This window comes from Streptomyces sp. NPDC026417, from assembly GCF_055567695.1.
The window spans coordinates 104,485-162,155 of sequence record NZ_JBVHPY010000019.1; the positions used below are offsets into that span (position 1 = coordinate 104,485).

Genomic DNA, 57,671 nt, shown 5'->3' on the forward strand with positions numbered 1-57,671 from the left:
CCGCCCCCCCCCCACACACCCCCCCCCCCCCCCCCCCCCCCCCCCCCCCCCCCCCCCCCCCCCCCCCCCCCCCCCCCCCCCCCCCCCCCCCCCCCCCCCCCCCCCCCGCTCCCGTGTGCGCCTCCCGTCCGGACGGCCCCGATCGACAGGGTGTCGGCCCCGCGGACGATCGCTCGACGCAGCGTCCATTGTCGGCGGGCCGGCCCCGGCGGCATGCTGCCCGGGTGGCCGTGACCCGGAAGTCCCCGTCCCTGTCCCGCCGTTCCCTGCTGAGCGCGCTGGGCGGTGGTGCCGCTCTGGGCGCGCTGGCGGGCTGCGGGGTCCCCTCCGCGTACGTGGCGCCGGGGGAGCGGGCCGGTGCCGATCTCTCCCTCCGCGACAAACGCCTGAACTGGGCGAACTGGCCCCTCTACATCGACACCGACGACGCGGACAGCACGCGGCGACCCACCCTGGACGCCTTCGAGAAGCGCACCGGGATCGCCGTCGACTACGTCGAGGAGATCAACGACAACGACGAGTTCTTCGGCAAGATCAGCCCCTCCCTGATGAACCATCAGGAGACCGGCCGCGATCTGATCGTCGTCAGCGACTGGATGTGCGCGCGCTTCGTCCGCCTCGGCTGGGTCCAGGAGATGGACCGGGCCGGCCAGCCGAACGTCACCAAGTACCTGGACCCGCTGCTGAGTTCACCGGCCTTCGACCCGGGCCGCAGGTCCACCGTGCCCTGGCAGTCCGGCATCACCGGCATCGCGTACAACCGCCGCCGGGTGGGCCGCGAGATCCGCCACGTCTCGGAGCTGTGGGCCGACGACCTCAAGGGCCGGGTCACGCTGCTCTCCGGCCTGGACGAGGCCTTCGCGCTGCTGATGCAGGGCAACGGCGTCGACATCACCCGGTGGACGGCGGACGATTTCCACACCGTGTGCGACCAGGTCGAGGGGCACGTCCGCAGCGGCCGGATCCGGCGCTTCACGGGCAACGACTACATCAAGGACCTCTCCAGCGGCGACGTCCTCGCCTGCCAGGCGTACTCCGGCGACGTGATCCAGCTCCAGGCCGACGACCCCGACATCCGCTTCGTGGTGCCGGAGGAGGGCGCCGAGCTGTGGGCGGAGTCGCTGATGATCCCGAACCTGGCCCGCCACAAGGCGAACGCGGAGAAGCTCGTCGACCACTACTACGACCCCGAGGTCGCCGCCGAGCTCGCCGCCTGGGTGAACTACGTCTGCCCGGTACCGGCCGCCCGCGACGTCCTCGCCTCCGCCAAGGACAAGGACACCGCCGCCCTGGCCGAGGACCCGCTGATCTTCCCCGACGGTGCCATGCGCGAGCGGCTCGCGATCGCCCGCGACATCACGTCCACGGAGCGGGCGGAGTTCGCGAAGCGGTGGAACGCGATCGCCGGCCTGTAGGAGCCGTCCGGGGTCCGGGCGGTCGGCCTCAGCCGGCCGGTTTGACGTACGACGCCAGGTTGGCCAGCGAGGAGGCCATGGCGGTCTCGTGGTCCGCCGGGTCGATGCCGGGCGGTACGTCCGTGGCGGTGACGGTCACCTCGGTTCCGTCGCCGGAGCCGGTGAGCGACCAGGTCATCGTCATGGTGCCCGCGTACGCCGGGTCGTCGGCCTCGAACACCGCCCGCTGCACCACGCGCCCCGGGGGCACCAGGTCCGCGAACCCGACCTCGACGACGTCCGTCGCCGCCGAGGTCTTGCCCGGACTGCCGTCGGGGTCGAGATAGGTGAGCACCATCCGGAAGCCGCCGCCGGGACGGGGGTCCCACCGCTCGACCCGGCCGCGCATCCCGGCCGGCGGCAGCCAGGACTCGATCGCCTCACGGTCGAGGAGGGCGGCGTAGACGGCGGAGGGCGGAGCCGCGATCACCCTGCTCGCCCGGTCTGTCCTGCTCATGGCCCGACCCTAGCCCCGGGAGCGTCCGATGGCCCGCTCGGGCGGGGTGGCGCGGCGCATCGAGCACCGGAGGCCACGGGCCGGCCCGTGGACGCCGTCACCGCAGCGGCGCTGCCGGCGCCCACCGCTCCGGGACGCGGTTCCGCAGGCCGGCTACGCCTTGCGCAGGGCGCACAGGGTGTCGATGCGGTTCGTGGTGAGGGAGTCGACCCCCAGGTCGAGCAGCCGCCGCATGGAGCGCCGGGTGTCCGGCGTCCACGCCGACAGCAGACAGCCGTTCCGGTGCACCCGGGCCACCAGGTCCCGGTCGATCAGCCCGAAACGGTAGTTGAGCCACCTCGGGCGCACCGCCTCCAGCAGCGCGGGCCGGGGTGGCGCCAGCGTCGTCCAGGTCAGTGCGATCTCCGCGCCCGGGTCGGCCGCGCGCACCGCGAGCATGGCCGGGGCGCCCGCGCAGTAGTACACCCGCTCCTCGGCCCCGCAGGCGCGGACGACGTCGACGACCTCCCGTACGGTCCCGCGGTCCGCACCGGGCAGGTCGATCATGAGCCGGCCGTCCCCGGTCGCGGCCAGCGCGTCCGCGAGCGTCGGGACGCCGCCCGCCGTCAGTCCGCGCACCTCGTCCGAGGAGAGCGAGCGGAGCGGCCGGTCGTGCTCCCACAGCCGGTGCAGGGTCTCGTCGTGGAGCAGGACGGGCACGCGGTCGCGGGTGAGCCGGACGTCGATCTCCACCGCGTCCGCGCCCCGGCGGAGCGCGGAACGCAGCGAGTCGATCGTGTTCTCCCGGACGCGGTACGGGTCGCCGCGGTGGGCCACGGCAGTCACGGTGCGCATGCGCCCATTGTGAAGGCCGGGCACCCCGGGCCCGCTCGTCGGGGCGCCGCGGGCGTCAGAGCGCCGGCCACCCCGACGTGTAGGTGTCGATCTCCTCCGCGAGCCGCTTCTTGCCCGCGGCGTCGAGGAAGGACGCCTCCACCGCGTTCTTGGCGAGTCCGGCGAGGCCCTGCTCGTCGAGGCCGAGGAGGCGGGCGGCGACCGCGTACTCGTTGTTGAGGTCGGTGCCGAACATCGGCGGGTCGTCGGAGTTGATCGTGACGAGCACGCCGGCGCTCACCATGTCCTTGAGCGGGTGCTCGTCGAGGGTGCGGACCGCCCGGGTGGCGATGTTCGACGTCGGGCAGACCTCCAGGGCGATCCGGTGCTCGGCGAGGTGCGCGAGCAGCCTCGGGTCCTGCGTGGAGCTGGTGCCGTGTCCGATGCGCTCGGCGCGCAGGTCGTTCAGCGCGTCCCAGACCGTCCCGGGGCCGGTCGTCTCCCCGGCGTGCGGGACCGAGTGCAGCCCGGCCGCGATGGCCCGGTCGAAGTATGGCTTGAACTGCGGACGCGGTACACCGACCTCGGGCCCGCCGAGTCCGAAGGAGACGAGCCCCTCGGGCCGCACCCGGTCGTCGGTGGCGAGCCGGGCCGTCTCCTCGGCGGCCTCCAGGCCCGCCTCGCCGGGGATGTCGAAGCACCACCGCAGGACGACGCCGAACTCGGCCTCGGCGGCCTTGCGGGCGTCCTCGATCGCCTCCATGAAGCCGAGTTCGTCGATGCCGCGACGGGTGGACGAGAAGGGCGTGAGGGTGAGCTCGGCGTACCGGACCTGCTGCCGGGCCATGTCCCGGGCGACCTCGTAGGTCAGCAGCCGGACGTCCTCCGGGGTGCGGATGAGGTCGACGACCGACAGGTAGACCTCGATGAAGTGCGCGAAGTCCGTGAACGTGAAGTAGTCGACGAGGGCCTCGGGGTCGGTCGGCACCTTGGAGTCGGGGTGCCGGGCGGCCAGCGTGGAGACGATCCTGGGGGAGGCGGAGCCGACATGGTGCACATGCAGTTCGGCCTTGGGCAGGCCGGCGATGAAGGCGTGCAGATCGCGGGTGTCGAGGTGGTCGGTCAAGGGTTCCTCCCCGGGAACGGCGCCCCTCGGCGTGAGTGCGGGGGACGCGGGTGATCGGCTGATCGATGACTCGGGGATCATCGTAGGCCGCCGTCCGCACGCCGAAGGTCCGGGCCGTAGCATGACGGAACGTACAACAGAGGGGACCTCGCGCATGTCCGACGACGCCCGCACGCCGGAACCGCCGGACCACGCGACCCGGGCCTTCGGCCCCGGCACGTCCGCCTTCACGGGGGACGGACCCGGCGCCGGCCCGCAGGACGCGCCGCCCGCCCCCAAGGTCGCCCTGGAGAAGCCCGCACCCGAGCCGGACCCCTGGGCCCCGCCGGCGGACGACGTGCCGCCGGCCTCCGGGCACACCGGCACCCCGCCGCCCTCGGTGCACAACCAGCCGACCGTGACCTCGATGCCGGCCGTGGGCACGGGCGCCCCGGGGCCCTACGGCGGCGACACCCCGGCGGCGCCCCAGCCCTGGGTCGGCCCCTTCGCGTCCCCCGCGTCCGGGGGGTCCGCCGGCCCGTACGCCTCGCCGGGCGGGCCGCGTCCGCAGACGGGCGCCGCGCCGCACAACCCCAACCCCTTCGCCCCGCCGTCGGCCGGTGGTCCCGGCGAGCCGGTCCCGCCGCCGCCCACGGCGCCCGGCGGACCCGGCGGCCCGCTGTACGGCCGGCCCCAGTACCCCGGGTATCCGATGCACGGCGGCCATGGCGCGTACCCGGGCGGAACCGCCGGCTACGGCTGGCCCGCGCCGGCGCCGATGCCCAGCAACGGGATGGGCACCACCTCGCTGGTGCTCGGCATCATCGCGGCGGCGATCTTCTGCCTCTGGCCGGTGGCCATCCTGCTGGGCATCCTGGCGGTGATCTTCGGCGTGATCGGCCGGCAGAAGGCACGCCGGGGCGAGGCGACGAACCCGGGGCAGGCGCTGGCGGGGATCATCTGCGGTGCGGTCGGCCTGGTGCTCGCCATCGGCCTCGCCGTGCTGATATTCGCCCTCCCCGACGACGGGGACGACGACCCGTACTTCGGGGACGACGGCTACTCGACGTCCCTGGTGGCCGAGCGGCTCCGCTAGGCAGGCCCCCTGGCCGAGCGACTCGGCCAGGGGGTGTCCTGGCCGGAGGTGACGGGCTCGGTGCCGTCCGGGGTTCTGAGCCGCTCGCGGGCCTCCATCAGCGCGAAGCCCAGCAGATTGGGGCCCCGCCACCGGGCGGGGTCCATCGCGCGCTCGTCGTCCGCGGCCAGCCCGATCCCCCAGATCCGGTCCACGGGACTGGCCTCCACGAGCACCCGGTTGCCGGTGCCGAGCAGGAATTCCCGCAGGTCGGGGTGGGCGGCGAACTTGTGGAGGCTGCCCTCGGCCACGATCCGGCGGCGCTCACGCGCCCAGACCGCGTCGTCGAAGTCCCGCACGAGCCGGCCCGCCTTCTTGGCGAGCGCGGGATTCGGGGCGTCGAGCGCCCGCCGCTCCGCCTCGGCATCTCCGAAGAGGCGCGCCTTGGCCGCCATCATCCAGTGCTCGGCCGTCGCATACTCGACATCGTCCACCGTGAACGCGGCCGGCCACCACTGACTCAGACAGCTCGCGCCGACCCACCCGTCCGGCCGCGGCCGGTGCCCCCAGAAGTGCAGGTACGTGATCCTCGCCCCCGCGTGGACCTCCCTGACCAGGGCTTCCCAAGAATCGATCGTCCCCATGCACGCGAGTCTGGCACGCACCACTGACAGTTCGTCCCGGCTTTTCCGGGTGGACTCGACACCTGGTCGACAGATTCCGTCGCGTAACCAAAAGGCAACAACGGAATCACTTGTTGAGGTCACCTCCCTCTGTCAGGATCGGCACTCAAATCGAGCTGGAGCTACGCCGACCCCCGTGGGACGGGGAGGGTGGCGGAGGAGAGCGACATGCACAAACCGGGCCATCGCTTCCAGGCGCAGGACCGCTTCGCGGCCGGCGCGCAGTACATCGCGGGCCGGCTGACCAAGGGCACCTCGGGCCGCAACCACGCGGTCGTCGACCCCGCCACCGGCGAGGAGGTCTTCACGTACGAGCTGGCCGGCGCCGCCGACGTGGACGCCGCCGTCGCCGCCGCCCGCGAGGCGTTCCCCGGCTGGGCCGGCGCGACGCCCGCCGAGCGTTCCGACGCCCTGCACCGCTTCGCCGCCGTGCTCGCCGAGCGGGCCGAGGAGTTCGCGCAGGCGGAGTCGCTGCAGTGCGGCAAGCCGCTGAAGCTCACCCGCGAGTTCGACGTCCCGGGGACCATCGACAACACCGCGTTCTTCGCCGGTGCGGCCCGGCATCTGCAGGGCCAGTCCGCGGGCGAGTACTCCGGGGACCACACCTCGTACGTGCGCCGTGAGCCCATCGGGGTCGTCGGCTCCATCGCGCCCTGGAACTACCCCCTCCAGATGGCCGCCTGGAAGATCCTCCCGGCGATCGCCGCGGGCAACACGATCGTCCTGAAGCCCGCCGAGCTCACCCCGCTCACCTCGCTCCTCTTCGCGGAGGCGGCCACGGCGGCCGGCATCCCCGACGGCGTGATCAACATCGTCACCGGTGCGGGCAAGGACGCCGGCGAGCACCTCGTCGCCCACCCCGACGTCGCCATGACCTCCTTCACGGGATCCACCGGGGTCGGCAAGCGCGTCGCGGAGATCGCCACCTCCACCGTCAAGCGCCTCCACCTGGAGCTGGGCGGCAAGGCGCCCTTCCTGGTCTTCGACGACGCCGACCTGGAGGCGGCCGTGCACGGCGCCGTCGCGGGCGCCCTCATCAACACCGGGCAGGACTGCACGGCCGCCACGCGCGCGTACGTGCAACGGCCCCTCTACGACGCGTTCGTGGCACAGACCGCCGAGCTCATGGCGAGCGTCCGGGTGGGCGACCCGTTCGCCCCGGACACCGACCTCGGCCCGCTGATCTCGCACGCGCAGCGCGACCGGGTCGCCGGATTCGTCGACCGGGCCCGCTCCTCCGCGCGCGTGGTCACCGGCGGCGAGATCCCCGAGGACCTGAAGGACGGCGCGTACTACCGCCCCACCCTCGTCGCCGACGCCGCCCAGGACAGCGAGATCGTGCAGTCCGAGATCTTCGGCCCGGTCCTGGTCGTGCTCCCCTTCGACAGCGACGACGAAGGGATCCGGCTCGCCAACGACACCCCCTACGGCCTCGCCGCCTCCGCCTGGAGCCGCGACGTCTACCGGGCGAACCGCGCCACCCGCGAGATCAAGGCGGGCTGCGTGTGGGTCAACGACCACATCCCGATCATCAGCGAGATGCCGCACGGCGGCTACAAGGCGTCCGGCTTCGGCAAGGACATGTCCGCCTACTCCTTCGAGGAGTACACGCAGGTCAAGCACGTCATGTTCGACAACACCGCGGTCGTCAGGAAGGACTGGCACCGCACGATCTTCGGGGACCGATAGCCAGAACAGGCCGCGTGACCACGGCCGCTTCCCTCCCGAAAGGGCACCAGGAGCATGGAGCAGTACGAGCCCGACCGTCCGTCCCCGGCCCAACTGGCCGCCTTCCACCGCAGTCTCAGGAACGGCAGGGCATCCCTCACCCGGCGTTCGCTGCTGCGCGCCTCCGCGGGCGGCGCGCTGGCCGTCGGCGGACTCGGAGCGCTGAGCGGCTGCGGAATCCCCGCGGCGGGCAACACCCAGGGCGGCGTCTCCGCCGAGGACCACTCGGCCAAGGAGAAGACGATCAACTTCTCCAACTGGACCGAGTACATGGACGTGGACGAGAGCGAGAAGCACCACCCCACGCTCGACGCGTTCGCCCGGCGCACCGGTATCAAGGTCAAGTACACGGAGGACATCAACGACAACGTCGAGTTCTTCGGCAAGATCAAGCCGCAGCTGGCGGCGGGCCAGGACACCGGCCGCGACATCATCGTCGTCACCGACTGGCTCGCGGCCCGGCTCATCCGCTTCGGCTGGGTCCAGAAACTCGACGCCGCGAACCTGCCGCACGCCTACGCGAACCTCTCCCAGCAGTTCCGCAACCCCGACTGGGACCCCGGCCGCGCCTACTCCTATCCGTGGCAGGGCATCTCGACCGTCATCGCCTACAACAAGAAGGCGCTCGACGGCGAGAAGGTCGAGTCGATCTCCGACATGCTCGACAACCCCAAGCTGAAGGGGCGCGTCGGCTTCCTCTCGGAGATGCGCGACAGCATCGGCATGACGCTGCTGGACATGGGCAAGGACCCGGCCAGGTTCACCGACGACGACTTCGACGCGGCGATCGCCCGCCTGCAGAAGGCCGTCGACAAGGGCCAGATCCGCCGCTTCACCGGCAACGACTACACGTCCGACCTGACCAAGGGCGACCTCGCCGCCTGTGTCGCCTGGGCGGGCGACGTGGTCCAGCTCAAGGCGGACAGCCCGGACGTCGACTTCATCATCCCGGACAGCGGTTACATCACGTCCACGGACAACATGCTCATCCCCAACAAGGCGCGTCACAAGACGAACGCCGAACGGCTGATGGACTACTACTTCGAGCCGAAGCCGGCCGCCGAACTCGCCGCGTACATCAACTACGTGTGCCCCGTCGACGGCGTGAAGGACGAGCTCGCGAAGATCGACGAGGACGCGGCGAACAACCCGCTGATCATTCCCGACAAGGCCATGGCCGCCAAGTCCCACCCCTTCCGCTCACTGAGCCAGAAGGAAGAGACGGCCTACGAAGAGAAGTTCGCGAAGCTCACAGGGGCGTGACGATGATGAAGACTGACAGCAGCGGCGACGTCCGCCTCTCCGGCATCAGCAAGACCTACGGCTCGTTCACGGCCGTCCACCCACTCGACCTGACCGTCCCCCAGGGCTCGTTCTTCGCGCTCCTGGGAGCCTCGGGCTGCGGCAAGACCACCACCCTGCGGATGATCGCCGGCCTGGAGGAGCCCACCTCGGGCACCGTCGCGCTCGGCGACCACGACGTGACGAACCTGCCGCCGTACAAACGGCCGGTGAACACCGTCTTCCAGTCGTACGCGCTCTTCCCGCACCTCGACATCTTCGAGAACGTCGCCTTCGGTCTGCGGCGCCGCGGCATCAAGTCGGTGAAGAAGCAGGTCGAGGACATGCTCGACCTGGTCCAGCTCGGGGAGCAGGCCCGGAAGAAGCCCCACCAGCTCTCCGGCGGCCAGCAGCAGCGCGTCGCCGTGGCCCGGGCACTGATCAACCACCCCAAGGTGCTGCTGCTCGACGAGCCGCTCGGCGCCCTCGACCTCAAGCTGCGCCGCCAGATGCAGCTGGAGCTCAAGCGCATCCAGACCGAGGTGGGCATCACGTTCGTCCACGTCACGCACGACCAGGAGGAGGCCATGACCATGGCCGACACGGTCGCCGTGATGAACGCGGGCCGCGTCGAGCAGCTGGGCGCCCCCGCCGACCTCTACGAGAACCCGAACACCACGTTCGTCGCCAACTTCCTCGGCACCTCCAACTTCATCGAGGCCGAGGTCGACACCCGCAGCGGCGACGAGGTCGTCCTCAAGGCGGGCGGCGGCAAGCTCGTCCTGCCCGCCGCGCGATGTTCGGCGCCCACGACGGCCGGCGGCAAGGTACTGGTCGGCGTCCGCCCCGAGAAGATCTCGCTCACGCACGCCGACGACGCGGGCAGCATCCCGGCCGGCCGCAACCGGATCACCGGCACCATCGCCGACTCCAGCTTCATCGGCGTCTCCACGCAGTACGTCGTCGACAGCGCGGTCTGCCCCGAGTTCGAGGTGTACGCCCAGAACATCGACCGCGACTCCCGGCTGCGGCCCGGCGCCGACGTCGTCCTGCACTGGAGCCCGGAGCACACCTTCGGTCTGGACGCGGCGCAGGACATCGACGCGGGCGTGGAGTCGGTCGAGGAAGAGGCCGCCTGATGTCGACGCTCACCGAGGCGCCACCGCCTCTCGCGCCCGCGCCGGAGAAGAAGCCGCCCCGCAGGCGCGGCAGACTCACCCCGTACTGGCTGCTCCTGCCCGGCATCCTGTGGCTGCTGGTCTTCTTCGCGCTGCCGATGGTCTACCAGGCCTCCACGTCCGTGCAGACGGGCTCCCTGGAGGACGGCTACCGGGTCACCTGGCACCTCGCGACCTACTGGGACGCACTCGCGGACTACTGGCCGCAGTTCCTGCGTTCCGTGCTGTACGCGGGCTCCGCGACCATCCTGTGCCTGATCCTCGGCTATCCGCTCGCGTACCTCATCGCGTTCCGCGCCGGCCGCTGGCGCAACGTCGTCCTGATCCTGGTGATCGCACCGTTCTTCACCAGCTTCCTCATCCGTACGCTCGCCTGGAAGACGATCCTCGCGGACGGCGGCCCGGTCGTCGGCGCGCTCAACACGCTCCACGTCCTGGACGTCACCAGCTGGCTCGGCATGACCTCGGGCGACCGGGTCCTGGCGACACCGCTCGCGGTGGTCTGCGGTCTCACGTACAACTTCCTGCCGTTCATGATCCTGCCGCTCTACACCTCGCTGGAGCGGATCGACGGGCGGCTGCACGAGGCGGCCGGCGACCTGTACGCGAAGCCGGTCACCACGTTCCGCAAGGTGACCTTCCCGCTGTCGATGCCGGGCGTCGTCTCCGGCACGCTCCTGACGTTCATCCCCGCGAGCGGTGACTACGTGAACGCCGACCTGCTCGGCTCCACGGACACCCGCATGGTCGGCAACGTGATCCAGACGCAGTTCCTGCGGATCCTCGACTACCCGACGGCCGCGGCCCTCTCGTTCATCCTCATGGCCGCGATCCTCATCATGGTCACGCTCTACATCCGCAAGTCCGGGACGGAGGATCTGGTCTAAATGGCCTTCGTACGCTGGCTCAAGCACCATCTCGTCGTCATCGCCGGACTGCTGACACTCGGATACCTGCTCCTGCCGAACGTCGTCGTCACGGTCTTCTCCTTCAACAAGCCGAAGGGCCGCTTCAACTACGAGTGGCAGTCCTTCTCCCTGGACGCCTGGCGCGACCCGTGCGGAGTCGCGGACATGTGCGGCTCGCTCTCGCTCAGCCTGCAGATCGCGCTCTGGGCGACGATCGGGGCCACCGCCCTCGGCACGATGATCGCCTTCGCACTGGTCCGCTACCGGTTCCGGGCACGCGGCGCGGTGAACTCGCTGATCTTCCTGCCGATGGCGATGCCCGAGGTCGTGATGGCCGCCTCGCTGCTCACCCTCTTCCTCAACATGGGCGCGCAGCTGGGCTTCTGGACGATCCTGATCGCCCACATCATGTTCTGCCTCAGCTTCGTCGTCACCGCCGTCAAGGCACGCGTGATGTCGATGGACCCGCGTCTGGAGCAGGCCGCCCAGGACCTGTACGCCGGTCCGCTGCAGACCTTCCTGCGGGTCACGCTGCCCATCGCGGCCCCCGGGATCGCGGCGGGCGCGCTGCTCGCCTTCGCGCTCTCCTTCGACGACTTCATCATCACCAACTTCAACGCCGGATCGACCGTCACCTTCCCCATGTTCGTCTGGGGCTCGGCGCAGCGCGGAACACCCGTTCAGATCAATGTCATCGGGACGGCCATGTTCGTCGTCGCCGTACTGTTCGTCCTGGCCGGCATGGTGATCGGCAATCGCCGCAACCGGCAGAAGGCGTAAGAGCCATACCCTCGTAGGGAGTTGAAATCATGGCCCCAAGCGCCATGACCCGTTGGACCACGTCCCTTTCCGACGCCCGGCCGGTGTCCTACTGGCTGGACGATCCCGGCAGACCCCACCCCGAGCCCGCCCTCACCGGCGCCGAGACCTGCGACCTGCTCGTCGTCGGCGGCGGCTACAGCGGACTGTGGACCGCGCTCCTCGCCAAGGAGCGCGACCCGCAGCGCGAGGTGGTCCTGCTGGAGGGCCGCGAGGTGGGCTGGGCCGCCTCGGGCCGCAACGGCGGATTCTGTGCCGCGTCCCTCACCCACGGGCTGGCCAACGGCCTCACGCGGTGGCCTAACGAGATCAGGAAGCTGGAGGAGCTGGGCGCCCGCAACCTCGACGAGATCGAGGCGGCGGTCGCCCGCTACTCCCTCGACTGCGACTTCGAGCGCTCCGGCGAGATCGACGTCGCCACCGAGCCGTACCAGGCGGCCGAACTGCGCGAGTGGCACGATCGGTTGCAGCGCGAGGGCCTGGCGGACGGAGTCGAGTACCTGGACGCCGACGCCGTGCGGGAACAAGTCGACTCACCGACCTTCCTCGCGGGTCTGCACGACCGCCGCGGCGTCGCCATGCTCCATCCCGCCAAGCTCGCCTGGGGCCTGAAGCGCGCCTGCCGCGACCTCGGCGTCCGCATCCACGAGCACACCCCCGCGCTCGACCTGAAGCCGCACGGCGCCGGCATGGCCGTACGCACCCCCTACGGTTCCGTCCGGGCCCGCCGGGTCGCCCTCGGCACCAACATCTTCCCGAACCTGGTCAGGCGCGTGCGCGCGTACACCGTCCCGGTCTACGACTACGCGCTCATGACCGAGCCGCTGACCGCGGACCAGCTGGCGTCCATCGGCTGGAAGAACCGCCAGGGCCTCGGCGACAGCGCCAACCAGTTCCACTACTTCCGTCTCTCCGCCGACAACCGCATCCTCTGGGGCGGTTACGACGCGATCTACCCGTACGGCGGCCGGGTGCGTGCCGAGTACGACGACCGACCGGAGACGTACGCCAGGCTCGCCGGGCACTTCTTCACCTGCTTCCCGCAGCTGGAGGGCCTCCGCTTCACCCACGCCTGGGGCGGCGCGATCGACACCTGCTCGCGCTTCTCGGCCTTCTTCGGCACCGCGCACAAGGGCCGGGTGGCGTATGCGGCGGGCTACACGGGGCTCGGCGTCGGCGCCACCCGGTTCGGCGCGGACGTGATGCTCGACCTGCTGGCGGGGGAGCGGACCGAGCGCACCGAACTGGAGATGGTCCGCACGAAGCCGCTGCCCTTCCCTCCCGAGCCCTTCGCCTGGACGGGCATCGCGCTCACCAAGTGGTCCCTGGCCCGGGCAGACGCGCAGGGCGGACGGCGCAACCTCTGGCTGAAGACGATGGACCGGCTCGGGCTGGGCTTCGACAGCTGAACGGGCGCCCGCCCACCGGCCCTCCGGCGGCGGGCGGGCGCCGGGGCGTACGCGGGGGCGGCTGATCCACATGCGTACGCCCTGCTCATGCCCTGTGACCCGGTTCACTGCCAACAAGGAGCGCGAACCCGCGTAATGCCCGGCCAGGACCTCCCTCTCCCTCTGTGACGCGATCGGCGTCGAGACGAGAGAGGGAGGTTCCGTCATGACAGGCGCCAAGACGGCGGTCGAGTGGCTGGCATCCGCAGCGCCGGACCCCGAGGCCTGCCGCTGGGAGTGGGAGCGCAATCCCAACGGGGTCGCGCTGCTGCCGGCGGGCACGGCCTGGGACGTACTGATCCTGCCGGGCGAGCTCGGCTATCCCACCCTGGACGTGCTGACCCGGGTGCTCGACCAGCCGGGCCCCGTCCTCGTCGACTTCGGGGACGCGCGGATGGGCTTCTTCGTCCCCGCGGGCACCGCGGCCCGATGGCTCGGCACGGGGGTGCGCACCGCGGGCCGCGGCACCTGGATCGTGGTGCCCTACCCGGGACGGTCGACCGGCGGGGTGCGCTGGCTGGTTCCGCCGGACGGTTCGGGCACGCTCACCGATCCCGCGCTGCTGGAACTGGCCATGCACGAAGCGGCGGCGGCCCTGGCGAGCGAGGAGGGTCCCTGACCGCGGCGCGGACGCGCGCGGGATCCCGTCGGAGGTCTTGACAACGGAATTGGTCTGGACCAAGTTGGGCGCGCCCCACCCTCCCATTCCCCCATGCCCGGAGGCAGTTGTGGACCGCACCGGACCCAACAGACCATGCGTGCGTCGGCGCAGACTCCTCGCCGTGTGCACGGCCACCGTCCTGGCCGTCCCCGGCCTCACCGCCCTCTCGTCGGCCGCCCGTGCGGCCGACGCCGACCTCGTCAGGAACGGCGGCTTCGAGACCGGGCTCGACAACTGGACCTGTACGGCGGGCAGCACCGTCACCTCGCCCGTGCGCAGCGGCACGTCCGCGCTCAAGGCGACCCCGGCCGGCAACGACTACGCGCAGTGCAGCCAGACCGTCACCGTGAAACCGGACGCGCAGTACACCCTCACCGGGCACGTGCGCGGCAGTTACGTCTATCTCGGCGCGAGCGGCACCGGCACCACGGACGTCACCACCTGGACCCAGTCCGCCGCCGACTGGCAGCCGCTGACCACGACGTTCCGCACCGGCCCGTCCACCACCAGGGTCACCCTCCACACGCACGGCTGGTACGGCACCGGTACCTACTACGCCGACGACATCTCCCTGGTCGGCCCCGGCGTCGACGCGAACCTGCCGCCCGCCCCGCCGACCGGGCTGAGAACCGGCACGGTGACCTCGACCACCGTCGCGCTGTCCTGGTCCGCGGTCTCCGGTGCGACCGGGTACGCCGTCTACCGCGACGGGGTGAAGGTGCAGACGGCCGGCGGGACTTCGGCCACGGTGGCCGGGCTGTCACCCGCCACCGCGTACAGCTTCCAGGTGGCGGCCGTGAACGACGCGGGCGAGTCGGCGAAGTCGGCGGCCGTCACCGCGACCACGGCGCAGGGCTCCGGCGGGGGCGGCGGCTCCGCCGACCTCCCCGCGCACGCCCTGGTCGGCTACCTCCACGCCGGCTTCGCCAACGGCGCCGGCTACACCCGCATGGCCGACGTCCCCGACAGCTGGGACGTCATCGACCTGGCCTTCGGCGAACCGACCTCCACCACCTCCGGCGACATCCGCTTCACCCGCTGCCCGGTCACCGAATGCCCGAACGTGGAGAGCGACGCCGACTTCAAGGCGGCCATCAAGGCCAAGCAGGCGGCCGGCAAGAAGGTGCTGATCTCCATCGGCGGCCAGAACGGCCAGGTCCAGCTCACCACGACGGCCGCCCGCGACACCTTCGTCTCCTCGGTGTCGAAGATCATCGACGAGTACGGTCTCGACGGCCTGGACATCGACTTCGAGGGCCACTCCCTCTCCCTGAACGCCGCGGACACGGACTTCAAGAACCCGACGACACCGGTCGTCGTCAACCTGATCTCCGCGGTCAAGGCCCTGAAGGCGAAGTACGGCGCCGAGTTCGTCCTGACGATGGCTCCCGAGACCTTCTTCGTGCAGCTCGGCTACCAGTACTACGGCACGGGCAAATGGGGTGGCCAGGACCCGCGCGCCGGCGCCTACCTCCCGGTCATCCACGCCCTGCGCGACGACCTCACGCTGCTCCACGTCCAGGACTACAACTCGGGCTCGATCATGGGCCTCGACAACCAGTACCACTCCATGGGCGGCGCGGACTTCCACATCGCGATGACCGACATGCTGCTCACCGGCTTCCCCGTCGCGGGCGACGCGAACAACGTCTTTCCTCCGCTGCGCCCGGACCAGGTCGCGATCGGCATGCCGGCGACCACGAACGCGGGCAACGGCCACGTGTCGCCCGCGGAGGTCACCAAGACCCTCGACTGCCTCACGAAGAGGACCAACTGCGGCTCGTACACCCCGCACGGCACCTGGCCGGCGCTGCGCGGCCTGATGACGTGGTCGATCAACTGGGACCGCTTCGGCGGCTGGGAGTTCTCGAAGAACTTCGACGCGTACTTCGGCTGAGCAACAGCCCGAGCCCCGTCAGCAGCACCGCGCAGATGCACCAGCTCGCCAGGACGTCCAGGGGCCAGTGGTAGCCGCGGACGATCAGGCCGGTGGCGACCGCCAGGTTCAGGGCGGCGCAGGTGCCGATCAGGGTGCGGCGGGCGCGGGCGGTGCCGAGGAGGGGGAGGAGGAGCAGGGTCGCGGCGCCGTACGCGACGGCGGCGGTCGCCGTGTGGCCCGAGGGGTAGAAGCCCGTGCCCGGGCCCATCACCGGTGGGCCCGGCCGGTCGATCAGTTCCTTCAGCGGCACGATCACGAACGGCACCAGAGCCATCACGACGGCGGCGGCGGCGGACGGCAGCCACCAGCGGTCGGTGCCGGCGCGGCGGTGGTGGCGGGCCGCGAGGAGGAGGGCGACGGCCAGAACGGGGACGGCGACCACGATGCCCCCGAGGTCGGCGAGGAGTTCCACGAACCGGGTGGGGCGTACGACGGCGTCACTGAGGCGTTCGTCCGCGCGGGCGAGGGGGCCGTGAGCCACGACCTGCCAGGTGGTCAGCGCGAGAAGGAGGGCCGGAAGGCCGAGAAGGAGGAAGGTCGGCCACCCCGGAACAGGGGGGGTGGTTCCGGGGTGGCCGTCCGGATCGGTGTGCCGCGCGCCCCGGGGGGTTTGGGGCGAGCGGCCATCCGATCGGTGAGGAGATCCGGAGCCGGAAGCTCCGGGTGTGTGCGCGAGGGCACGACCAGGGCGAAGCTGGGGAGGCCCCGACCCGGCGTCGCCCACAGTCCCCTGTGGGCGGGGTGTATCTCTCATCTGCGTAGAACCTACGACAGGGGATGCGGCTCCGACAGCCACATGGGCCACCCGTCATCCACCTCGCACACGTTCTTCACACGCTCTGCCCCCACCCGGTCCCGCCCGGAACCGAAGCGGAATCCGGGCCGGGACGCGGCCCCGCACCGGGGTGCGGGGCCGTGGGACGTCAGATGCGCGCGAAGGCCTGCTCGATGATGTCGAGACCCTCGTTCAGGAGGTCCTCGCCGATGACCAGCGGGGGCAGGAAGCGGAGGACGTTGCCGTAGGTACCACAGGTCAGGACCAGCAGACCCTCCTGGTGGCAGGCCTTGGCGAGCGCCGCGGTGGCCGCCGGGTTCGGCTCCTTGGTGTCGCGGTCCTGCACCAGCTCGATGGCGATCATGCCGCCGCGCCCGCGGACGTCGCCGATGATGTCGAACTTCTCGGCCATCGCGCCCAGCCGGGCCTTCATGACGGCCTCGATGTTCTTCGCCTTGGCGTTGAGGTCGAGCTCCTTCATCGTCTCGATCGCGCCGAGGGCACCGGCGCAGGCCACCGGGTTGCCGCCGTAGGTGCCGCCCAGGCCGCCCGCGTGCGCGGCGTCCATGATCTCGGCGCGGCCGGTCACGGCGGCCAGCGGCAGGCCGCCCGCGATGCCCTTGGCGGTGGTGATCAGGTCCGGGACGATGCCCTCGTCCTCGCAGGCGAACCACTGGCCGGTGCGGCAGAAGCCGGACTGGATCTCGTCCGCGACGAAGACGATGCCGTTGTCCTGGGCGAACTTGCTGATCGCCGGCAGGAAGCCCTTCGCGGGCTCGATGAAGCCGCCCTCGCCGAGCACCGGCTCGATGATGATCGCGGCGACGTTCTCGGCGCCGATCTGCTTGTTGATCATGTCGATGGCCTGCGCGGACGCCTCGGCGCCGGCGTTCTCGGGACCGGTGAGCCAGCGGTAGCCGTACGCCACCGGCACGCGGTAGACCTCGGGCGCGAACGGACCGAAACCGTGCTTGTACGGCATGTTCTTGGCGGTCAGCGCCATCGTCAGGTTCGTACGGCCGTGGTAGCCGTGGTCGAAGACGACGACGGCCTGGCGCTTGGTGTACGCACGGGCGATCTTGACGGCGTTCTCGACGGCCTCGGCGCCCGAGTTGAACAGCGCCGACTTCTTGGCGTGGTCGCCCGGGGTCAGCTCCGCCAGCGCCTCGGCGACGGCGACGTAGCCCTCGTACGGCGTGACCATGAAACAGGTGTGGGTGAAGTCCTGGAGCTGGGCGGAGGCACGGCGCACGACGGCCTCGGCCGACGCGCCGACCGACGTCACGGCGATGCCGGAGCCGAAGTCGATCAGGCGGTTGCCGTCGACGTCCTCGATGATCCCGCCGCCGGCGCGCGTGGTGAAGACCGGCAGCACCGAGCCCACACCGGCCGCGACCGCGGCGGTACGGCGGGCCTGCAGCTCCTGCGACTTCGGGCCGGGGATGGCGGTGACGACGCGGCGCTCCTGCGGAAGTGCAGTCATGAGGGGCTCCCTGAAGATCTTGCGAACCGGGTGTCCGGCGGGCCGGGGGTTTCCGGGCTGGGGTGTTTTCGGACGCTTCTTCGCAGGCTAGGGCCGGGTGAGGGGGCTGGGCATGCTCCATGTGGGCGGTGTCGGAGGATTCGCTTGTCCGCCGTGGACATAGCAGGGCCGGCAGCGGACCGGGCGCGGCTCCCGGCAGGTCCGCACGGGGGGCCCGCGGCCCACCGGATGCGGGTCGGTGCAGGTCCGGGCGGGCAGCCCGCGGCCGACCGGGCGCGGGTCCCGGCAGGTCCGGGCGCGTAAGCGGTGAACTCCCCCGGCAGGGGCACTAGATTGACCCGCGTACGAGACGGAGCGGCTGGTCAGGGGGCAAGGGCGATGGACGGCGACGGCACGCAGGACGCACGGGGCACGCACGCCGGTCCGGTGCCGCGACCGGCGGGGCCACCCCAGGTGCCCGCGTCCCCGCACCCCGCGCAGCCGCCCGCCCCCGCGACGCCGCCCAGGCCCGCCGGGGCGCCCGGGATGCCGCCGCTGCCGGACGGGTCCGCCTTCCTGACGTGGCTGCGCACCCCACGGCCCGAGGCGGCGCCCGGCGTGTGGCGGTTCGGGCACCGGCCGCGTCCCGCGGAGGAACCGGAGGTCGTGCCGGCTCGGCAGCTCCTCAGCGGTGCGCTGATCGCCTTCCTCGTCGGCTGGCTGATCTGGTCGCTGCTGTGGAACGGCTATCTCGGCGGCTGGTGGCTGCTGCCCCTCTACGCGATGATCCCCGATTCGTGGGCCGAGCCCCACAGCTTCGGCGCCGTCGTGGTCGTCTACGCCTACTACGCCGCGGTCGCCCTGGCGATCATGATCGGCGTGGGGCGGCTCGGCCGCTGGGGTGAGGTGTGGCGGCGCTACGGACTGCCCGCCTGGCGGCGCACGGCCCCCGCGGACGACCGGCCGCCCGCCCCCGAGGAGGACCCCGCCCAGTGGAACCCCCTCCGCGCCGCCGGAGCCGCCGACGCCGCCGACCGGCTCGCCGCGGAGGCCCGCGCCGGGCTCATGCGGGACGTCGACCACGCCCGGATCGCCCGCGCCTGGCAGGGCGTGCGCAACGGCCGCCACAGCCTCGCCACCTTCACCTCCGCCGTGCTCAAGGACGGCTCCGCCGCCTGCCTGCACCCCTCCGGGGACCGTGACCTGCCCGGCCGGCTCGCCCGGCACGACCTGCTCACCGGCCAGGTCCGGCTCGGCACCACCGCCGACGACCCCCGCAACCCCTACGCCTACCGCGCCACCGGCCTCGCCCTCGGCCCCGACCTCCTCGGCACCTCGCTGCTGGCCGTCGGCCCCGCCGGGTCCGGCAAGACCGGCGGTGTCGTCCGGCCGCTCGCCGAGTCGCTGTGCCTGCACGCGCTCGCCGGGCGGGCCGCCCTCGTGGTGGTGGGGGCGGCCGGCGCCGGGCTCGGCTCCGCCGACGCCTACGACGTCGTCGTACGCATCGGAAACCCCGACTCCGTCTACGACCTCGACCTCTACGGCGGGACCACCGACCCCGACGAGGCCGCGGCCGTCCTCGCCGAGGCGCTCGTCGGAGACCTCGCCGACCCGCACCCCGGCGGCGACAGCCGGCGGTCCACCACCGTCCTCGCCCAGCTCCTCGGGCCCTATCGCGCCGTCCACGGCCGCTTCCCCTCCGTGCCGGAGCTGCGCCAGCTCCTCGACGGCTCGCCCGGACCGCTGGCCGCGCTGCGCACCGGCCTGGAGGAGGCCGGGCAGGCCTCGCTGCTGCGCGAGCTGGACGCCCGCGAACGGCAGATGGGACACCCCGGCGACGTCGGCGGCGTCCTGGCCGACCGCGTCGCCCTGCTCGACCGGCCCGCCTTCGCCGGCTTCTTCGACACCTCCGGGCAGTCGCGGCCCTTCTCGCTGCGCGCCCTCGACCATCCGGTCCGGGTCCGCATCGACCTGCCCCAGCGCGGACACGCCGACGCCTCGCGGATCCTCGCGCGGCTCGTGCTCGCGCAGTTCACGGCCAGCGTCGCCGTGCGCGAGGACCGGTCGCTGTTCGCCTGCCTCGTGCTCGACGACGCCGCCGGAGTCGTCACCCCCGAAGCCGTCCGCGGCATCCAGCGGCTGCGGTCCGTCAACGCGGGGACCGTCCTGACCCTGCGCACCCTCGACGACGTGCCCCGCGCGCTGCGCAGCCCGCTGCTCGGGGCCATCGGCTGCCGGATGGCGCTGTCCGGGCTCACCCCCTGGGACGGGCAGGACTTCGCCGAGGTCTGGGGCAAGGAGTGGACCGAGGCCCGGGACGTCACCGACCGGCAGATCATCGCCGAGACCCCGGCGGGCAAGGCCGTCCACATGCTGCGGCGCGTGATCACCGGGAACGCGCCCACGGCCCGCGCGGTCACCGTCCGGCAGGTCGAGCGCGAGCGCTGGTCGGCGTCCGAACTGGCGCACGGGGTGCCGCCGGGGCACGCGGTGCTGTCCCTCACGAGCGTGAAGGGCGAGCACGCGCCGCCGCTGCTGGTGGATCTGCGGGGCTGAAACGGGGAGCGGGGCACCCCTACGGTGAGGCAGAATCGATACAGGCCCTTCATACGAAGCGGCCAAAAGATCACCGGTCGATCGCTCGTGCGCCCCACCTCAGACCTGAAGGTCCCATGCCCCCCACGCTCGCCTCGCTCGTCCACCACTCCGCGCTCAAGCTGACCGTGCGGGCGGGCGGGGAACGCCTGGACGTGCCCGTCCGCTGGGCGCACGTCAGCGAGCTCGCCGACCCCGTCCCGTACATGGAGGGCGGGGAGCTGCTGCTCATCACCGCGCTCAAGCTGGACGCCGAGGACCCCGACGTCATGCGCCGGTACGTGAAGCGGCTGGCCGCGGCGGGTGTGGTCGGCCTCGGGTTCGCCGTCGGGGTCAACTACGACGAGATCCCCGCGGCCCTCGTCGACGCCGCCGAGCAGGAGGGGCTGCCGTTGCTGGAGGTGCCCCGGCGCACGCCCTTCCTCGCGATCAGCAAAGCCGTCTCCGCCGCGATCGCCGCCGACCAGTACCGGGCCGTCACGGCCGGGTTCGCCGCCCAGCGCGAGCTGACCAAGCAGGCGCTGAACGACGGACCCGAGAAGCTGCTCGCCGCGCTCGCCGGGCAGGTCGACGGGTGGGCCGCGCTGTACGACGCGTCCGGTGCCGTCGTCGCCACCGCGCCCGAGTGGGCCGGGCGGCGGGCCGCACGGATCACCGCCGACGTCGAGCGGCTGCGGGAGCGGCCCGCCCCCGCGAGCTCCGTCGTCGGCGGCCCGGACGGGGAGGACCGGATCGAGCTGCACTCGCTCGGCACCGGGCGGCGGCCCCGCGCCGCGCTCGCCGTGGGGACCGCCGCCGCCCTCGGTACCGCCGAGCGGTACGCCGTCCACTCCGCGATCGCCCTCCTCACGCTCACCACCGAGCGGTCGCGGTCGCTGCACGCGGCCGAGCAGCGGATCGGGGCGGCCGTGCTGCGGATGCTGCTCGCCGGGGAGTCCGACCACGCCCGGGCCGTCGCCGGCGACCTGTACGGGGAGCTCCTCGACGCGCCCTTCCGGCTGGTCCTGGCCGAGGCGGCCTCCGCGTCGGCCGCGCGGGCGCATGCCGACGGGCACGCGCGCGTGCCCGCGGCGAAGACGCCGGCCGGCGGCGGCGTCGCGGTGCCCGACGTCCACGGCGATCCGCTCGGCGGGCTCGCCGAGGTCGTCGAGTCCGCCGCCGCGCGGTCCGGGGAGTCCGTACTGGTCGTCCCCGACGGGGAGCGGCTGGTCGTGCTCGCCGCGGACGGGGGTGCCGCGGTCACGGCCTGCCAGGAGTACGCGGTGGTCCTGGAGGCCGCGCGGGCGGCGGCGCGGGAGCAGCCGGTGGGGGACGCGGACGAGCTGGTGGTGGGGCTGTCGGCGCCGGCCGGGCCGATCGCCGCGGGGGCGGCCTACAAGCAGGCCGAACAGGCGTTGTCCGTGGCCCGGCGGCGGGGGCGCTCGCTCGTCGAGCACGAGGAGGTGGCGGCGGGGTCCGTGGTGCCGCTGCTCGCGGACGATGCGGTGCGGGCGTTTGCGGACGGGCTGCTGCGGGCGCTGCGCGAGCACGATGCGACGGGGCGGGGGGATCTGGTGGCCTCCCTGCGGGCGTGGCTGTCCCGGCACGGTCAGTGGGACGCGGCTGCCGCGGACCTCGGTGTGCACCGGCACACGCTGCGGTACCGGATGCGGAGGGTCGAGGAGATCCTCGGGCGTTCGCTGGACGATCCGGATGTCCGGATGGAGCTGTGGCTGGCGCTGAAGGCGACGGCGCCGGGGGAGTAGCGGTGCAGTGTCGCGTCGATTGGTGCCGGTGCGCAGTGTGCCGGTGGGTGGATCGGGGCCGTGCCGGTGCATCCGCCCGTTGCACGTCGGGCGTGGCCGTCTGCTTCCGGGGCGAGCCGGAGCTTCCCGCCCGACCTGCAACGGGCATCTGAGGTAACCGCACGGCCCCTTCGGCCGATGGGCGGCAGCGGACCGTCGCGGGTCAGTGGTATCGGCATCGGCCGGACGGTGGCTGCGGGTCTCGCGGTCTGCGGGCTGCGTGCCGCCGGGGGCGGCACGGGTGGGCGCAGGCGGCACCCCGTCGGCGCCGTTCGCTGTCCTGCCCGAGGCCAGGTGCAGCGCCGGGTGCCGGATGCACCCCGGACGCACCGGGCGCGGGCCTTGGCCGTTGCGGAGTGGGGTGGGGTGGGCAGTGCTACGGGGTGGATAAGCGGATCCGTGTCGGGCGGGCCCTACCGTGGGTCCGGAAAGACACGGACACACCAACCTCGGAAGGGCCGGGACTCGACAATGACTTCCACCCACGCCTTCTGGCTGGCCGGCCGCCAGGCCACCGGCGAGACCACCTTCGACGTCACGTCGCCCTGGGACGGGCAGCTGGTCGGGAAGGTCAGCGTGCCCACCGAGGCCCAGGTCGAGGAGGCCGTCGCCGCCGCGTACGCCGTCCGCGACGAGTTCGCCGCGACCCCCGCCCACGTGCGCGCCGCCGCCCTCGACCACGTGAGCAAGCGTCTCGTCGAGCGCACCGAGGAGATCGCGCAGCTCATCTCCGCCGAGAACGGCAAGCCGATCAAGTGGGCCCGCGGCGAGGTCGGCCGCGCGGTGTCCGTGTTCCGGTTCGCCGCCGAGGAGGCCCGCCGGTTCAACGGCGGCGAGGCCCAGCGGCTCGACACCGACGCCGGCGGCCAGGGCCGCCTCGCGCTGACCCGGCGCTTCCCCAAGGGCGTCGTCCTCGGCATCGCGCCCTTCAACTTCCCGCTCAACCTGTGCGCCCACAAGGTCGCCCCGGCGATCGCGGCCGGTGCCCCGATCATCCTGAAGCCGGCCCCCGCGACCCCGCTGTCCGGCCTGATCATCGGTGACCTGCTCGCCGAGACCGAGCTGCCCGCCGGCTCCTGGAGCATCCTGCCGGTCGCCAATGACAAGATGCCCGCCCTGGTGCAGGACGAGCGGCTGCCCGTCATCTCGTTCACCGGGTCCGAGAAGGTCGGTTACGCGATCATGGACTCGGTGCCGCGCAAGCACTGCACGCTGGAGCTCGGCGGCAACGGCGCGGCCGTGGTGCTGGCCGACTTCGCGAGCGACGAGGACCTGGACTGGGCCGCCACCCGCATCGCGACCTTCTCCAACTACCAGGGCGGCCAGTCCTGCATCTCCGTGCAGCGCGTGATCGCCGACGCCTCGGTGTACGACCGGCTGCTGCCCCGCATCGTCGCCGCCGTCGAGGCCCAGGTCACCGGTGACCCCTCGGACGCCAAGACCGATGTCGGCCCGCTGGTCAGCGAGGACGCCGCCCGCCGCGTCGAGTCGTGGGTCGACGAGGCCGTCGCCTCCGGCGCCACGCTGCTCACCGGCGGTGCACGGGACGGCGCCTCGTACGCGCCGACCGTCCTCGCCGACGTCCCGGCGGACGCGACCCTCTCCTGCGAGGAGGTCTTCGGCCCGGTCCTCACGGTGCAGAAGGTGACCGGCGAGGCCGAGGCCTTCGCCGCCGTCAACAACTCCAAGTACGGCCTGCAGGCAGGTGTGTTCACGCACGACCTGCAGACCGCCTTCCGCGCCCACCGGGCCCTGGAGGTCGGCGGCGTCGTGGTCGGCGACGTGCCCTCCTACCGCGCCGACCAGATGCCGTACGGCGGCGTGAAGCAGTCGGGCGTGGGCCGTGAGGGCGTGCGCTTCGCGATGGACGACTACACGTACGAGCGCGTGCTGGTCCTGACGGGCCTCGCGCTGTAGGACCGTTCGAAACCGGCGGCCGGAGCCCACTGTGCGGGGGCTCCGGCCGTTGTCGTGGGTCGAGGGGCCCGGCAGCCGGAATGCCGGGCCCCTCGTGTCGGCCTGCCCGGACCCTCAGTCGGAGAGGCCGACGTGCGCGAGCCGCAGCGTGCCGCGCAGTCCCAGGTGGAGGTCGTGCACACCGGCCGAGGTGAACCCGGCGGCGAGGGTCGTGCAGTCGTAGGGGCCCTTCGTCGGGTGCGGCGTGAGGGTCGCGAGCGCCGGGCCGCCGTCCAGTGACACCTCCACGGTCCCCTCGCCCGCGGCCCGGACGGTGACGGCCGCGACCCCGGTCCCGAAGTCGCAGGCCCGGTAGGACAGTTCGCCCGTGCCGTCCATAGGCTGTCGAAGTGCTTCGACAGCTTCCTCGGAGCGCGTTCCCGGCGTGCGTCCGGGACCGTCGCCGGGACGCGCGCACGGCACGGTCCCGGCCCGCGCGCCGGGGCCGCTCCGGTGCCGCGCTCACGCACCCGCGCGGTCACGCGTCACGCACCGGCGCGGTCACGCGTCACGCACCCGCGCGATCACGCCTTCCGCACCCGTGCGACGACGCCTCCCACGCCGACCCGGGGACACTCGCGCCGGCCTCCGCCCCCTCCGCCCGCCAGGGGCCCGCGAGGGTGCGGGACGGATCCCGTGCGAGCGCCCGGGACGCCTCGGCCGCCATCGCGGGCGGGTGCCCCCGACGGTCCCCCGCGAGGGCCTCCGGCGCAACGCCGCCCCCGTGCCGCAGGGGAGGTCCGGCGGGCGGCGGGACGGGTGCGCGTTGGGCCGAACGCTGCGCCAGGACTGGTGGGGGCGGACCGGATCGGGTACATACGATCGGGTAGCACCGGTCGGTAACGAACAGCCCCAAGATCCCTATTCGCGGCGAGGTGAGCCTCTTGTCCGCAACACCCCACCAGCCCACAGTCACCGAACGTGAGGCCCGACAGGTCGCGGAGGACGCGCGCGAACAGGACTGGCGCAAGCCCAGCTTCGCCAAGGAACTGTTTCTCGGCCGCTTCCGGCTCGACCTCATCCATCCGCACCCCATGCCGTCCGACGAGGCCGCACAGCGCGGCGAGGAGTTCCTCGCCAAGCTGCGCGACTTCTGCGAGACGAAGATCGACTCGGCCCGGATCGAGCGCGAGGCGCAGATCCCCGACGAGACGATCGACGGGCTCAAGGAGCTCGGCGCCCTCGGCATGAAGATCGACACCAAGTACGGCGGCCTGGGCCTGACACAGGTCTACTACAACAAGGCGCTCGCCCTGGTCGGCTCCGCGAGCCCCGCCATCGGCGCCCTGCTGTCCGCACACCAGTCGATCGGCGTACCGCAGCCGCTGAAGATCTTCGGCACCCAGGAGCAGCGCGACGCGTTCCTGCCCCGCTGTGCCCGCACGGACATCACGGCGTTCCTCCTGACCGAACCCGACGTGGGCTCCGACCCCGCCCGGCTGGCCACGACGGCGGTTCCGGACGGGGACGACTACGTCCTCGACGGGGTGAAGCTCTGGACGACGAACGGCGTCGTCGCCGACCTCCTCGTGGTGATGGCGCGGGTGCCGAGGTCCGAGGGGCACAAGGGCGGCATCACGGCGTTCGTGGTGGAGGCCGCCTCCGAGGGCGTCACCGTCGAGAACCGCAACGCCTTCATGGGCCTGCGCGGCCTGGAGAACGGCGTCACCCGCTTCCATCGCGTCCGGGTCCCCGCCGCGAACCGGATCGGCGCCGAGGGCGCCGGGCTGAAGATCGCCCTCACCACGCTGAACACCGGGCGCCTGTCGCTGCCCGCCATGTGCGTGGGCGCCGGCAAGTGGTGTCTGAAGATCGCCCGCGAGTGGTCGGCGGCCCGGGAGCAGTGGGGCAAGCCGGTCGCGTTCCACGAGGCGGTCGGGGCGAAGATCTCCTTCATCGCGGCGACGACGTTCGCCCTGGAGGCCGTCCTCGACCTGTCGTCCCAGATGGCCGACGAGGACCGCAACGACATCCGCATCGAGGCCGCCCTCGCCAAGCTGTATGGCTCGGAGATGGCCTGGCTGATGGCCGACGAACTGGTCCAGATCCGCGGCGGCCGCGGATTCGAGACCGCCGAGTCGCTCGCAGCCCGCGGGGAGCGGGCCGTCCCCGCCGAGCAGATCCTGCGCGACCTGCGCATCAACCGCATCTTCGAGGGCTCCACGGAGATCATGCATCTGCTGATCGCCCGTGAGGCGGTCGACGCCCACCTCAAGGTCGCGGGTGACCTGATCGACCCCGACAAGACGCTGTCCGACAAGGCGAAGGCCGGCGCCAACGCGGGCGTCTTCTACGCCAAGTGGCTGCCCAAGCTGGTCGCGGGTCCCGGACAACTGCCGAATTCCTACAGCGAGTTCAAGCGCGAGGTCGACCTCTCCGGGCACCTTCGGTACGTCGAGCGGACGGCTCGCAAGCTCGCCCGGTCCACCTTCTACGCCATGTCCCGCTGGCAGGGCCGCATGGAGACCAAGCAGGGCTTCCTCGGCCGCATCGTCGACATCGGCGCCGAGCTCTTCGCGATGAGCGCGGCCTGCGTACGCGCCGAACTCCTGCGCACCACCGAGGACCACGGCCGCGAGGCCTACCAACTGGCCGACGTGTTCTGCCGCCAGGCCCGCATCCGCGTCGAGGAACTCTTCGGGCGGCTGTGGCACAACACCGACGACCTCGACCGCACGGTGGTCAAGGGTGTGCTGTCCGGCACGTACACCTGGCTGGAGCACGGCGTGATCGACCCGTCCGGCGAGGGTCCCTGGATCGCGGACGCGACACCCGGTCCGTCCCGGCACAAGAACGTGCACCGCCCCATTCGCTGACCTTTTCACCAGGAATGCCTTTCCGCCCCGTCCGTCATTCTGTCGCTTGCCGCACGCAAAATATGCGTCAACAATGACCAGAATGGCGAACGGGGACGGAAAATGCGCCAAGGGGTCGGGGAAGAACACAGTCAGGGAATTTCCGTACAGCTGACGCGGGCGCGCAAGGAGGCATGGCGTCAGCTGTACGAGGCCGATGTGACACGGGCGTTGCGGACGGTGCGGAACGAGGTATTGCCGCTCGCCGGAAAGCTGGGGGTGAGTGCGCCCACCGCCTTCGAGTCGCACCGGGACGCCCTCGCCGTCCTCCTCAACGACTGCGCGCTTTCCCTGGTCGACGCCGAGCCGAGGCCGCCGGTGGCCTCCTTCGACGCCCTGCGGGTCCGACGGATCGACGTCCGCGACGTCGACTCCCTGCTCGACGCTGGGCGCCCCGGTGAACGGCCCGTCGTCCAGCAGCTCTTCCGCAGCGCGCTCGAGGTCGTCCGCGACCCCGTGCTGCGCGAGGTGATCACGGCGAATCAGCAGAGCGTCCACATACTCCAGCGCGCCAACCGCTGGATCCGCATGCTCGCGGACGCCCTTTAGGTGTGGGGGAATTCCAGTGCCGGGAAAAGGACTCGACAGCATCACCGGCCGGATCATGCGCGCCGGCGAAGGAAGAATGCTGCGCAGGCTGGAGCGCGTGGCCGAGCAGGTCAACTCCCTGGAGGAGGAATTCCGGGCCCTCACCGACGAGGAGCTGAGCGCCCTCACACCGGAGTTCAGGCAGCGTCACGCCGACGGCGAGAGCCTGGACGACCTGCTGCCCGAGGCGTTCGCCGCGATGCGGGAGGCGGCGCGGCGCACCCTCGGCATGCGCCACTTCGACGTCCAGGTCATGGGCGGAGCCGCGCTCCACCTCGGCAACATCGCCGAGATGCAGACCGGCGAGGGCAAGACCCTGGTCGGCACGCTCCCCGTGTACCTGAACGCGCTGACCGGCAAGGGCGTCCACCTGGTCACGGTGAACGACTACCTGGCCGAGCGGGACGCCGAGTGGATGGGCCGCGCCTACCGGTTCATGGGCCTGACCGTCGGCGTCATCAACTCCGGTGCCGCCCCCGCGCAGCGCCGGACGCAGTACGCCTGCGACATCACGTACGGCACCAACACCGAGTTCGGCTTCGACTACCTGCGCGACAACATGGCCTGGTCGAAGGACGAACTCGTGCAGCGGGGGCACCACTTCGCGATCGTCGACGAGGCCGACTCGATCCTGATCGACGAGGCACGCACCCCGCTGATCATCTCCGGTCCCGCCGACCAGCCCACCCAGTGGTACGGGGCGTTCGCGAGGCTGGTCGAGCGGATGAAGGGCGTGCGGGTGCAGGAGGAGCACTTCGCCACCCAGGCGGACAAGGACCGGCTCGCCGGCCTGCGCGCCGAGCACGACTACGAGTACGACCCGAAGAAGCGCACGGTGGCGATCCTGGACCGCGGAGTGGAGTACCTCCAGGACCAGCTCGGCATCGAGAGCCTCTACGAGTCCGACCACACCCCGCTCATCGGGCACCTCAACAACGCCCTCAAGGCGAAGGAGCACTTCAAGAAGGACAAGGACTACGTCGTGGTGGACGGGGAGGTCCTGATCGTCGACGAGCACACGGGCCGCCTGCTGGCCGGCCGCCGCTACAACGAGGGTCTGCACCAGGCCATCGAGGCGAAGGAGGGCGTGACGGTCAAGGAGGAGAACCAGACCCTCGCCACGATCACCCTGCAGAACTTCTTCCGGCTGTACGAGAAGCTCGCCGGCATGACCGGCACCGCGATGACCGAGGCGGCCGAGTTCCACCAGATCTACAAGCTGCACGTCGTGCCGATCCCGACGAACCGGCCGATGGCCCGCCGTGACGATCCCGACCAGATCTACCGCACCGAGGAGGCGAAGTACGCCGCCATCCTTGCGGACATCGAGGAGCGGAACCGGGCCGGGCAGCCCGTCCTGGTGGGCACCACCTCCGTCGAGAAGTCCGAGGTGCTGTCCGCCCTGCTCAGGAAGAGGGGCATCCGGCACGAGGTGCTCAACGCCAAGAACCACCAGCGCGAGGCGCAGATCGTCGCGCAGGCCGGCCGCCGGGGCGCGGTCACCGTGGCCACGAACATGGCGGGACGCGGCACCGACATCATGCTCGGCGGCAACCCCGAGGCGATGGCGCTCGCCCGGCTCCCGGAGGACGCCGGTCCGGAGACCCGGCAGTCCGTGCTGGACGAGGTCCGGGTGGACGTCGCCGCCCAGCACGAGGAGGTCAAGGATCTCGGCGGGCTGTACGTCCTCGGCACCGAGCGGCACGAGTCGCGGCGCATCGACAACCAGCTGCGCGGCCGCTCGGGCCGCCAGGGCGACCCCGGCGCCTCCCGCTTCTACCTCTCCCTCCAGGACGACCTGATGCGGCTGTTCCGCGCCCAGGTGGTCGAGCGGGTCATGTCGATGGCGAACGTGCCCGACGACGTACCGATCGAGAACAAGATGGTCACCCGCGCCATCGCCTCCGCCCAGTCCCAGCTGGAGCAGCAGCACTTCGAGTCCCGCAAGGACGTCCTGAAGTTCGACGAGGTCCTCAACCGCCAGCGCACGCTCATCTACGCGGAGCGCCGCCGCGTCCTCGACGGGGAGGACCTGAGCGGACAGATCCGGCACTTCATGGACGACACCGTGCGGGCCTACGTCGAGCAGGAGACTGCCGACGGCTTCCCGGAGGAGTGGGATCTGGAGCGGCTGTGGAGCGCCCTGCGGCAGCTCTATCCGGTGCGGATCACCGTCGACGACCTGGAGGAGGCGGCCGGCGACCGCGCGAACCTCACCGCCGACGACCTGCTCGACGCGGTGACAGGGGACATCCACGCCCGGTACGCGGACCGCGAGGCGGAGCTCGGCTCCGATGCCCTGCGCGACCTGGAACGCCTGGTCGTCCTCTCCGTCCTCGACCGCAAGTGGCGCGAACACCTCTACGAGATGGACTACCTGCGCGACGGCATCGGACTGCGCTGGACCCTGGGCCGGGAGCCGATCGTCGAGTACGAGCGCGAGGGCTTCGAGATGTACGGGGCCATGACGGAGGCCATCAAGGAGGAGTCCGTCGGCTACGTCTTCAATCTGGACGCCGCCGGCGAGGGCGCCGGGAGCCTCGGACGCCGCGGGCCCGCCGACGGCCTGCACTTCACAGCCCCCACCCTGGACACGGCGGACGGGGTGGTCGAAGGCGCGTTCGCCCCCGCCGACGGGCCTCCCGCCGAGTCGGCGCAGGGCGCGCAGCCCGGCCCTCCCCGCCGCGCCGCCGAGTCACGCCGGAACCGCCGCCGCAGGCGGTGAGCCGGGCGCGGCAGTGTGACGGTGCATCGAGCGCACCGGCCGTCCCGGAAGGCGCGGCCGCCGCGGCTCCGTGCGGTGTTCGGGGGTGCCGAACGGACCAGGAGTGGGGCGCCCTGTCCTGCCGGGCGCGCGTTGCGGCAACAATGGGGGGATGAGCGACAGTCCAGCCCCCCTCGCCGATCCGCATCTCGTCTTCGACCCCGTGGCCGGAGTCCGGGACGTCGTGATCCTCGGTTCCACCGGATCGATCGGCACCCAGGCCATCGACCTCGTGCTGCGCAACCCCGACCGCTTCCGGGTCACCGCGCTCTCGGCCGCAGGCGGGAGGGTCGGGCTGCTCGCGGAGCAGGCCCACCGACTGCGCGTGCGGACCGTCGCCGTCGCCCGCGAGGACGTCGTCCCGGCCCTGCGCGAGGCGCTGGCCGCGCAGTACGGCGCGGGGGAGCGGCTCCCGGAGGTCCTCGCCGGGCCCGACGCGGCCACCCGGGTCGCCGCCTCCGACTGCCACACCGTCCTCAACGGGATCACCGGCTCCATCGGGCTCGCGCCGACCCTCGCCGCCCTGGAGGCGGGACGCACCCTGGCGCTGGCGAACAAGGAGTCGCTCATCGTCGGCGGCCCGCTGGTGAAGGCGCTCGCCAAGCCGGGCCAGATCATCCCGGTCGACTCCGAACACGCGGCCCTCTTCCAGGCCCTCGCCGGCGGCACCCGGGCCGACGTACGCAAACTCGTCGTCACCGCCTCCGGCGGCCCCTTCCGGGGGCGTACGAAGTCCGAGCTGGCGGACGTCACCCCCGCGGACGCCCTGGCCCACCCCACCTGGGCCATGGGGCCGGTGATCACGGTGAACTCCGCGACCCTCGTCAACAAGGGGCTCGAAGTCATCGAGGCGCACCTCCTCTACGACATTCCCTTCGAGCGGATTGAGGTGGTGGTGCATCCGCAGTCGTATGTTCACTCGATGGTCGAGTTCACCGATGGATCCACGCTGGCCCAGGCGACGCCCCCCGACATGCGCGGGCCGATCGCCATCGGCCTCGGCTGGCCCGAGCGCGTCCCGGACGCGGCGCCCGCGTTCGACTGGACCAGGGCCTCGAACTGGGAGTTCTTCCCGCTCGACACCGAGGCCTTCCCGTCCGTCGGACTCGCCCGGCACGTGGGACAGCTCGCGGGGACGGCGCCGGCGGTGTTCAATGCCGCCAACGAGGAGTGCGTGGACGCGTTCCTGAACGGCGCCCTGCCGTTCAACGGGATCATGGAGACCGTCACGAGCGTGGTCGAGGAACACGGCACGCCGCGGACGGGAACTTCCCTGACCGTCGCGGACGTCCTCGAAGCGGAGACCTGGGCGCGCGCCCGGGCCCGTGAGCTGACCAGAACGACGGCGCACACGACCGCGGAGGCCCGTGCATGACGACCTTGATGATGATCCTCGGCATAGTCGTCTTCGCGGTCGGCCTGCTCATCTCGATCGCCTGGCACGAGCTGGGGCATCTGTCGACGGCCAAGCTCTTCGGCATCCGGGTGCCGCAGTACATGGTCGGCTTCGGCCCGACCATCTGGTCGCGCAAGAAGGGCGAGACGGAGTACGGCATCAAGGCCGTCCCGCTCGGCGGCTACATCCGCATGATCGGGATGTTCCCGCCGGGACCCGACGGCAGGATCGAGGCCCGTTCCAGCTCCCCGTTCCGCGGCATGATCGAGGACGCCAGATCGGCCGCCTTCGAGGAGCTCAAGCCCGGCGACGAGACCCGCCTCTTCTACACGCGCAAGCCGTGGAAGCGGGTCATCGTGATGTTCGCGGGCCCCTTCATGAACCTGATCCTGGCCGTGGCGATCTTCCTCGGCGTGATGATGACGTTCGGGATCAACACCCAGACGACCACGGTCGGCCGGGTCTCCGACTGCGTCATCCAGCAGAGCGAGAACCGCACCAAGTGCGAGAAGGGCGACCAGCCCGCCCCCGCCAAGGCCGCCGGGCTCAAGCTCGGCGACAAGATCGTCGCGTTCGACGGCAAGCCGGTCGAGGACTGGTCGAGCCTGCAGTCCGACATCCGCGCCAACCCCGGCCGTGACGTCACGCTCACCGTCGAGCGCAAGGGCGAGCGCCTCGACCTGACCGCCCACCTGATCAAGAACCAGGTCAGCAAGACCGACGGCGACGGCGGCTACGTCCAGGGCAAGTACGTGTACGCGGGCTTCCTCGGCTTCACGCCCGCCTCCGGCATCGTCGAGCAGTCCTTCGGCCAGTCCGTGGACCGCATGGGCGACATGATGCAGAACGGCGTCGAGTCGCTGGTCTCGCTGCCCGGCAAGGTCCCCGCCCTGTGGGACGCGGCCTTCGGCGACGGCCCGCGCGAGGCGGACTCCCCGATGGGCGTGGTCGGCGCGGCCCGCATCGGCGGCGACGTCTTCATGCTGGACATCCCCGCCTCCCAGCAGGTCGCGATGATGCTGCTGCTCGTCGCGGGCTTCAACCTCTCCCTCTTCCTGTTCAACATGCTCCCGCTGCTCCCGCTGGACGGCGGGCACATCGCGGGCGCCCTGTGGGAGTCGCTGCGGCGGAGCGCGGCGAAGGTGCTGCGCCGGCCGGACCCCGGTCCGTTCGACGTCGCGAAGCTGATGCCCGTCGCCTACGTGGTGGCCGGAATCTTCGTCTGCTTCACGATCCTGGTGCTGATCGCGGACGTCGTTAACCCGGTGAGAATCAGCTAGGAAGACCGCGTTCATGGCGGCCGGGCACCGTGTGTGCCCGGCCGCCACCAATGAGTGGGTTTACGCACGGGATGTGCTCGGTCCGAGGGCCGTGCCGTAATCTCGTTCCCTGGAGCCCACTGTCCCGGGACCTTGATCCATCACTTGGGGTTGCACAGCAGATGACTGCGATTTCTCTCGGCATGCCGTCCGTTCCGACCAAGCTCGCCGAGCGCCGGAAGAGCCGGCAGATCCAGGTCGGAACCGTGGCCGTGGGTGGGGACGCACCCGTCTCGGTGCAGTCGATGACGACGACGCGTACGTCGGACATCGGGGCGACGCTGCAGCAGATCGCGGAGCTGACGGCGTCGGGGTGCCAGATCGTGCGGGTGGCGTGTCCGACGCAGGACGACGCGGACGCGCTGGCGACGATCGCCCGCAAGTCGCAGATCCCGGTGATCGCGGACATCCACTTCCAGCCGAAGTACGTGTTCGCGGCGATCGAGGCGGGTTGTGCGGCGGTGCGGGTGAATCCGGGCAACATCAAGCAGTTCGACGATCAGGTGAAGGAGATCGCGCGGGCCGCGAAGGACACCGGCACGCCGATCCGTATCGGCGTCAACGCGGGTTCGCTGGACAAGCGGCTGCTGCAGAAGTACGGCAAGGCCACTCCCGAGGCGCTGGTGGAGTCCGCGCTGTGGGAGGCGTCCCTGTTCGAGGAGCACGACTTCCGGGACATCAAGATCTCGGTCAAGCACAACGACCCGGTCGTGATGGTCAATGCCTACCGGCAGCTCGCCGCGGCGTGCGACTACCCGTTGCACCTCGGTGTCACCGAGGCCGGTCCGGCGTTCCAGGGCACCATCAAGTCGGCGGTCGCCTTCGGCGCGCTGCTCTCCGAGGGCATCGGCGACACCATCCGCGTCTCCCTGTCGGCGCCGCCGGCCGAGGAGGTCAAGGTCGGTCTCCAGATCCTGGAGTCCCTCAACCTCAAGCAGCGCGGCCTGGAGATCGTCTCCTGCCCGTCCTGCGGGCGCGCCCAGGTCGACGTCTACAAGCTCGCCGAAGAGGTCACCGCGGGCCTCACCGGCATGGAGGTCCCGCTCCGCGTCGCCGTCATGGGCTGCGTCGTGAACGGCCCGGGCGAGGCCCGCGAGGCCGACCTCGGCGTCGCCTCCGGCAACGGCAAGGGCCAGATCTTCGTGAAGGGCGAGGTCATCAAGACCGTCCCCGAGTCGAAGATCGTCGAGACCCTCATCGAAGAGGCCATGAAGCTCGCCGAGCAGATGGAGGCCGAGGGCATCGCCTCCGGCGAGCCGTCGGTATCGGTCGCGGGCTGACGCTCCGCCCCGCCCGCCCCGGGGGCTTCGCGCCCCCGGGCCCCCTCGAACGCCGCCTGAGGCCGGGTCGAGTCGGCGGGCACGGGCGGCGCCGCACACCCGTGCCGGGTACAGTGCGGAAACCAGCAGACCGTATGGTGAGGCCCCCGCACGTGTTGACCCAGACCACCACCAGGGTCCTCGAACCGAGTGACCTGGACGCCGCGCTCGCCGTCCTCGACAGCGAGCCGGTGGCGAACGCCTTCGTGGCCTCCCGGGTCAAGGTCGCCGGCCTCGACCCGTGGCGACTCGGCGGCGAGATGTGGGGCTGGTACGAGGACGGCATGCTGACGTCCCTGTGCTACGCGGGCGCCAACCTCGTCCCGATCTGCGCCACCCCCCGCGCCGTGCGCGCCTTCGCCGACCGCGCGCGCCGTGCCGGCCGCCGCTGCTCCTCCATCGTCGGTCCCGCCGAACCCACCACCCAGCTGTGGCGGTTGCTCGAACCCAACTGGGGTCCCGCCCGCGAGGTCCGCGGCAACCAGCCGCTGATGGTCACCGACCGGCTCCCCGACGCCATCGCCCCGGATCCGTACGTCCGCCGTATGCGCAAGGACGAGATGGAGACGATCATGCCCGCGTGCGTGGCGATGTTCACCGAGGAGGTCGGCGTCTCCCCGATGGCCGGCGACGGCGGACTGCTCTACCAGGCCCGGGTCGCCGAACTCGTCGGCTCCGGACGCTCCTTCGCCCGGCTGGACGAGGAGGGCAAGGTCGTCTTCAAGGCGGAGATCGGCGCCGCCACGGATCACGCCTGCCAGATCCAGGGCGTCTGGGTCGCCCCCGAATACCGGGGCCGGGGACTCGCCGCACCCGGCATGGCCGCCGTGCTGCGCTACGCGCTCCAGGACGTCGCGCCCGTCGTCAGCCTCTACGTCAACGACTTCAACACCGCCGCCCGGGCGACGTACCGGCGCGTGGGATTCCGTGAGGTCGGGGCCTTCATGAGTGTGCTGTTCTGACACCCGGTAGCTCCCTGTAGTCTCCCCGGCATGCTGCGCTTTCCCGGTCAGGGTCCCCACAGCCCCGACGACGTGGTCATCGGCCCGCTGGATCTCGCCGCGCGGGTCGACGAGGCGCTCGCCGTGCAGGCGCTGGCCTTCGGGCTCGGCGCCGACGAGATCGCCGTACGGCGGCAGATCGTGCTCCGGCACCTGGTCTACCCGGGGGCCCGCGCGCTCGGCGCCACCACCTCCGACGGGCGGCTCGCCGGCTTCGTCTACGGCATGCCCAACGACCGCACGCACTGGTGGTCCACGGTCGTCGAGCCGTATCTGCGCGGCCGGGGCCAGGACGGCTGGCTCGACAACTCCTTCGTGATCACCGAGCTGCACGTCCACCCGGACCACCAGAACCAGGGCATCGGCCGGGCCCTGATCACCACCATCACGGACGGCGCCGCCGAACCCCGCTCGATCCTCTCCGCCATCGACACCGACAGCCCCGCCCGCGGCCTGTACCACTCGCTCGGCTACACGGACCTGGCCCGCCAGGTCCTCTTCCCGAGCGCCCCGAAACCGTACGCGGTCATGGGCGCCCCCCTGCCGCTGCGGCGCCGCTAGACGGTGCCCCCGGAGGCCCCGGCCGGACCCGGCGCCGCAATTCGATTTCCACCGTCCCGTGCCGCCCGGCTAACCTCCTTGCCATCACCCTTACGCAGCAGGAGTCGAGAACCATGGCCCAGGTCCAGCGCATGTCCCGTTTGATGGTCAAGACACTGCGTGACGACCCGGCGGACGCCGAGACGCTCAGCCACAAGCTGCTCGTCCGCGCCGGCTACGTGCGCCGCAACGCCGCGGGCATCTGGACCTGGCTGCCGCTGGGCAAGAAGGTGCTCGACAACATCTCCCGTGTCGTCCGCGAGGAGATGGACGCCATCGGCGCCCAGGAGGTCCTGCTCCCGGCTCTGCTGCCCAAGGAGCCCTACGAGGCGTCCGGCCGCTGGGAGGAGTACGGCGACCTGCTGTTCCGCCTGAAGGACCGCAAGGGCGGCGACTACCTCCTCGGCCCGACCCACGAGGAGATCTTCACCCTCGTCGTCAAGGACCAGTGCACGTCCTACAAGGACCTGCCGGTGATGCTCTACCAGATCCAGACGAAGTACCGCGACGAGGCCCGTCCGCGTTCCGGCGTGCTGCGCGGCCGCGAGTTCCAGATGAAGGACTCGTACTCGTTCGACACCACCGACGAGGGCCTCGCCGAGTCCTACGCGCTGCACCGCGCCGCGTACCGGAAGATCTTCGAGCGCCTCGGCCTGGACTACCGGATCGTGTCCGCCGTCTCCGGCGCCATGGGCGGCTCGGCCTCCGAGGAGTTCCTCGCCCCGGCCGCCGCGGGCGAGGACACCTTCGTGGACTGCCCCGCCTGCGACTACGCGGCGAACACGGAGGCGGTCACCTTCCCGCTCACGCCCGTCTCCGGGGAGCACGGCCCGGTCGAGGAGCTGGACACCCCCGACACGCCGACCATCGAGACGCTGGCCGAGCACCTCGGCGTACCTGCCTCCGCCACCCTGAAGAACCTGCTGGTCAAGGTCGACGGCGAGATCGTCGCCGTGGGCGTCCCCGGCGACCGCGAGGTCGACCTCGGCAAGCTGGGCGAGCACCTCGCACCGGCGGTCGTGGAGCTGGTCACCGCCGAGGACTTCGAGGGCCGCGACGACCTCGTGCGCGGCTACGTCGGCCCGCAGGGTCTGGACAAGGTCCGCTACCTCGCCGACCCGCGGGTGGCCCCCGGCACCGCCTGGATCACCGGCGCCAACAAGGACGGCAAGCACGCGAAGAACGTCGTCGCCGGCCGCGACTTCGAGGTCGACGAGTACCTCGACGTGGTCGTGGTCGAGGAGGGCGACCCCTGCCCCAAGTGCGGCACCGGCCTCAAGCTGGACCGCGCCATCGAGATCGGCCACATCTTCCAGCTGGGCCGCAAGTACGCCGACACCTTCCAGCTCGACGTCCTCGGCCAGCAGGGCAAGCCGGTCCGCGTCACCATGGGCTCCTACGGCATCGGCGTCTCGCGTGCCGTGGCGGCGCTGGCGGAGCAGTCGGCGGACGAGCAGGGCCTGTGCTGGCCCAAGGAGATCGCCCCGGCCGACGTCCACGTGGTCGCCGCCGGCAAGGCCCTGCAGACCGAACTCGCCCTCGACGTCTCCGACAAGCTGGCCGCCGCCGGCGTCCGCGTCCTGGTGGACGATCGGGCCGGCGTCTCGCCCGGCGTGAAGTTCACCGACGCCGAACTCATCGGCGTGCCGAAGATCCTGGTCGCCGGCCGGCGCTCCGCCGAGGGCGTCCTGGAGCTCAAGGACCGCCGCACCGGCGAGCGCGAGGAGCTCACAGTCGACGAGGCGATCGCCCGCCTGTCGGCCTAGCATCCGACCGCTCCCGGCCCGCCGGGCACGTCACCACGTGTCCCGCGGGCCGGGAGCCGCCGCGACCCGCACTCTCAGAGCCAGCCCGCGAACTCCAGCAGCAGCTCCGCGTCCCGCGGGCGGCCGACCCGCCGGGCCCGGACACCGGACTCGACCGCCCGGAACAGCGTCCAGCCGCGCAGCCGCTCCTGGTCCAGATCCAGTGACTCGGCCAGCCGCTTCACCCGGCGGCGGGTGATCGAGGCACCCGACGGCGAGGCGATCAGGTCCTCCACGCGGTCGCGGACCAGCCGGGCCAGATCGAAGGCACACTCGCCGACCACCGGATCGGGGCCCACGGCCAGCCACGGCAGCCGCTCCCCGGCCAGCACCTTGCTCTGCCGGAAGGTGCCGTGCAGCAGCCGCTGTTCGGGGGCGTCGGCCAGCAGGTCCCCGCGCGCCGTGAGTGCCGCGTCCACCAGGGGCCCGGTCTCGTCGTCGGCGCTCGCCCGCATCGCCTCGGCCTGCCGTCCGGTCCGCTCGGCCACCGTCTCGAAGACGTGTCCGGCTGGCGGCTCCACCCACAGCCGCCGCAACGTCCCCGCGGCCTCCAGCAGCGCCTTCGCCTCCGGCAGCGACCGCACCGAGACCTCGGGGTGCAGCCGCTCCAGCAGGAGCACATCCGGGGCGTCCCCGGGATTGAGCAGCTGTACGGCGCCGAAGCCGTCCCAGTGCGCCAGTGCCGCCCGCTCGTGCTCGGGGCGGGCCCGGCCGGGTGCCAGCTTGAGCACGGCCGGCGTCCCGTCCATCTGCCGTACCAGGACCACCAGACTGCTCCGGCCACCCGGCGCCTGCACCCGCTCGACCGTCAACTCGCGTAGATCAGCGGCGTGTTGAACCTGCTCGGGCAGCTTCTCCAGCCACTCGGCGGCCCCGTCGGTCCCGTTGTGCCGCGTCTCGCCGAGCGCCCGCACGAGGCGCTGCGGCGGTTCGAAAGCCATGCGCGAGTTGTTCCTTCCAGGTCGCGTTACGTCGGTGAGGTCGCCGACGCGGAGGGGCCGGCCGCCCGTTCGGCGAGACCAGGGAAGGCTACGCTCCCGCCGCGCCAGCGCACCGCCCGCACCGCCGCCTCCCTGAGCGCGTCCGCCGCACTGCGCCGCCGCGCCCCCTCGGCCGCCCGCACCAGGTCGCCGTAGACCCCGGCCACACGCTCCTCCAGCTCGGCGGCCAGCCGTACCGCCGCCGCCGAGTCCGGCACGGCGAAGGGCAGCGCGTACGCCGCCGCGGCGGCCACCGGCTGCCCGTCCAGGTCACGCACCAGACGCTCCAGCTCGTCCCGCCGCGCCCGGTGCCCGTCGTACGCCGCGCGGGCCTCGTCCCGGCGCTCCCCGGCGATCCTGCCACCGACGACGCCGTACCCGTACACCGCCGCGTGCTCGGCGCCCAGCGCGGCCTGCAGGGCCTTCAGCTCCGCGGCCTTCCGGGCCTTCGACCCGGACCTCTTCTCGGTCCCCGGCGTGCTCACTTGCCGTCCTCCGTCAACAGAAAGGCGTGCCCCGCCCCGGCGGCCGCCACCGACGCCAGCAGTCTGGCGAGCTCTCCCGGTACCTCCAACAGCTCCTTGGCGCGCCGGTCCGCGAGCGTGCGCTCGGCCGTGGCCAGGTCGGCGAGAGCGTCCTTCTCCCGCTCCGGTACGGCGGCTGAGGCGCTCGCGGACGGAGTCGCGGACGCCGAGGCGGAACCCGTGGCCGAGGCCGACGGGGACGCGGGCTTCCGGCCGGCGGCGAAGACCTTCGCGTGCCGGACGACCTCGTCGCGCAACGGGGTGAGCCGCGCGGCCAGGGGCGGGTGCGCGGCGATCACGGCGGTGTACCGCGCGGCGAGCGTCTCGCTGTCGCGGGCCGCACGCGCGCGTGCCCGGTCGCCCGCGGACGGGCTCTCGCCGGCGGTGTCGGTGGCGGACTCGGGGGCGGAGCAGCCCGCTAGTGCGAACGCGCCCGCGGCCGACGCGAGCAGGCTCCTTCGGCGCGGCCCCGACGGGGTGCGCGGCGGCAGGGTGAACGGCACGGCAGACGTCCTCGGCAGGCTCGAACGAAAGGGAGGGCGGCACGCCCGCGATCACGGTACCCGCGCCCCGGCCCGGCACCCGCCAGCGGCTCTCCCGGGAGCGGGCGCCGCGTCCCGCGCCGCGGCCCGCCGCGGTGGACGGCAACACCCCCCGCGACCGGATACCCTTTGACCTGACACGCGACCTACCCACAACAGCACACGCGGCCGAGGAGTCACCCGGATGAGCACCACCCAGAGCGAGAGGCTGCGAGAACTTCTGGAACCGCTCGTCGGCTCTCAGGGACTCGATCTCGAGGAGATCGAGGTGGACTCGGTGGGGCGCAAGCGCGTGCTGCGTGTCGTCGTCGACTCGGACGCCGGTGCCGATCTGGACCAGATCGCCGATGTGAGCCGCGCGCTCTCGGCGAAGCTCGACGAGACCGACGCGATGGGCGAGGGCGAGTACACCCTCGAGGTCGGAACCCCCGGTGCCGAGCGCGAGCTCAAGGAGCACCGCCACTACGTGCGCGCCGTCGACCGGCTCGTGAAGTTCCAGCTGGGCGAGGGCGACGAACTGGTCGCCCGGATCCTCCGGGTCGACGACGAAGGCATCGACGTCGAAGTGCCCGGCGTGAAGGGGCGCAAGCCCACCGCCAGGCGGCTCGCCTTCTCGGACGTCGCCAAGGCGCGCGTCCAGGTCGAGTTCAACCGCAAGAACAAGAACGACACGAACGAAGAGAACGCAGAGGAGGCGTAGCCGTGGACATCGACATGAGTGCCCTGCGGGGCCTGGTACGGGAGAAGGAGATCTCCTTCGACCTGCTGGTCGAGGCGATCGAGTCGGCCCTCCTCATCGCCTACCACCGCACCGACGGAAGCCGCCGCCACGCGCGCGTGGAGCTCAACCGGGAGAGCGGCCACGTGACCGTGTGGGCGAAGGAGGACCCCGAGGACCTGGAGGAGGGGCAGGAGGCACGCGAATTCGACGACACACCGTCGGGATTCGGCCGTATCGCCGCCACCACCGCCAAGCAGGTCATCCTGCAGCGCCTGCGGGACGCCGAGGACGACGCGACGCTCGGCGAGTACGCCGGGCGTGAGGGCGACATCGTCACGGGCGTGGTCCAGCAGGGCCGCGACCCGAAGAACGTGATGGTCGACATCGGCAAGATGGAGGCCATCCTGCCGGTGCAGGAGCAGGTCCCCGGGGAGCAGTACCAGCACGGCACCCGGCTGCGTTCGTACGTCGTCCGGGTGGCCAAGGGCGTCCGCGGCCCGTCGGTGACCCTGTCCCGTACGCACCCCAACCTGGTGAAGAAGCTCTTCGCCCTGGAGGTGCCGGAGATCGCCGACGGCTCCGTCGAGATCGCCGCCATCGCCCGCGAGGCCGGCCACCGCACCAAGATCGCGGTCCGCTCCACCCGCTCCGGCCTGAACGCCAAGGGCGCCTGCATCGGCCCGATGGGCGGCCGGGTGCGCAACGTGATGGCCGAGCTGAACGGCGAGAAGATCGACATCGTCGACTGGTCGGACGACCCGGCCGACATGGTGGCGAACGCGCTGTCCCCGGCCCGGGTCTCCAAGGTCGAGGTCGTCGACCTCGCGGCCCGCTCCGCCCGGGTGACCGTCCCGGACTACCAGCTGTCGCTGGCCATCGGCAAGGAGGGGCAGAACGCCCGCCTCGCCGCCCGGCTGACCGGCTGGCGCATCGACATCCGCCCGGACACCGAGCAGCCGGACGAGAAGCAGGACTGAGACGGACGTCACGCGGCCGGGGGAACGGATCCCGGCCGCGTGACGCTTCGATCACGACAGTTTTACGCACGGCGACTGTTCGATACCTGGCCCGAAGGGGTGAGGTCCGTGCGGGGAGGTAGACTTAAGAGTGTCTGACCGGACGCGAGCCCGCGCATGCCCCGAACGCACCTGTGTCGGGTGCCGGGAGCGAGCGGTCAAGACCGATCTGCTGCGCATCGTGGCGATCGAGGACGCATGCGTCCCTGATCTTCGCGGTACGCTGCCCGGCCGGGGTGCGTATGTACACCCCGCCGTGGTCTGTCTCGACCTGGCGGTCCGCCGCCGGGCGTTCCCACGGGCGCTGCGTGCCCAGGGACCGCTCGACACGAAGGCGTTGCGCCGAGTGGTCGAGGAGACGGTTGCCGAGCAGGCAACACCGTAAGACGTGTCGCACGGAACCCCGTGCGGCCCTGGTACCCCGCGAGTTGGAAGTAGGTCGAGATTGCGATGAGCACTCGATGAGCACGCGATGAGTACGCCCATGAAGTAGCGACGGTCCGGACGCAACCCGGACCTAAAAGGAGCGAAGTGGCTAAGGTCCGGGTATACGAACTCGCCAAGGAGTTCGGGGTGGAGAGCAAGGTCGTCATGGCCAAGCTCCAAGAACTCGGTGAATTCGTCCGTTCGGCGTCCTCGACGATCGAGGCGCCCGTTGTACGCAAGCTGACAGACGCCCTCCAGCAGGGCGGCGGTGGCGGCAAGCCCGCACCGCGCAAGGCTGCTCCGGCCAAGCCGGGCGCCCCCTCTCCGGCGCAGGCCGCCCGTCCGGCCGCCCCGCGCCCGCCGGCCCCGAAGCCGGCCGCGGCCGAGAAGCCCGCGGCCGCCGCCCCGGTCACCCCGGCGGCACCGGGCCCGCGCCCGGGTCCCAAGCCGGCCCCGAAGCCCGCTCCGGCGGCTCCGGCTCCGGCCGCGCCCGAGTTCACGGCGCCCCCGTCGGCGCCGTCGGCTCCCTCCGCCCCCGCCGCGGGTGCCCGTCCGGGCGCCCCGCGTCCCGGCGGCCAGGCTCCGCGTCCCGGTGCCCGTCCCGCCGGTGGCCCCGGCCAGGGCGGCCAGGGTCGTGGCGACCGTCCCGAGCGCGGCGACCGCGGTGACCGTCAGGGCGCTCCGCGTCCCGGCGGCCAGGCCCCGCGTCCCGGCGCCCGTCCGGCCGGTCCCCGTCCGGGCAACAACCCCTTCACCTCTGGTGGCTCCACCGGCATGGCGCGCCCGCAGGCGCCCCGTCCGGGCGGCGCGCCGCGTCCCGGTGGCCCCGGTGCCCCGGGCGCCCCGCGTCCGCAGGGCGCCGGCCAGGGTGGTCCCCGTCCGCAGGGCGGTCCCGGCGGCGCTCCGCGTCCGCAGGGCCAGGGCGGTGCCCGTCCGAGCCCGGGCGGCATGCCCCGTCCGCAGGGCGGCGCTCCGCGTCCCGGCGGCGGCCCCGGCGGCAACCGTCCGAACCCCGGCATGATGCCGCAGCGTCCCGCTGCGGGCCCGCGTCCCGGTGGTGGCCCCGGCGGTGGCCGTGGTCCCGGTGGCGGCGGTCGTCCCGGCGGTGCCGGTGGCGGCGGTCGTCCGGGTGGCGGCGGCGGTTTCGCCGGTCGTCCCGGTGGCGGTGGCGGCGGTTTCGCGGGTCGTCCCGGTGGCCCCGGTGGCGGTGGCGGCGGTTTCGCCGGCCGTCCGGGTGGTCCCGGTGGCGGCGGCGGTGGCCGTCCCGGTTTCGGCGGTCGTCCGGGTGGTCCCGGTGGCCGTGGTGGCACGCAGGGTGCGTTCGGCCGTCCCGGCGGGCCCGCCCGTCGTGGTCGCAAGTCGAAGCGTCAGAGGCGCCAGGAGTACGAGGCCATGCAGGCCCCGTCGGTCGGCGGCGTCATGCTGCCTCGCGGCAACGGACAGTCCGTCCGCCTGTCGCGCGGTGCGTCCCTCACCGACTTCGCGGAGAAGATCAACGCCAACCCGGCGTCGCTCGTCGCCGTGATGATGAACCTCGGCGAGATGGTCACTGCCACGCAGTCCGTCTCCGACGAGACGCTGAAGCTCCTCGCGGACGAGATGAACTACGTCCTCGAGATCGTCAGCCCGGAGGAGGAGGACCGCGAGCTCCTCGAGTCCTTCGACATCGAGTTCGGCGAGGACGAGGGCGACGAGGAAGACCTCGTGGTCCGTCCGCCGGTCGTGACCGTCATGGGTCACGTCGACCACGGTAAGACCCGACTGCTGGACACCATCCGCAAGACGAACGTCGTCGCGGGCGAGGCCGGCGGTATCACGCAGCACATCGGTGCGTACCAGGTCGCCACCGAGGTCAACGGTGAAGAGCGCAAGATCACCTTCATCGACACCCCCGGTCACGAGGCGTTCACCGCCATGCGTGCCCGCGGTGCCAAGTCGACCGACATCGCGATCCTCGTGGTGGCGGCCAACGACGGTGTGATGCCTCAGACGATCGAGGCGCTGAACCACGCCAAGGCGGCCGACGTGCCGATCGTGGTCGCGGTCAACAAGATCGACGTCGAGGGTGCCGACCCGACCAAGGTGCGCGGTCAGCTCACCGAGTTCGGTCTGGTGGCCGAGGAGTACGGCGGCGACACGATGTTCGTCGACATCTCCGCCAAGCAGGGCCTCAACATCGAGAGCCTGCTGGAGGCCGTGGTCCTCACCGCGGACGCCTCGCTCGACCTGCGGGCCAACCCGGAGCAGGACGCGCAGGGCATCGCGATCGAGTCCCACCTCGACCGTGGCCGTGGTGCCGTCTCGACGGTCCTGGTCCAGCGCGGCACGCTGCGCATCGGCGACACCATGGTGGTCGGCGACGCGTACGGCCGTGTCCGGGCGATGCTCGACGACAACGGCAACAACGTCGAGGAAGCGGGTCCGTCGACCCCCGTCCTGGTCCTGGGTCTCACCAACGTCCCCGGCGCCGGCGACAACTTCCTCGTCGTCGACGAGGACCGCACGGCCCGCCAGATCGCCGAGAAGCGCGCGGCGCGTGAGCGCAACGCCAACTTCGCCCGGCGCGGAGTCCGGTTCTCCCTGGAGAACCTGGACGAGGCCCTCAAGGCCGGTCTGGTGCAGGAACTCAACCTCATCATCAAGGGCGACGCGTCCGGTTCGGTGGAGGCTCTCGAGTCCTCGCTGCTCCAGCTCGACGTCGGCGACGAGGTCGACATCCGGGTCCTGCACCGCGGTGTGGGTGCGGTCACCGAGTCGGACATCAACCTGGCGACCGGCTCCGACGCCATCGTCATCGGCTTCAACGTCCGCGCTGCGGGCCGCGCGGCGCAGATGGCGGAGCGCGAAGGCGTCGACGTCCGGTACTACTCGGTGATCTACCAGGCCATCGAGGAGATCGAGGCGGCCCTCAAGGGCATGCTCAAGCCGGAGTACGAGGAGGTCGAGCTCGGCACGGCGGAGATCCGCGAGGTCTTCAAGTCGTCCAAGCTGGGCAACATCGCCGGTGTCCTGGTCCGCTCGGGCGAGGTCAAGCGCAACACCAAGGCGCGCCTCGTCCGCGACGGCAAGGTCATCGCGGAGAACCTCAACATCTCCGGGCTGCGTCGCTTCAAGGACGACGTCACCGAGATCCGTGAAGGCTTCGAGGGTGGTATCAACCTCGGAAACTTCAACGACATCAAGGTCGACGACGTCATCGCGACGTACGAGATGCGCGAGAAGCCGCGCTCGTAAGGCGGTTGTGTGAGCTGGCCGGCGGTGACTCGTCACCGCCGGCCAGCTTGCCGTTTGCCGGGGCCCCGCCCGGAAACCCTGTCGAGGACCCCGGCCCTTCGTTGTACGGTTCTGATGTCCCGGCCATACATGTGGCCGGGCCATCTACCCCGTACCGGCGGGACATCCGGAACACATATGTACGTGGGGACACTGTCCTTCGATCTGCTCCTCGGCGACGTGCACTCGCTGAAGGAGAAGCGCTCCCTCGTCCGGCCGATCGTCGCCGAACTTCAGCGGAAGTACGCGGTGAGCGTGGCCGAGACGGGTAACCAGGACCTCCACCGCAGGGCCGAGATCGGCCTGGCGGTGGTCTCCGGAGACACCGAGCACCTCACCGACGTCCTGGACCGGTGCGAACGGCTCGTCGCGGCGCGACCGGAGGTGGATCTGCTGTCGGTACGGCGCAGACTCCACAAAGACGAAGACTGACGGAACAAGCAAGGCGAAGAAGGAGACGGACCAGTGGCCGACAACGCGCGGGCGAAGAGGCTGGCGGACCTCATTCGAGAGGTGGTGGCCCAGAAGCTGCAGCGCGGGATCAAGGACCCGCGGCTCGGTTCGCATGTGACCATCACGGACACCCGGGTCACCGGGGACCTCCGGGAGGCGACCGTCTTCTACACGGTGTACGGGGACGACGAGGAGCGGGCGGCCGCGGCCGCGGGCCTGGAGAGCGCCAAGGGCGTGCTCCGGTCCGCCGTGGGCGCGGCGGCCGGCGTGAAGTTCACGCCGACCTTGACCTTCGTGGCGGACGCCCTGCCGGACACCGCCAAGACCATCGAGGACCTCCTCGACAAGGCGCGCGCCTCCGACGCGAAGGTGCGCGAGGTCTCGGCGGGCGCCGCCTTCGCCGGTGACGCCGACCCGTACAAGAAGCCGGGCGAGGACGACGAGGACGACGCCGCCGAATGACGGAGAAGCTCAGGACGCCCGACGGGCTTGTCGTCGTCGACAAGCCGTCGGGCTTCACCTCGCACGACGTGGTCGCCAAGATGCGCGGGATCGCCAGGACCCGTCGCGTCGGCCACGCCGGCACCCTCGACCCCATGGCGACGGGCGTGCTCGTCCTCGGCGTCGAGAAGGCGACCAAGCTGCTCGGTCACCTCGCGCTGACCGAGAAGGAGTACCTCGGCACGATCCGGCTCGGGCAGAACACGCTGACGGACGACGCGGAGGGCGACATCACGTCCTCGGTCGACGCCTCGGGTGTGAAGCGGGACGCCATCGACGCCGGGATCGCCAAGCTGAGCGGCGACATCATGCAGGTGCCGTCCAAGGTCAGCGCCATCAAGATCGACGGCGTGCGCTCGTACAAGCGGGCCCGGGAGGGCGAGGACTTCGAGATCCCGGCCCGCCCGGTGACCATCTCGTCGTTCGCGGTGTACGACGTCCGGGACGCGGTCGCGGAGGACGGCACACCCGTCCTCGACCTGATCGTGTCGGTGGTCTGCTCCTCCGGCACCTACATCCGGGCGCTCGCCCGCGACCTCGGCGCGGACCTGGGCGTCGGCGGCCATCTGACCGCCCTGCGCCGCACCCGCGTCGGCCCGTACAAGCTGGACACGGCGCGGACCCTGGACCAGCTCCAGCAGGAACTGACCGTCATGCCCATCGCCGAGGCCGCCGCCGCCGCGTTCCCGCGCTGGGACGTGGACGACCGGCGGGGCCGGCTGCTCCTGAACGGCGTGCGCCTCGACATGCCCGAGGAGTACGCGGGGAAGGGCGCCGTCGCCGTCTACGACCCGGCGGGTCGATTCCTCGCACTGGTGGAGGAACACAAGGGCAAGGCCAAGAGCCTGGCCGTGTTCGGCTGAACACCGGGCCGGGGGCGCCCGGGCGTGCTCGGCAGCACCGCGTGCCGGGCGGATCGCCCGGCGCTCCGCCCGTACCCGTGGAGCGACGATCACGGGGTTGCTCCTGATCGCCGCTCCACGGTCCCCCCTCGGTTCCCCCACTCAAGGGTGTATCCATCCACCCCCGTTCCTTCACCCCTTCGGGCGGGCGCTCGGAGTGAACCGAGGGGGTGGAAGGGGGCGCGTTCACCACGCGATCTGTCCCGTCGATCACCCGGTGCCTACCGTCGGATCAGGCGCACGGCGGGAGGTTCGACCATGGCGGGACGTGGCCCTCGCGGCGAGGGCCGGCGGACACCGGGCGACGCCCCGGAGGCGCCGCCGGACACGGCCCTGGTGCATCTCCGCGACCTGGCGGGACGCCCGCGCGGCACGGGGTTCGCCGCCGACCACCACGGCACCGTCGTCACCAGCCACGAGGCGGTGGACGGCCTGGCCCGCCTGGTCCTGCACACGCCCGACGGCCGCTCCCACGTGCTGGACGCCGACGCGGTGACGCCGCTGCCCGAGGCCGACCTGGCACTCGTACGCACCGAGGGCCTCGGCCTGACCCCGCTCCCCGTCACCGTGCGGGACCGGGTCGGGACCGGCGCGTACGTCCGGATCGCCGCGGGCGGCTGGCGGGAGGCACGCGTGCTCGGCACGACGGCCGCCTCGTACGCGGCGACGGACCGCTTCCATCTGCTCGACACCGCGCTGGAGCTCGCGATCGGCACGGCCGGAGCCGAAGCGCTCCGTCTCGGCGGGGGCGCGGCCGGCGGGCCGGTGATCGACCCCGGCACGGGCGCGGTCGTGGCGGTGCTCGGCACCGCGCTGCGCACGGAGCACCCGACGGCGGGCCTGGCCGTACCCCTGCGGGGCCGGGGACTCCCGCCGGTGCTCGCGGAACTGCTGGAGCGCAACGCCTCGACCGTGCCCGCCTACGGGGCCGACCTGAACTGGGCAGGAGTACTGGAACTGACGGCCACGTCGCTGGGCTCGGACGGGCCGGGAGCGGCGTTCGGCACCGCCGCGGGCGCCGGTGAGGGGGCGGGGGAGCGGACGCGCACCGGCCCCCGCGCCGCCCGCGCGGACACGGAGCCGGGAACGGCGGCGGACGCGACGGCCGAGGCGCGCACCGGTTTCGGCACCGGAATCCTCTCCGTGGCACCGGAGCCGGCCGAACGGCCCGACACCATCAGGGAGTTCGCCGCCTTCGCGGTCGGTGAGGCGGCCCTCCTCGCCCTGGTCGGCGACCCGGGCAGCGGCCGAACGACGGAACTCGCGGCGCTCGCCGCCCGCCGGGCCCAGGGCCCCGAACCGGCGCCCACGCTGTGGCTGCGCGGCGCCGACCTGCTGGCCTCGGACGGCTCGGTGGCCGACGCGGCGGCCCGCGCGCTGGAGCGCGCGGGACGGATCGTGGCGGCCTCGGGCACCGGGCTACCCGGCGCGTGGACCGGAAGCGACCCGGCAGGTGCGCAGTCGCCCGCCGGTGGAGCCGCGGAGCTCGGCGACATCGACCCCGGCCGGCTGGCACGGCTCGCGCGGGCGGCCGGGCGTCCGCTGCTGCTGCTCCTCGACAGCCCCGAGGAGATGCCGCCCGAGCTGGCCCACCGGCTCGCCGAGTGGGCGACGGGGACCGCCGACTGGTTGCGCGAGAGCGGTGCGCGCCTCGTCGTGGCGTGCCGGGAGGAGTACTGGGAACCGGCGGGGGAGCAGTTCCCCCCGGAGCTGCTGCACGACCCGGGCGGAAGCACCGGCGGCGGACCCCGGCGGGAGCGGGACGGCGGGCCGCCGCCGGAGGACGGCGCCGGTGCGGGGCGGGCCGGGGAGGCCGGGCCGGGCGAGGACGTGGGCTTCCGGGGGCGTGGTGGAGGTGCAGGCGCGTCGCCGGACGGGGGGCCGGTGACGTTCGGGGGAGAGCGGCTGCCGCCCTGTGTCCGGCTCGGCGATCTCGGTGAGGAGGCGGCCCGGCGGACCCGAGCACGCCTCGGGATCCCCGACGGCATCCTCCGGGACGCCGATGCCCGCCATCCCCTGACACTGCGGCTGCTGGCGGAGGTGCGGGCGGCCCTGGCCGCCGGGGCCGGCGGCACATCGCAGGGGCCCCTCGACCGGGACGGGGTCTTCGCGGCGTACCTGGATCTGATGTGCCTGCGCATCGCGGTGCGGCTCGCGGCGGCGGGCGGCCTGCGGGGCACGGCCGTACGGCGCCTCGCGGCCCGGGTCTCGGGGCAGGTGCACGAGGCCGCACGGCGCTGTCTCGGGCCCGGGCAGGGGCAGTTGGACCGGGCGGCCTTCGAGTCCGTCTTCCCGTGGGGCCCGGCCCCGACCGGACACCTCGGCGCCACCACGGGCTGGGCCCCCGCCGTCCTCACCGAAGGTCTCCTCGTCCCCGCCGGCACCGGCTACCGCTTCGCCCACGAGGAACTCGCCGACTGGATCCAGGGCATGCACCTCGACCTGGACGCGGCCCTGCACGCCCTCGTCCACCGGGCCCGCGAGCAGCTCCCTCGGACCCGCGGCGAGCGGTCCGCGACGTCCCGCGCCCCGGAGGCGTCCGCGCGCCGCCGCTCCCGCGCCGCGCGCGCCGCCGGGGACGCGCGGCTCCTGCCCGTGCCGCGGCACCGCATCGGCCCGGTCGTCCAGGCGCTGCTCCTGCTGGACCGGCAGGGCGACGGCGCCGGGCTCGCCGCCCGCCTGGAGGCACTGGTGGACGCGCTGGACGCCCTGGTGCCCACGGCGTCCGAGCGGCCCGGTGACCCCGCCTGGTGGGCGGCGCACCTCCTCCGAGACGCCCTCGCACGCGTCCCCGACGCGACGGCGTACGCCGGGGTGCTGCGCCTGCTCGCCGAGCGGATCGTGACGTGGCGCGCACAAGGACGGCGTGTGCCGGGGGAGTTCGGGCCGTCGTTCTGGGAGCGGGTGCGGCTGCCGCAGGCGGAGCGGTTCGAGCTGCTGCGCGTGCTGGTCGTCGCGGACGCACCACCGCACCCGGCGGACCCGGGCAGCGGAACGCCCGCCCAGCGGTCCGCACGGCACCACCACGAGGCCGCGACAGGATCCCCGGACACCCCCGTCACGACCGGCCGCACCGATAGGGCGGACGCGCACGGACCCTCTGCCGCGCGGACCGGCCGGGTGGGCGCGCACGGCTCCTCTCCGGGGCCGGCGGAGGGGGAGCGGGACTTCGGCTGGTCTGCCGGGCGTAGCGCTTCAGTGGGTGTTCACGGCTCACCTGCCGGGTGTGCGGAGACGGACTGCGGCTCGTCCGCCGGGCGCACGGACACGGCCGGGGGCTCCGGCCGGTCTGCCGGGTTTGCGGAGGGCGCGTACGGCTCGCCCACCGGGAGGGGCGGCGCGGAGGGCTCGCTCGCCGGGGCCGCGGGTGCGGGGGGCGTCTGTGACCGGCCCGGGGGGCCCTCGGAGGCGGAGGGGGACTGCGGCTCGTCCGCCGGGCGGGCCGCTTCGGTGCGGGCTCGCGGATCGTCGGCCGCGGCCGGGCCCCGGCACGCGGACGCCGGCCGCGGCTCGTCCGGCGGGCGGACCGGTCCGGCGGGCGCTGCCGGCTCAATTGGCGGGTTCACGGGTGCGGAGAGCGGCGGTGGCTTGCTCGCCGAGGCCGTGGGTGCGGAGGGTGGTGGCGGCTCGTCCGGCGGGTTCACGGATGCGGACGCCGCCCGTGGGCCGTCCCGCGGGGCCGCCTCCGGGCGGAGCGGGCCGGTCGGCGTCCGCTCGCGGGCGCCCCGCTATCTCGACGCCGTCGCCCGGCTTCTCGCCGCCGACCCCACCGCCGTACCACCGCACCTCACCCGCTGGTTCGACGACGAGCGTCCGCTGCCCGCCACGCCGGACGCCACCGTGGCGACCGCCGCGCAGGCCCTGCTCTACGCCCACCGGCGACGGGCCCTCGACGACCTCACGGAGGCGCTCGTCGGCTGTGCGCACCGGCGCGGCGACGAACTGCTCGCCGTCCTCGCGGAGGAGGAGCCGTCGGCGATGTGCCGGGCGATCGACCGATGGGCCCACGACGAGCGGCCGGAGCGGCACCTCGCGGCGATGACGTACGGCCTGCGCACCGCGCCGCACGTGCGCACCGAGGCCGACCGCGAGCTGCTGCGGTACGCGGCACTCACCCTGCTCGCCCGCCCCGCCGCCGGCGCCGCGCAGGGAGCCGCCCTCGCCCTTCTCGTCCGCGACCCGCGGACGAGGGCGCGGTTCCTGCCGCAGGCGCTGGAACGCTTCACGACCGGTGATCCGCAGCTGCCCGCGAACGTCCTGGTCACCGCTCTGGGCACCCACCCCGAGCAGGTGCTCGGTGCCCTCGGAACGCGGCTGCGGCGCCCCGGTCCGGACGTGGGCGACGTGCTGGGCACCCTCACCGACGCGACCACGCCCGCGCTCGCCCGCCCCGTCGCGGAGCTGGTCCGGGAGGCCGTCGAGCTGTGCCCCGAGGCCGCCGGGCAGGTGGCGGCCTCCGTCGCCCGGCGTCTCGAACACGGCCCCGACGCCCGGGCCGTACTCCTGCCCTTCGTCACCGGAGTGCTGGACGGAGGGCCGGCCTCGGTGCGGGCGCGGCTCGTACCCGTGCTCGTGGCCCCCGGCAACCCGCGTTCCCGTCCGCTCCGGCACGAACTGCTGGACCTGCTGCTCGCCGGTGAGCGGGACCTCACCGTCCTCGACGCCCTGCTGCGGGCCGCGGCGGCGGGCGCGGCCCGCGGCGACGAGGCGCACGCCCGCGGGCTGGTGCACCGCGCGGGCCTCCTGCTCGTCCGCACCCCGGACGGCGCCACCCGGTTCGACTGCGGTCTGGTCGATCTGGCCCGCGAGGTGCCGGGCTTCGCGGCCCTCGTCGCGGGCTGGCTCGCCGACGCTCCGCAGGACTGGTCGGCGGTGGTGGGACCGAGCGCCCGGCGCATGATCGAGAACCTGGCGGGGGCACGGGTCCCCGTGTGAGCGCGCTCCGGAAAGGTGCGCCCCGTCACAGCCTCCATGCCGATGCGAGCCGAACCCCGGTGGCATGGCACCCTTAGACCTGCGTACGAGGCAACCACGGACACGGGTTCGACGAGTTTGCGACAAGGAGCAGTCACAGTGCAGCGCTGGCGTGGCTTGGAGGACATCCCCGAGGACTGGGGGCGCAGCGTCGTCACCATCGGTTCCTACGACGGGGTGCACCGCGGACACCAGCTGATCATCCGGCACGCCGTGGACCGCGCCCGCGAGCTCGGCGTCCCCTCCGTCGTCGTCACCTTCGACCCGCACCCGAGCGAGGTCGTGCGCCCGGGCAGCCATCCGCCGCTGCTGGCGCCGCACCACCGGCGTGCCGAGCTGATGGCCGAGCTGGGTGTCGACGCGCTGCTGATCCTGCCCTTCACCTCCGAGTTCTCGAAGCTGTCGCCCGCGGACTTCGTGGCCAAGGTGCTGGTCGACAAACTGCGTGCGAAGGCCGTCGTGGAGGGCCCCAACTTCCGCTTCGGCCACAAGGCCGCGGGCGATGTCGACTTCCTGCGCGAGCAGGGCCGGACCTACGACTTCGAGGTCGAGGTCGTGGACCTGTACGTGACCGGCGAGGCCGGGGGCGGAGAGCCGTTCTCCTCCACGCTGACGCGGCGACTGATCGCCGAGGGCGACATCCAGGGCGCCCGCGAGATCCTTGGCCGTCCGCACCGCGTCGAGGGCGTCGTCGTCCGCGGTGCCCAGCGGGGCCGCGAACTCGGCTTCCCCACGGCGAACGTCGAGACGCTTCCGCACACCGCGATTCCGGCCGACGGCGTCTACGCCGGCTGGCTGCACGCGCAGGGCGAGGCGATGCCCGCCGCCATCTCCGTGGGTACCAACCCGCAGTTCGACGGCACCGAGCGGACCGTCGAGGCGTACGCCATCGACCGGGTCGGCCTGGACCTCTACGGACTGCACGTGGCCGTCGACTTCCTCGCCTTCGTCCGGGGTCAGGCCAGGTTCGACTCCATCGACGAGCTGCTCGTGGCGATCGCGGACGACGTGAAGCGCTCGCGTGAGCTGATCGAGGCGTACGAGGGCGAGTAGTCCGCCCCGTCCGCTGTTCCCCGTTCTTCGTTCCCGTGAAGGGGGCGGTGCTGTGCACCGGCCCCTTCACGGTCAACCGGCCCCCCTCGCGGTCAGGCGGGCCCTTTCCCGTCAGTCGGGTCCTCTCCCGTCAGTCGGCAGCGGGCCCGCTCACCCGGCGGCGCGGGCCCTGGCCCAGTGGCAGGCCACCTGCGCCTCGCCGCCCCCGCCGAGCACCTCCAGGTCCTGTCCCCGGCACGCGTCCGCTACCCCGGCCCGCGCCGCCTCGCCGCTCGCCAGCACCTGGCAGCGTGCGTGGAAACGGCACCCGGAGGGGATGCGGGAGGGGTCCGGCGGCTCACCGGTCAGGACGACCGGATCGCCCGGGGCTTCCGGGAGGACCGACAACAGCGCCTGGGTGTACGGATGCTGAGGTGCCGTCAGAACCTGTTCGACCTGACCGGTCTCGACGATGCGGCCCAGATACATCACGGCGACCCGGTCGGCGATGTTCCAGGCGAGGCCCAGGTCGTGGGTCACCACCAGGGCGGACAGGCCCAGTTCGGTGCGCAGTCGCAGCAGCAGGGCCAGGATCTCGCCGCGCACCGACGCGTCCAGGGAGGCCACCGGCTCGTCGGCCACGATGAGTTCGGGCTCCAGGACCAGCGCGCCCGCGATGACGACGCGCTGGCGCTGGCCGCCGGACAGCTCGTGCGGGTAGCGCAGGAAGAAGCGCTCGGGGGGCCGGAGCCCGGCCCGGGAGAGGGCCTCCGCGACCGCCGCCCGCTCGTCGCCGCCGTAGCGGTGGATGCGCAGCCCTTCCGCCACCGCGTCGTACACGGTGTGCCGGGGGTTAAGGGAGCCGCTCGGGTCCTGCAGCACCAGCTGGACGCGTCGGCGGTACGCCTTCAGGGCGCGCGAGGTGTAGTCGAGCGGTTTCCCGTCGAAGGCGACCCGGCCGCCGGTCGGCGGGACGAGGCCGAGCAGGGAGCGCGCCAGCGTCGTCTTGCCGCAGCCCGACTCCCCGACCAGGGCCACGATCTCACCGGGCCGGATGTCCAGGTCCACTCCGTCGACGGCCCGGGCGCGGGCGGCCCCGTGCCGTCCGGGGAAGGAGACGTGCAGCCCTTCGGCACTCAACAGCGTTGCCGAGGAAGCGTGTTCGACGACGTCGACGCCGGGAGAGGTGGTCATGCGGTACTCCTCGCGTCGTCGTCGGCGGCGTCCGGGCGGGCGGTGGGCGCGCCGGGACCCTCGTGACCCGGTGCCGTGAGGGTGATCTCCGGTGCCGCCCGGCCGGGGGTGCCGGCCACGTGCACACAGGCCGCCCGGCGCTGCGGGCCCGCCGTGCGCAGCGGCTGGTCCTCCGCGGTGCAGCTGTCCAGGGCCACGGCGCAGCGGGGGTGGAACGTGCAGCCCGTCGGCAGGTCCGAGGGGTCGGGCGGGTCGCCCGGCAGCCCCCGCGGCGCGAACCGGGACGCCGGGTCGCCGATCCGCGGGAACGCGGCCGACAGTGCCTTGCCGTACGGGTGCCGCGCGTCCTCGTACACCTGCCGGGCGGCGCCCTCCTCGACCACGCGGCCCGCGTACATCACCGCCAGCCGGTCGCAGGTGTCGGCCAGCACGGCGAGGTCGTGGCTGATCATGACGAGGCCCAGGTCCTGGTCGCTGACCAGCTGTTCGATGAGGCGCAGGATCTGCGCCTGGATCATCACGTCGAGGGCGGTGGTCGGTTCGTCGGCCACGACCAGCCGCGGGTCGCAGGCCAGCGCCATGGCGATCATGACGCGCTGACGCTGTCCGCCGGACAGTTCGTGCGGGTAGGCGTTCGCGCGGGCGGCGGGGAGTCCGACCTGCTCCAGCAGTTCGCCGGTCCTCCTCCTGGCGCCCGTCGTGGTCGCCTTCCGGTGCAGCAGGATCGGCTCGGCGATCTGGTCGCCGATGCGGTGCACGGCGTTGAGCGAGTGCATCGCGCCCTGGAAGACGATGGAGGCGCCCGCCCAGCGGACCGCGCGCACCCTGCCCCACTTCATGGTCAGGACGTCCTCGCCGTCGAGCAGGATCCGCCCGCTCGTGCGGGTGCCCGCGGGCAGCAGCCGCAGCAGCGCGAGCGCCAGCGTGGACTTGCCGCAGCCGGACTCACCGGCGATGCCGAGCTTCTGACCCGCGTCGAGGGAGAGGTCGACCCCGCGTACGGCGGCCGCACCACCGGCGTAGGTCACCTCGAGGTCTTGGACGTCGAGCAGGGTCAACGGGACACCCCCAGCCTGGGGTTGAGGACGGACTCCACGGCGCGTCCGCACAGGGTGAACGCGAGCGCCACGACGGCGATGGCCACGCCCGGCGGCACGAGGTACCACCAGTCGCCGGAGCTGACCGCGCCCGCCTCGCGCGCGTCCTGGAGCAGTCCGCCCCAGGACACGACGGTCGGATCGCCGAGGCCGAGGAAGGCGAGCGTCGCCTCGGCGAGGATGGCCGAGGAGATGATGAGGGTCGTCTGCGCCAGCACCAGTGGCATCACGTTGGGCAGCACGTGCCGTGACATGACGTGCCCGTGGCCGCCGCCGAGCGCCTGGGCCCGCTCGATGTACGGCCGCGACTCCACCGCCAGTGTCTGGGCCCGCACCAGCCGCGCCGTCGTCGGCCAGGTGGTGACGCCGATGGCCAGGATGATGGTGCCGAGCGAGCGGGACATGACGGTCGCGAGGGCGATGGCGAGGACCAGGGTCGGCATGACCAGGAACCAGTCCGTGATCCGCATGATCACCGTCGCGTACCAGCCGCGGAAGTGGCCGGCGGTGATGCCGATGAGGGCACCGATTGCGACGGACAGGACGGCGGCGAGCAGCCCCACGAGCAGTGAGACCCGTGACCCCCACACCACGAGCCCCAGCAGGTTGCGGCCGAACTGGTCGGTGCCCAGCGGGAACGCGGCGCTCGGGCTCTCCATCGGTCGACCGGGCGCGTCCGTCACGCTCTGCACGTCGGCGCCCACGGTCAGCGGCGCGGTCAGTGCGATCAGGGCGAACAGCGCGAGCGCGGCCAGCCCGAACACGCCGGCCCGGTGAGTGCGGTACTGCCGCCAGAAGCGCGCGGCGGAGTGGCGGCGGCGCTGCCAGGCGAGGGCGCGCGGGCCGGCCGTGGACGCGCGGGGGACTGCGTCGGGCGCCGGCAGCCCGTCCGGCTCGGTCGTGGTCATCGGCCCACCCGGGGGTCCAGTAGCGGATAGATCAGGTCGGCCAGTGTGTTCATCACGATCACCGCCGCCGCGAAGACGAAGAACAGCCCCTGCACCAGCGGCAGATCGGGCACGCTCAGCGCCTGGTAGAAGAGTCCGCCGAGACCCGGCCAGGAGAAGACGGTCTCGACGAGGATGACGCCCGCGACCGTCCGGCTGAGGTTGACGAAGATCAGCGTCACGGTCGGCAGCAGCGCGTTGGGAACCGCGTGCCTGCGGCGGACCAGATCGTCCCGCAGGCCCTTGGCGCGGGCCGTGGTGAGGTAGTCGCTGCCCATCTCGTCCAGCAGCGCGGACCGGGTGACGAGCAGGGTCTGCCCGTACTCGACGGCGACCAGGGTGACCACCGGCAGGACCAGGTGGTGGGCGACGTCGAGGACGTACGCGAAGCCCTCCTCGCCGCCCGACTCCATGCCGCCGGTCGGGAAGAGACCCGGGATCGGCCCGATGCCCACCGAGAAGACGATGATGAGCAGCAGCCCGAGCCAGAACGACGGGATCGAGTAGAGGGTCAGCGCCAGACCGGTGTTGAGCCGGTCGCCGAGCCCGCCGTTGCGCCAGGCGGAGCGCGTGCCGAGGAAGATGCCGAGCACGGTGTAGAGGACGAACGCCGTGCCGGTCAGCAGCAGGGTGTTCGGCAGCGCCTCGGTGATCTTGTCCATGACGGGCGCCCGGAACTGGTACGACGTCCCGAGATCGCCGGAGAGAGCCTTGCCGCAGTACTCCGTGAACTGCTGCCACATCGGCAGGTCGAGTCCGAACTCACGTCGATAGGACGCGAGTTGCTCGGCCGAGACCTGCCGGCCGCCCGTCATGTACTTCACCGGGTCGCCCGGGATCAGCCGGAAGAGGAAGAAGCTGGTGACGAGAACGGCGAGCAGGGAGACGGCGGCGCCGCCCAACTTGCCCGCCACATACCGCAGATACGCGGTGGTGGTGCGCGCCCTCGGGCCGCGGGCCGACGGCCCGGCCGCGGCCGGACCGCCGGTCTCCTCGACCAGCGCTGGTGTTGCCTCAGCGGTCATCAGTGGCTCTTACTACTCGCTATTCGCGGTCTTCGGCGGTGGAGCGGCGGCGCATCGCGAAGAACACCCCGGCGCCCGCGAGGACGACGACGCCGGCGACGATGCCGATGATGACGCCGGTCGAACCGGAATCGTCGGAGGACTCACCGGAGGAGGCGGCCGGAACCGCGGACCACCAGCTCCAGTAGCCGTCCTGGCCGTAGATGTTGCCCGCGGCCTCCGGCATCGTGGTGATCGACTTGATCTGGTCGGTGCGATAGGCCTCGACCGCGTTCGGGTACGCCATGACGTTCATG

Annotated in this window: 44 protein-coding genes and 2 pseudogenes (1 of these 46 running past the window's edge); 31 read left to right on the forward strand and 15 right to left on the reverse strand. The window is 72.4% G+C overall.

All coding sequences use genetic code 11. From position 1 onward, the window contains the following. The first annotated feature begins 224 nt into the window (after window positions 1-224). Complete coding sequence (locus ACZ4NT_RS27590; protein ID WP_121406240.1) at window positions 225-1,415, forward strand: polyamine ABC transporter substrate-binding protein; 1,191 nt, start codon at window positions 225-227, stop codon at window positions 1,413-1,415. 28 nt (window positions 1,416-1,443) lie between these two features. Here the strand turns inward: ACZ4NT_RS27590 and ACZ4NT_RS27595 are convergent, their stop codons facing one another. The 3 genes and pseudogenes from ACZ4NT_RS27595 to ACZ4NT_RS27605 form a co-directional block, all read right to left on the reverse strand. Further along, a complete protein-coding gene (locus ACZ4NT_RS27595) occupies window positions 1,444-1,911 on the reverse strand; it encodes an SRPBCC family protein (protein ID WP_467728081.1) in 468 nt (155 codons plus the stop codon). Window positions 1,912-2,064: 153 nt separating this feature from the next. Then, complete coding sequence (locus ACZ4NT_RS27600) at window positions 2,065-2,745, reverse strand: glycerophosphodiester phosphodiesterase (RefSeq protein WP_121406242.1); 681 nt, start codon at window positions 2,743-2,745, stop codon at window positions 2,065-2,067. A gap of 55 nt (window positions 2,746-2,800) precedes the next feature. Continuing rightward, window positions 2,801-3,950 (reverse strand): annotated as a pseudogene (locus ACZ4NT_RS27605) (adenosine deaminase). 54 nt (window positions 3,951-4,004) lie between these two features. On the opposite strand from ACZ4NT_RS27605, the gene ACZ4NT_RS27610 reads away from it, so the two are divergent. Next, a complete protein-coding gene (locus ACZ4NT_RS27610) occupies window positions 4,005-4,925 on the forward strand; it encodes a DUF4190 domain-containing protein (RefSeq protein WP_467728082.1) in 921 nt (306 codons plus the stop codon). On the opposite strand, the gene ACZ4NT_RS27615 is transcribed toward ACZ4NT_RS27610, so the two are convergent. Continuing rightward, window positions 4,922-5,548: an NADAR family protein gene (locus tag ACZ4NT_RS27615; protein ID WP_467728083.1), complete on the reverse strand. Its 627-nt coding sequence runs from the start codon at window positions 5,546-5,548 to the stop codon at window positions 4,922-4,924. The genes ACZ4NT_RS27610 and ACZ4NT_RS27615 overlap by 4 nt on opposite strands. Before the next feature lie 207 nt (window positions 5,549-5,755). On the opposite strand from ACZ4NT_RS27615, the gene ACZ4NT_RS27620 reads away from it, so the two are divergent. The 8 genes from ACZ4NT_RS27620 (at window position 5,756) to ACZ4NT_RS27655 (ending at window position 15,507) form a co-directional block, all read left to right on the forward strand. Next, a complete protein-coding gene (locus ACZ4NT_RS27620) occupies window positions 5,756-7,276 on the forward strand; it encodes a gamma-aminobutyraldehyde dehydrogenase (RefSeq protein WP_121406245.1) in 1,521 nt (506 codons plus the stop codon). Window positions 7,277-7,330: 54 nt separating this feature from the next. After that, window positions 7,331-8,578, forward strand: a complete 1,248-nt coding sequence (locus ACZ4NT_RS27625; protein WP_121406246.1) for a polyamine ABC transporter substrate-binding protein — start codon at window positions 7,331-7,333, stop codon at window positions 8,576-8,578. Window positions 8,579-8,583: 5 nt separating this feature from the next. Next, entirely contained in the window at window positions 8,584-9,735 is a 1,152-nt protein-coding gene (locus ACZ4NT_RS27630) for an ABC transporter ATP-binding protein (protein WP_183117048.1), read from the forward strand. Continuing rightward, window positions 9,735-10,661, forward strand: a complete 927-nt coding sequence (locus ACZ4NT_RS27635; RefSeq protein WP_467728084.1) for an ABC transporter permease — start codon at window positions 9,735-9,737, stop codon at window positions 10,659-10,661. The genes ACZ4NT_RS27630 and ACZ4NT_RS27635 overlap by 1 nt, the downstream gene beginning before the upstream one ends. Beyond that, on the forward strand, window positions 10,662-11,462 hold the full coding sequence (locus ACZ4NT_RS27640; protein ID WP_121406249.1) for an ABC transporter permease: 801 nt from the start codon (window positions 10,662-10,664) through the stop codon (window positions 11,460-11,462). A gap of 29 nt (window positions 11,463-11,491) precedes the next feature. After that, window positions 11,492-12,910 carry an FAD-dependent oxidoreductase gene (locus ACZ4NT_RS27645; protein WP_121406250.1) on the forward strand — a complete coding sequence of 473 codons (1,419 nt, stop codon included), beginning with the start codon at window positions 11,492-11,494 and terminating at the stop codon, window positions 12,908-12,910. 205 nt (window positions 12,911-13,115) lie between these two features. Next, window positions 13,116-13,568, forward strand: a complete 453-nt coding sequence (locus tag ACZ4NT_RS27650; protein WP_121406251.1) for a bifunctional DNA primase/polymerase — start codon at window positions 13,116-13,118, stop codon at window positions 13,566-13,568. 139 nt (window positions 13,569-13,707) lie between these two features. Then, the gene (locus ACZ4NT_RS27655; RefSeq protein WP_467728085.1) at window positions 13,708-15,507 is read left to right on the forward strand and encodes a chitinase; all 1,800 of its coding nucleotides are present in this window, start codon (window positions 13,708-13,710) and stop codon (window positions 15,505-15,507) included. On the opposite strand, the gene ACZ4NT_RS27660 is transcribed toward ACZ4NT_RS27655, so the two are convergent. Then, window positions 15,446-16,303, reverse strand: a complete 858-nt coding sequence (locus tag ACZ4NT_RS27660) for a phosphatase PAP2 family protein (protein ID WP_121406253.1) — start codon at window positions 16,301-16,303, stop codon at window positions 15,446-15,448. The genes ACZ4NT_RS27655 and ACZ4NT_RS27660 overlap by 62 nt on opposite strands. Before the next feature lie 169 nt (window positions 16,304-16,472). Then, complete coding sequence (gene gabT, locus ACZ4NT_RS27665; protein ID WP_467728086.1) at window positions 16,473-17,807, reverse strand: 4-aminobutyrate--2-oxoglutarate transaminase; 1,335 nt, start codon at window positions 17,805-17,807, stop codon at window positions 16,473-16,475. A 378-nt stretch (window positions 17,808-18,185) separates the two neighbouring features. Here gabT and ACZ4NT_RS27670 point away from each other — a divergent pair, with 378 nt between their 5' ends. The 3 genes from ACZ4NT_RS27670 to ACZ4NT_RS27680 all read left to right on the forward strand — a co-directional run bounded on the left by ACZ4NT_RS27670 (window position 18,186) and on the right by ACZ4NT_RS27680 (window position 24,082). Beyond that, complete coding sequence (locus ACZ4NT_RS27670) at window positions 18,186-20,342, forward strand: ATP-binding protein (protein WP_467728087.1); 2,157 nt, start codon at window positions 18,186-18,188, stop codon at window positions 20,340-20,342. A 116-nt stretch (window positions 20,343-20,458) separates the two neighbouring features. Next, on the forward strand, window positions 20,459-22,126 hold the full coding sequence (locus tag ACZ4NT_RS27675) for a PucR family transcriptional regulator (RefSeq protein ID WP_121406256.1): 1,668 nt from the start codon (window positions 20,459-20,461) through the stop codon (window positions 22,124-22,126). 510 nt (window positions 22,127-22,636) lie between these two features. After that, the gene (locus tag ACZ4NT_RS27680) at window positions 22,637-24,082 is read left to right on the forward strand and encodes an aldehyde dehydrogenase family protein (RefSeq protein ID WP_121406257.1); all 1,446 of its coding nucleotides are present in this window, start codon (window positions 22,637-22,639) and stop codon (window positions 24,080-24,082) included. A gap of 114 nt (window positions 24,083-24,196) precedes the next feature. Here the strand turns inward: ACZ4NT_RS27680 and ACZ4NT_RS27685 are convergent. Beyond that, window positions 24,197-24,463: pseudogene (locus tag ACZ4NT_RS27685) on the reverse strand (carbohydrate-binding protein); the annotation flags it as partial. A gap of 533 nt (window positions 24,464-24,996) precedes the next feature. Between ACZ4NT_RS27685 and ACZ4NT_RS27690 the strand changes: the two are divergent. The 9 genes from ACZ4NT_RS27690 (at window position 24,997) to ACZ4NT_RS27730 (ending at window position 37,729) form a co-directional block, all read left to right on the forward strand. Next, a complete protein-coding gene (locus ACZ4NT_RS27690) occupies window positions 24,997-26,937 on the forward strand; it encodes an acyl-CoA dehydrogenase family protein (protein ID WP_121406258.1) in 1,941 nt (646 codons plus the stop codon). A gap of 258 nt (window positions 26,938-27,195) precedes the next feature. Continuing rightward, a complete protein-coding gene (locus ACZ4NT_RS27695) occupies window positions 27,196-27,525 on the forward strand; it encodes a hypothetical protein (protein ID WP_467728088.1) in 330 nt (109 codons plus the stop codon). A gap of 55 nt (window positions 27,526-27,580) precedes the next feature. Next, window positions 27,581-30,289, forward strand: coding sequence for a preprotein translocase subunit SecA (secA, locus tag ACZ4NT_RS27700; protein ID WP_467728120.1), 2,709 nt, complete (start codon window positions 27,581-27,583; stop codon window positions 30,287-30,289). Window positions 30,290-30,440: 151 nt separating this feature from the next. Further along, a complete protein-coding gene (dxr, locus tag ACZ4NT_RS27705) occupies window positions 30,441-31,703 on the forward strand; it encodes a 1-deoxy-D-xylulose-5-phosphate reductoisomerase (RefSeq protein ID WP_121406260.1) in 1,263 nt (420 codons plus the stop codon). Further along, on the forward strand, window positions 31,700-33,004 hold the full coding sequence (locus ACZ4NT_RS27710; RefSeq protein ID WP_121406261.1) for a site-2 protease family protein: 1,305 nt from the start codon (window positions 31,700-31,702) through the stop codon (window positions 33,002-33,004). Before dxr ends, ACZ4NT_RS27710 begins: the two co-directional genes overlap by 4 nt. 161 nt (window positions 33,005-33,165) lie before the next feature. Next, on the forward strand, window positions 33,166-34,323 hold the full coding sequence (gene ispG / locus ACZ4NT_RS27715) for a flavodoxin-dependent (E)-4-hydroxy-3-methylbut-2-enyl-diphosphate synthase (protein ID WP_121406262.1): 1,158 nt from the start codon (window positions 33,166-33,168) through the stop codon (window positions 34,321-34,323). Window positions 34,324-34,475: 152 nt separating this feature from the next. Continuing rightward, a complete protein-coding gene (locus ACZ4NT_RS27720) occupies window positions 34,476-35,324 on the forward strand; it encodes a GNAT family N-acetyltransferase (protein WP_467728089.1) in 849 nt (282 codons plus the stop codon). A 30-nt stretch (window positions 35,325-35,354) separates the two neighbouring features. After that, window positions 35,355-35,924 (forward strand): GNAT family N-acetyltransferase, encoded by a 570-nt coding sequence (locus ACZ4NT_RS27725; protein ID WP_121406263.1) that lies wholly within the window; start codon window positions 35,355-35,357, stop codon window positions 35,922-35,924. 113 nt (window positions 35,925-36,037) lie between these two features. Continuing rightward, a complete protein-coding gene (locus ACZ4NT_RS27730) occupies window positions 36,038-37,729 on the forward strand; it encodes a proline--tRNA ligase (RefSeq protein ID WP_467728090.1) in 1,692 nt (563 codons plus the stop codon). A 74-nt stretch (window positions 37,730-37,803) separates the two neighbouring features. Here the strand turns inward: ACZ4NT_RS27730 and ACZ4NT_RS27735 are convergent, their stop codons facing one another. From ACZ4NT_RS27735 to ACZ4NT_RS27745, 3 genes are read right to left on the reverse strand one after another with little or no spacing between them, the layout of a single operon-like run. Then, a complete protein-coding gene (locus tag ACZ4NT_RS27735; protein WP_121406265.1) occupies window positions 37,804-38,709 on the reverse strand; it encodes an aminoglycoside phosphotransferase family protein in 906 nt (301 codons plus the stop codon). A 26-nt stretch (window positions 38,710-38,735) separates the two neighbouring features. Then, window positions 38,736-39,233 (reverse strand): ferritin-like domain-containing protein, encoded by a 498-nt coding sequence (locus ACZ4NT_RS27740; RefSeq protein WP_183117019.1) that lies wholly within the window; start codon window positions 39,231-39,233, stop codon window positions 38,736-38,738. Beyond that, on the reverse strand, window positions 39,230-39,775 hold the full coding sequence (locus ACZ4NT_RS27745; RefSeq protein ID WP_121406266.1) for a hypothetical protein: 546 nt from the start codon (window positions 39,773-39,775) through the stop codon (window positions 39,230-39,232). The genes ACZ4NT_RS27740 and ACZ4NT_RS27745 overlap by 4 nt, the downstream gene beginning before the upstream one ends. Before the next feature lie 223 nt (window positions 39,776-39,998). On the opposite strand from ACZ4NT_RS27745, the gene rimP reads away from it, so the two are divergent. The 9 genes from rimP to ACZ4NT_RS27790 all read left to right on the forward strand — a co-directional run bounded on the left by rimP (window position 39,999) and on the right by ACZ4NT_RS27790 (window position 53,133). Continuing rightward, window positions 39,999-40,514, forward strand: a complete 516-nt coding sequence (gene rimP / locus ACZ4NT_RS27750) for a ribosome maturation factor RimP (protein WP_467728091.1) — start codon at window positions 39,999-40,001, stop codon at window positions 40,512-40,514. A gap of 2 nt (window positions 40,515-40,516) precedes the next feature. Beyond that, window positions 40,517-41,512, forward strand: coding sequence for a transcription termination factor NusA (gene nusA / locus ACZ4NT_RS27755; protein WP_121406268.1), 996 nt, complete (start codon window positions 40,517-40,519; stop codon window positions 41,510-41,512). Between the two features lie 130 nt (window positions 41,513-41,642). After that, complete coding sequence (locus tag ACZ4NT_RS27760) at window positions 41,643-41,936, forward strand: YlxR family protein (protein WP_121406269.1); 294 nt, start codon at window positions 41,643-41,645, stop codon at window positions 41,934-41,936. 146 nt (window positions 41,937-42,082) lie between these two features. Next, the gene (infB, locus tag ACZ4NT_RS27765) at window positions 42,083-45,211 is read left to right on the forward strand and encodes a translation initiation factor IF-2 (protein ID WP_121406270.1); all 3,129 of its coding nucleotides are present in this window, start codon (window positions 42,083-42,085) and stop codon (window positions 45,209-45,211) included. A gap of 177 nt (window positions 45,212-45,388) precedes the next feature. Then, the gene (locus ACZ4NT_RS27770) at window positions 45,389-45,682 is read left to right on the forward strand and encodes a DUF503 domain-containing protein (RefSeq protein WP_121406271.1); all 294 of its coding nucleotides are present in this window, start codon (window positions 45,389-45,391) and stop codon (window positions 45,680-45,682) included. 33 nt (window positions 45,683-45,715) lie between these two features. Then, window positions 45,716-46,165, forward strand: a complete 450-nt coding sequence (gene rbfA / locus ACZ4NT_RS27775; RefSeq protein WP_121406272.1) for a 30S ribosome-binding factor RbfA — start codon at window positions 45,716-45,718, stop codon at window positions 46,163-46,165. Further along, window positions 46,162-47,067: a tRNA pseudouridine(55) synthase TruB gene (gene truB / locus ACZ4NT_RS27780; protein ID WP_121406273.1), complete on the forward strand. Its 906-nt coding sequence runs from the start codon at window positions 46,162-46,164 to the stop codon at window positions 47,065-47,067. The genes rbfA and truB overlap by 4 nt, the downstream gene beginning before the upstream one ends. 297 nt (window positions 47,068-47,364) lie before the next feature. Continuing rightward, on the forward strand, window positions 47,365-52,041 hold the full coding sequence (locus tag ACZ4NT_RS27785; RefSeq protein WP_467728092.1) for a trypsin-like peptidase domain-containing protein: 4,677 nt from the start codon (window positions 47,365-47,367) through the stop codon (window positions 52,039-52,041). Window positions 52,042-52,179: 138 nt separating this feature from the next. After that, window positions 52,180-53,133, forward strand: a complete 954-nt coding sequence (locus tag ACZ4NT_RS27790; RefSeq protein ID WP_121406274.1) for a bifunctional riboflavin kinase/FAD synthetase — start codon at window positions 52,180-52,182, stop codon at window positions 53,131-53,133. A gap of 150 nt (window positions 53,134-53,283) precedes the next feature. Here the strand turns inward: ACZ4NT_RS27790 and ACZ4NT_RS27795 are convergent, their stop codons facing one another. The 5 genes in view from ACZ4NT_RS27795 to ACZ4NT_RS27815 are tightly spaced (at most 19 nt apart) and all read right to left on the reverse strand, a layout consistent with a single transcriptional unit that may run on beyond the window. Continuing rightward, window positions 53,284-54,306, reverse strand: coding sequence for an ABC transporter ATP-binding protein (locus tag ACZ4NT_RS27795; protein WP_467728093.1), 1,023 nt, complete (start codon window positions 54,304-54,306; stop codon window positions 53,284-53,286). Then, window positions 54,303-55,364 (reverse strand): ABC transporter ATP-binding protein, encoded by a 1,062-nt coding sequence (locus tag ACZ4NT_RS27800; RefSeq protein WP_467728094.1) that lies wholly within the window; start codon window positions 55,362-55,364, stop codon window positions 54,303-54,305. Before ACZ4NT_RS27800 ends, ACZ4NT_RS27795 begins: the two co-directional genes overlap by 4 nt. Next, a complete protein-coding gene (locus ACZ4NT_RS27805; protein WP_467728095.1) occupies window positions 55,361-56,311 on the reverse strand; it encodes an ABC transporter permease in 951 nt (316 codons plus the stop codon). The genes ACZ4NT_RS27800 and ACZ4NT_RS27805 overlap by 4 nt, the downstream gene beginning before the upstream one ends. After that, the gene (locus ACZ4NT_RS27810; RefSeq protein WP_467728096.1) at window positions 56,308-57,375 is read right to left on the reverse strand and encodes an ABC transporter permease; all 1,068 of its coding nucleotides are present in this window, start codon (window positions 57,373-57,375) and stop codon (window positions 56,308-56,310) included. Before ACZ4NT_RS27810 ends, ACZ4NT_RS27805 begins: the two co-directional genes overlap by 4 nt. Window positions 57,376-57,394: 19 nt before the next feature. Then, window positions 57,395-57,671, reverse strand: the final stretch of a protein-coding gene (locus ACZ4NT_RS27815; RefSeq protein WP_467728097.1) for an ABC transporter substrate-binding protein. 1,583 nt of this gene lie beyond the right edge of the window; 277 of the gene's 1,860 nt are visible here — the last part of the coding sequence; the start codon falls outside the window, past its right edge; it ends in the stop codon at window positions 57,395-57,397.

Excerpts from the sequence above, each read along its gene's own strand:
- ACZ4NT_RS27640 (WP_121406249.1), top strand. The coding sequence starts at position 10,662 with ATGGCCTTCGTACGCTGGCTCAAGCACCATCTCGTCGTCATCGCCGGA.
- ACZ4NT_RS27625 (WP_121406246.1), top strand. The coding sequence starts at position 7,331 with ATGGAGCAGTACGAGCCCGACCGTCCGTCCCCGGCCCAACTGGCCGCC.
- truB (WP_121406273.1), top strand. The coding sequence starts at position 46,162 with ATGACGGAGAAGCTCAGGACGCCCGACGGGCTTGTCGTCGTCGACAAG.
- ACZ4NT_RS27680 (WP_121406257.1), top strand. The coding sequence starts at position 22,637 with ATGACTTCCACCCACGCCTTCTGGCTGGCCGGCCGCCAGGCCACCGGC.
- ACZ4NT_RS27710 (WP_121406261.1), top strand. The coding sequence starts at position 31,700 with ATGACGACCTTGATGATGATCCTCGGCATAGTCGTCTTCGCGGTCGGC.
- ACZ4NT_RS27610 (WP_467728082.1), top strand. The coding sequence starts at position 4,005 with ATGTCCGACGACGCCCGCACGCCGGAACCGCCGGACCACGCGACCCGG.
- ACZ4NT_RS27735 (WP_121406265.1), bottom strand. The coding sequence starts at position 38,709 with ATGGCTTTCGAACCGCCGCAGCGCCTCGTGCGGGCGCTCGGCGAGACG.
- ACZ4NT_RS27670 (WP_467728087.1), top strand. The coding sequence starts at position 18,186 with ATGGACGGCGACGGCACGCAGGACGCACGGGGCACGCACGCCGGTCCG.
- ACZ4NT_RS27810 (WP_467728096.1), bottom strand. The coding sequence starts at position 57,375 with ATGACCGCTGAGGCAACACCAGCGCTGGTCGAGGAGACCGGCGGTCCG.
- ACZ4NT_RS27595 (WP_467728081.1), bottom strand. The coding sequence starts at position 1,911 with ATGAGCAGGACAGACCGGGCGAGCAGGGTGATCGCGGCTCCGCCCTCC.
- ACZ4NT_RS27770 (WP_121406271.1), top strand. The coding sequence starts at position 45,389 with ATGTACGTGGGGACACTGTCCTTCGATCTGCTCCTCGGCGACGTGCAC.
- ACZ4NT_RS27660 (WP_121406253.1), bottom strand. The coding sequence starts at position 16,303 with ATGAGAGATACACCCCGCCCACAGGGGACTGTGGGCGACGCCGGGTCG.
- ispG (WP_121406262.1), top strand. The coding sequence starts at position 33,166 with ATGACTGCGATTTCTCTCGGCATGCCGTCCGTTCCGACCAAGCTCGCC.
- rimP (WP_467728091.1), top strand. The coding sequence starts at position 39,999 with ATGAGCACCACCCAGAGCGAGAGGCTGCGAGAACTTCTGGAACCGCTC.
- secA (WP_467728120.1), top strand. The coding sequence starts at position 27,581 with ATGCGCGCCGGCGAAGGAAGAATGCTGCGCAGGCTGGAGCGCGTGGCC.
- ACZ4NT_RS27620 (WP_121406245.1), top strand. The coding sequence starts at position 5,756 with ATGCACAAACCGGGCCATCGCTTCCAGGCGCAGGACCGCTTCGCGGCC.
- ACZ4NT_RS27650 (WP_121406251.1), top strand. The coding sequence starts at position 13,116 with ATGACAGGCGCCAAGACGGCGGTCGAGTGGCTGGCATCCGCAGCGCCG.
- ACZ4NT_RS27645 (WP_121406250.1), top strand. The coding sequence starts at position 11,492 with ATGGCCCCAAGCGCCATGACCCGTTGGACCACGTCCCTTTCCGACGCC.
- ACZ4NT_RS27675 (WP_121406256.1), top strand. The coding sequence starts at position 20,459 with ATGCCCCCCACGCTCGCCTCGCTCGTCCACCACTCCGCGCTCAAGCTG.
- ACZ4NT_RS27730 (WP_467728090.1), top strand. The coding sequence starts at position 36,038 with ATGGCCCAGGTCCAGCGCATGTCCCGTTTGATGGTCAAGACACTGCGT.
- dxr (WP_121406260.1), top strand. The coding sequence starts at position 30,441 with ATGAGCGACAGTCCAGCCCCCCTCGCCGATCCGCATCTCGTCTTCGAC.
- ACZ4NT_RS27785 (WP_467728092.1), top strand. The coding sequence starts at position 47,365 with ATGGCGGGACGTGGCCCTCGCGGCGAGGGCCGGCGGACACCGGGCGAC.
- ACZ4NT_RS27635 (WP_467728084.1), top strand. The coding sequence starts at position 9,735 with ATGTCGACGCTCACCGAGGCGCCACCGCCTCTCGCGCCCGCGCCGGAG.
- ACZ4NT_RS27725 (WP_121406263.1), top strand. The coding sequence starts at position 35,355 with ATGCTGCGCTTTCCCGGTCAGGGTCCCCACAGCCCCGACGACGTGGTC.
- gabT (WP_467728086.1), bottom strand. The coding sequence starts at position 17,807 with ATGACTGCACTTCCGCAGGAGCGCCGCGTCGTCACCGCCATCCCCGGC.
- ACZ4NT_RS27615 (WP_467728083.1), bottom strand. The coding sequence starts at position 5,548 with ATGGGGACGATCGATTCTTGGGAAGCCCTGGTCAGGGAGGTCCACGCG.
- ACZ4NT_RS27600 (WP_121406242.1), bottom strand. The coding sequence starts at position 2,745 with ATGCGCACCGTGACTGCCGTGGCCCACCGCGGCGACCCGTACCGCGTC.
- ACZ4NT_RS27805 (WP_467728095.1), bottom strand. The coding sequence starts at position 56,311 with ATGACCACGACCGAGCCGGACGGGCTGCCGGCGCCCGACGCAGTCCCC.
- ACZ4NT_RS27795 (WP_467728093.1), bottom strand. The coding sequence starts at position 54,306 with ATGACCACCTCTCCCGGCGTCGACGTCGTCGAACACGCTTCCTCGGCA.
- ACZ4NT_RS27630 (WP_183117048.1), top strand. The coding sequence starts at position 8,584 with ATGAAGACTGACAGCAGCGGCGACGTCCGCCTCTCCGGCATCAGCAAG.